The organism is Cryobacterium shii, from assembly GCF_004402595.1.
GTDB classification, from domain to species: Bacteria; Actinomycetota; Actinomycetes; order Actinomycetales; family Microbacteriaceae; genus Cryobacterium; species Cryobacterium shii.
In genome coordinates, this window is the sequence record NZ_SOFY01000031.1 from 57,672 (window position 1) to 102,512 (window position 44,841).

Consider the following 44,841-nt stretch of genomic DNA (forward strand, 5'->3'; position numbering starts at 1 on the left):
CACGGGCGGCTACCTTCCGGAGCATGCCCCCAAAAGAACCTTCCCTTATAAGGGTGACAGCCCGCCAGCTGCCCGTACTTTCCTGTTGACCCAGCGCGAAAACAAGCGCATACCCTGGGAACACCAATGTCGAGAGGAGGTACTGCACAATCGTTCCGGAATTCCCCTGCAGGGCAAACGAGATTGAGCCAAAGAGGCTGCTCTCCTTTGGAATGGAGATTTGCATCGTGAGGCTAAGGACTACAAGCACAGCGAGAGCCTGCAGGCCGGCCGGGCTGACGTGCAAACGCCACAACTTCGTACGACGCGCATCCGCAGCTAGTGCCGCCACCATTGCGAGTGCACCTATCAAACCCATCGTGAGCACGGCCCCGGCATAGGCGGCGGGCTGCGCAACAGCTGAGACCGCTTGGAAGTAGAGCCCGGCATTGAGGGGGGAGTTCTTATCGAAGAGTCCTATGGTCGACGTGGCTGCCCATAGCCAAATCAGGATTGCGAGTGCCGCCTCAATTGCCGGCTTTTGCACGTGAATGCGAATTGCGGTGAAAGTCACCCGGACGACTAGCAAGGCCAGGCCAAGCTGAAGAACCTGCCAGATGCTTGCGACCGACGCGGGCACTCCAACGGTGGAGAAGGCTCCTGAAACCGTTTGTGGGCCGAGTCCGGAACTCGGTGCGGAAACGAGCGGCAACCCATACGCAGCCACCACAATCGCCAGGATGATGACAACGGCCATTCCAACTAAATGCCAAGACGCTTGGTCGGTTCCGGCAGCGAGTACCTTCCGATAGGTTCCCAACCTCAGCAGGCGTTGGGGGGCCGTCTCTTGACCGCCGCGCAAAATGGCGTGCAGCAACCATGCTGCCAGCAGGACGAAGATGATGAATTGTGGATTCCCAACGGTCTCGAGAACCACATCCCAAAACCCAACCGAGGTCGAAGAACTGGATCCCGAAACTATCAGCTGTCGACAATAGAGTCCGTATCCAAAGGCCAGCACCCCAAGTCCACAGGCCCAACCACTCTGACGGAAAACGGACACCAGGAACTTCATGTCAGGGTTTCCAGGTCGAGCATTCGACGATGGATGCCTATCCACCCGACTACGCAGACCAGAAGTATCGCAGCCGTGGGCGCAATCGCCCATACCGCCGAGAACTGTTGCAGTCCAAACGGGAAGACCGCGTACATAAGTGCAACCTGAGGGAAGCCGAGTAGGGCGGCCGCGATTGTCTGGACGAAGTAGACCAGGAATGGGACTGCCATCGCGAGGACTCGATTGCGCATCAAGATCAGCGCGGCAAACCCGAGGCTCACGTAAATCGCTGCCACCGCTCCAACCCAAGCGGCGTAGACAACGCCATAGACGACAGTTCCCGAACCCAGTAAGGCGCTGAAAGTCAGTCGTTGGAGACTGTCGAGCTGGGCCTCGCCGACGGTCATGCCGTAGACGCTGGGATCAACCGAAGGATTCCCCAAGGCTGGCCACAAGTAGAAAGAGAAAACGAACGGGATGAACGCAAACAGGAAGAAAACGGCGAATGTCGCCGCGACACTGCCGAAGTGCTTGGCACTGATGTAGCTCCGTATGTTCACCCGCATTCGCACGTTTGAGATGTATCGATTGCCCACTTCTTGGTAGAAACGGGTGCATCCAACGAACACGGCCGCCAACGGGAAAACCAATGTCAGGGGCGAGTTCAACATGTCGGCATACACGTCGAGGTTGTCGCGGTACGCGGTCGTCGAGAAGCCATCGAGAAAGTTCACAATCGGCACACTGAGGACGATGACCACAAACAGGATCACGTACCATCGGCTCCACTGCATGAGCCCCAGCCAGACGAGGCGAAACCAAGAAGCGTTCATTTCAATCCTTATGGGATGCTGGGTGCGATCCGTGCGACCGCACCCAGCAGCGAACTAGTTGCTACGCCAGGACCCGACGATCTGAACTGTCACGGTGGTCCAGGTGTTGTTTGTGAGCGTCATCTGGGTGGTGGAGCCGGCGCCTATCGAGTTAGGCAGCGAGGCGCTACTGCTGTCGCCCAGACCCTTGACTTCCGTTCCAAAGGTGTTCCCGGTTCGGAGTTTCGCGTTCACGGTGTAGTTCGAGCCGACCGAGTCCACGATGATGCCCCCGGCGACGCCGCTGCCGGCCTTGGTCTGGTTCCCAAACGTACGCGGCTGCTGGAGACTCGGAGTCGTCTCGTTGAAGCCTTGATACGACGTGCCGGCATAGGCGGCACCGCCGGCCGACACCATGATTCCCCCCAAGACGATGCTCAAGACGATCTTTGATTTGGTCTTCAAAAGATTCAACTCCTCGATAGTGGTGGCAAGGCATCTCCCGTGTGGAGGCACCCGGTTCAGTCATCTTGACTGCGCGGAAACACATACGTCAATAGAAAACGGGTTATTCGGTTTTTATTTTACTGAGAGCCGTCTCGTTCGACCCTCGGAGTTCGGAAGACGGGTCGGCCCGGCGAGGCAAATGGAGTCAGGGGCCATGGAGTCGTGCCCGTTCTCACTTCTTTGGACACCACGCCGACCAGTCGCAAAACCTGAAACATGCGGCTTCCTGCTCTGCGCATCAGCGATTGCACACAGGTACCCTTCGGGCATGAAGGTTCAACCTCGTGCGCTCGCTGCGCTTCTTCAAAAGCCCGTCGCCCAGCGGTTGCCCATCATCGCAGAGGGCCTGACATTGGTGGTTGAGCATGTCGGGGAACTGCGCCGAAGCGTTGCCACCTTGCAGAGTTTCGGACAGCTTCGCGCGGCGGCCATTCTCGATATCGTGGCCGGGGAGGAGGCCGCCAAGGCCCTAATTCTTCTTGACCTGGTCCGCGTCGGCTGGGCAGACCAGGTGGTCGCCTCACGCCAAATCAGGAGTTTCAGCAGCCACCTGGCCCGCGGGATATACGCGGAGGTCAGCATGATGAACCCGGGTTCTTTCCGTGACGTTCGCGAGATGGTCGCACGCCACCGCCCGAGTCAGTATCTCGACGGGCCGAACGACGTGGACTGGGTCTACCGCAACACGATTGAGTCGAAGCGCGAAGAAACGCTATACGTCGACTACGTGCAATACGAAGACGAGCACCGCTGGGTGTCCCCGGCGGAGAGCATCGTCTCGTCTCACTCTGCCTGGACGGAGGCGTCGAAACTGGTTCACGCTATGGAACGCAGCGGGCTTTTTTCATTGCGCGGATTGGAGTTGACAGCCGAGGCGTGGCGAGGCGCACAGATTGCGGACTCCATGACTTGGCCGGAAGTAGCAGGAAGGAGTGTTGGCATCCTCCGCGTCCTCAGTGCCGAAGGAACCCATCACCCCGCCTTCTCCGCCGAGGATGCGGAGCTCATCCGGGAGCACTGGACATTCCCGATGCACGGCTTGGACCTGTCGCGGCTTCAGGTTACGGAGGAGGAGCTGCAGAAAGAACGGGATGATGCATTCGCCAGACTTGCAAATGATTGGCTCTGACGTTCCAGATTGCGTATTTCAGCGCGGCTATGCGGGCACCTCGCCATGATGCGCTCTCCTGCACAGACCTGTCTACTCCGTTAGGACGGCGTCCACGAGCTTTCCCAGTCGAACGACGGCTTCATAGTCCTCTCGGCTCACCATGTACCCGATGAGTAAGTCCTTGTCGAGCTTGCCCAGCACGCGGAGCTCTCGAAGGTCGCGTAGCGCATCACGCTTCCCGGCCGCGTCGGCCCACCCGTTGTTGCCGTTCCAGAGAATCCGCTCGTAGAGCTTGGTCTCTGCTACTCCGACCGAATCGGGCACCTCGCGTGTTGCCACGTTGAATGCCCCGTTGGCTGCGGCCCAGCCGTGCATCCGCACAGTTGCGAATTCCACCACCCCGACCTGGCTCGTGCTGTCGCTGGGGAGCGCGCGGGAGAGCAGCTTGAGAGTGGGGTGAAGAATCACAACCACGCGCGCCTGGTTCCCGAGATGCCCGGAAGACTTCTCTGTGACGAAGTCGGCACGTTTGAGTGACTCCGGCATCTGGTTCTTCAAGGGAACAGCGACTTGGAGCGGAAGGCCGGCGGCTCGCGCAATGAGCTGACCGAACTCGGCGCCGGGGTCAAAATTGTTCACTCTGTCTGCCCAGGGAATGTAGAAGTACTTGTGGGCGAGTAGCTGAGTTTGCATGGAATCTCCGGAAGTCATATCTCTGAGACTAAACAGAGCCGCCGACAAAGCCGTCGAGAGCATCAAATCGCCCTGCCGCCGGCCGGGCCTGTGGACAACTCTGTGTAATTGCGTTCGAATGTTGTGGATAAGTCCACGTCCTTGAGACGGAATCTTCTCCGCTGGGAACAGAACTGCTGAATACTTTGATGCTGCATTAGTGACCATATGGCCACTAATGGCCACGTGACGGCCCCTGGCGCTGGATTCGTCTACAAGCGACCAAGTTGGTCCTCCTTGCTGTCTTTGAGCGCTAGCGGCCATTTTAATAGGTCATATCGATAGCGCGCTGGTAAGATCTGTTAAAGCACGAACCCCGGTTGACAAGGTGTCCACCGCAATATCAAGGGGTGAAACCGGTCAATCCGGGGTCGTATTATTCCTGGACAGAATTACTCGACTCTAGACTTTTCTGCGTCAGCTCGCAATTGAGCCTGACCGCAGGACGATTGACCGCAGTGCTTCCAAAGAGAGTAGGAATCACATATGAGTAGTTTGAAGCCCGGCAACGCAGCACCGAACTCCGGCCAGTACCGTCAGGTCGGACCGCGCGGCGGAAACACCGGCCACGAGGTGACGGCAGTGCAGGGCAAGCCCCTGCCGCCAACGCAGCGCCCTGGCCAGACGTACGTCCTGGCCGACCGCACCGCGAACGCGGCGGGCGGCAAGAAGTAGTGGCCGCCCCGAAGGCCTCCGGTAAGCCGTCCAAGGGCGCACTCTCCGCCGCCGGCAAGAAGCTGGCGTCCACCGGCACCAGCAAGCCGGACAAGTCGAAGGCTGCTTCAACCCTCGGCAACCCCTGGTAATCGAGTGAGGCGGGGCCCTCGGCCCGCCTCACTCGATTACCAGGGGTTGCCCGCCCGCGAGACGTGGCAAGAATGAGCGGCCGTTGCATCCCCGTTGCCTGGGACCTCGAGAATCCAAGAGCCCTTCCGGCTGGGGTGCCGACGTTTCTCACGGGAGAGGAGCGCGTCGTGCGGGCACAAACGCTGTTGCCGCCGGAACCCCGCAGACGATGTCACCTAGCCAGTTGCTGGCACAGCTGCGCACCCTCGGGGTCAACCGAACTGTTCGGCGGCTTGTTCAGCCTGCCGATTGTGCATATGCGGTTGCTCAGCCCAAGGGGATTCCGGCAATTGGCGGACTTGTTTTCGAAGTTCGAATAGCTTAGACGGACGGCGCCCGTTCAGGGAGCGCCCCGACTCCTAAGCCCAACCGCTCCTGTGCGAGTGAGCTATGGCACCTCAGCTCGAAGTCCGACTGCGGCCCGGGCGCCATGCTGACTGGCCGTCCACGAACCACTTTTAATTGCGACCGGATCCTGTTAATCTGAAGCCATGTGGGATGCCGATGTGCGAAGTGCGCTGCACGCAGCATTGTCGCGCACCCATGCGAACGAGTTGGGGACCACGCGTTTCGTTGACGAGCTAGGTCTCGCTGGGGAGGTCCGTGTCGACGTCGCCGTTCTGAACGGGTCGTTCTCGGGGTACGAGATCAAGAGTGCTCGCGACACGCTCCGCCGGCTCCCGAAGCAGGTCGAGGTCTATTCAAAGATCCTTGACCACGCAACTCTGGTCGTGGCCGACAACCATTTGGACCACGCCATCGACATGCTTCCATTCTGGTGGGGAATAATTACGGCTTCCGCGGCGGATAAGGTCGTGTCCCTGTCAACCCTCCGCCCAGTTCAAGAGAACCCGGCCATAGACAAGAGTTATCTGGCAACCCTTCTCTGGCGTGATGAGGCCCTCGCAGCACTCACAGCCATGGGGCTCGATGCCGGGGTGCGCTCGAAGCCGAATATTCGGCTGTGGGGGCGCTTAGCCGAGAGTCTTTCGGTCGACGAACTCAGGGATTTGGTGAGAAATAGGCTGAGGACTAGGACAAATTGGCGAGCTGATGCAGCGTGACCTCAACGTGTCGGTGCGTGGCCCAGCGGCGCCAGACACTGGAGTTTCCAGGCTTCCCGCCCAAAGTCGCTAGGTCGATCCAGTTGTCCGTCTCTGTGCGAATCGGCTGCGAATAGAGCGGGTGAGCTTGAAGGATGCGTAGGGCCGGCGGAACCGCCTCCCCGCCTTTGCCCCTGCCTCCGCTGGCCTTGTAGAGTCCACCGCGGACGAACAACCACGCTTCCGAAGATGTATATCGAAATGATGCACTGATGGTGAGAAGCTTGGGGTCGACGTCGAGCCGCGGGTCTGGGTTGGCGACGAGGTAGTCAAAGAATCCTGGCCGCAGCGCGGTCGGGAAGAGTGCCTGGCAAGTGGTCTCGAACTGCATCCAGTCGGACCGCTCAATCTCAAACACGCCCTTTCCTGTCGGAAGGTCCTTGGGCCACGCATGGCCTCCGATTGTGATTGTGCGCCAAGCGGAGGCGAAATGGGGCGCACTGAACTCGCCACGAAGCGCTGCGGTGACGAACGAGCTTCTCTCCGCCCCATAGTCCAGAAACAGGTCTACTTCGGTGGTTGCTGTCCCGAGCTTCCTCAGCATTTCTGCGAGGATCGTTGAGTCCTGACTCGGCCACTCGCCATCCCCAAGCCGAATCGCGATACCCAAACCCTGAGCGGCGTTCAATGCGGAAGCACTCTCGAGGGTTTCATCTGTGCTCTCTGATGACACGAGGGGCATGAGCGGCAGGCCCAGCAACGCCGCCCTCTCCACTATCCAAGTGAGTGGATGCACGCCACGAGTCGGGGTCTCATCGTCCAAGAACGCCAGGTCGATATAGGCCGGGGCACCGTTTCGCGCGGTGGCCAGCTTCTGGGGAATGGGCTGGAGATGCGCCTCAACCGACTTCGCGTACGCATCCTTGTCATAGTTCCACTCCCGGGGCGGGACCATGAAGACGGGTGTGAAATCTGCGTGCTGAGCGGCAGTGAGCTGCCCGTACGCGAGCAGTTCTCCCTGTCTCGCCAGCGTGAACGGCCGGTAGTGGGGTGCGGGTATGTGAACTGGCTCGTGCACGCTCATTCGCGTCTCAACTCATCTCAGGTCTGTTCGGTCTAGTAGATTGCACCGAGGCTAGCAAATGAAACAGGTTGAACGGTATATTACGCACTTGCGGCCCTCCCTTTGGGGTGAAAGCGCTGCTCGTTTTGCATACCGGCTGAACGGTACGCTAAGCGCGCGAGGGGTTCTGCTCCTGGATCCTGGCCAAACTACATGGAGGTCTTGTGGGCGACCCATCCTTGAACTTTTCGCGCGCTGCTCCGCGACACCTCGTTCACCGGCAGTCCATTGCCGAGGTATTCGTTACAGAGGTCCTGCGTAGTGGCCCCGACAGTTTTGTCGCAGGCGTGCAGTGGCCTCGGCGGCACGCAGTATTCTCCGCGCCGATGACTCGCTTGGATTCGCACCTGGTCGCCGAAACTATCCGGCAATTGACGATAGTTCTGTGCCACCTTGAGTACGGGGTCCCCCTGGGTGCGAGATTCCTTATGCCCAGCCTCGGGCTCACGATTGAACCGGGTGCAGAAACTGAATTCTCCAACGCCTTGCCCGCGAACTGCACGGTGTTCCTCCATGGGGAAGGCATCGAACGCAAACGGTCCGGCGAGCTCCGCAGCATACGCGTGCGGACAGATTTTCAACGGAATGGACAGGTTGTCGGACGCGGGCATGGTGACGCGACTCTCGCGACGGAAGGCGTCTACCGGCGGCTCCGTGGGACCGCGATTGACAACATGTCGCCCGCGTGGCCGAGGCGGGAATTGGACGTCCTTCCGCCTCGCCTTGTTGGGCACCTGTCGACCTCGGATGTTGTCCTATCCGCAGGCACTGTAAAAAACAAGTGGCCGCTGACAGTCGACACCTCGAATACGGTGTACTTCGACCACCCCCTCGACCACATTCCCGGGATTCTGGCGGTTGAGGCTATGCGGCAAGCGATCCGTGTTGCATCCATGATGCCCGAGGCAGAGCTCGCCTTCTTTGAGGCCACATTCCTTCACGTGCTCGAGTTCGACTCTCTCGCAGTAGTTCAGCTGACCGAGTCGGATGACTTGTTCCACATGAAAATCGTCCAATTCGGCAGAACAGCTGTTCACGCTGTCGCTGGCCTGCACGCTGCGCGAGTCAGCGTGTCGGGAAGACTCGGTCCAGCAGTGTCGGTATTGCGGACAGGGAATCCTTGGCCACAATCGCGGGCAGGAGAATCTCCCACATCTCTCGAACCCGCTGCAACAGGTCATCGCGCCCAGTGAAGACGTCTGAGACCATTTGCACTCCCGTGAACGCGGGAATGATGAAGTGCGCCAGCTTGTCGGAGTCGGTTTCGGGGAGAAGTTCTCCGGCAACCACCGCCGCCCGCGTCAGCGACTCGAAAGTGTCCAACCAGTCCTCGTATGGAAGCGACACGGTCCGGTCGAACGTGGATGCCTCGGTAGTGAGACGGATGCCCGCGCGAACAATGGGGTCGGTGACCAACCGCTCAGCCAAGTCGACGCACAACCGCATCATCGATTCAAGCGGGCCGTCTGCGGAATCAAGGACCCGCTTCGCCCCCGCGGTAGCTATCTCGTGTTCAGCCTCAATCACCGCCAAGGCAACATCTTCCTTGGACTGGAAGTGAAAATACAACGCTCCTTTGGTGACACCGGCGGCCTCCGTGATGTCCGAAAGGGTGGCACCGCCGAACCCCAGGCGATAGAAGACTTCTGCGGCGCCGACGACAACTCGCTCACGAGTAAGTCTCGCTCGATCCTGTTTGATGTTCTGCCTCCCAGCAATAGCGCTCAGGCAATGCTACCGCGCCGGTTTTTCGGATCACCATCGACAGTAGATGCTGATGAAACATAGTCTTTCGGGGCGGCGCGTAACCGTGCTGGGCGCGCATGGGTTCGTTGGCTCGGCCGTTATGGCCGCTTCGGAGGCGCGTGCTGGCATCGCAGTGACGGGTCTGGTGCGGCGATATGAAGGGACCAAGGCACCTGCCCACGGACGCTCATTTGTACTCGGCGACGTGAGCGACGAGGACTCGGTCCGAAGGGCCGTCCAAGGTGCAGACTGCGTTGTCCACGCGGCCAGCTACATCGGATACGACCCGGGCCTCTGTGAGCAGACAAACGTCCTCGGCACGCAAGTCGTGGCAGCCGCCTGCGCCAAGGAGGGCATCAGCCGGCTTGTCTACGTGAGTACCTCCGCCGTGTACGGCCCTGGCCCGCACCGCAATGCCCAGGAAGGCGAGCTCGCGGTCAAGCCCGCGTCGACGCTCAGCTCCAGCAGAGCCGTGGCGGAGCGCATAGTGCTCAGCATGGGCGGGGCGGTCGTCCGTCCACACTTCGTGTACGGAATCGGGGACCGATGGTTCGTTCCCGGAGTTCTCCGCCTCGCCGAGGACCTTGGTGGTCTCGTCGCAAGCGGGACGGCGCTCCATAGCGTGATTCACATAGGAGACCTTGGCGCGGCACTTGCCGCTCTGGCGCTGAAAGAAGGCGACCTCAACTCGAACGTCTTCCACGCTGCGGGTGCCGAGCCTTCTTCTCTGCGGGAGGTACTGTCGGCTGTCGCCCCCCACGCGGCTTTCATGAACCGCTGCCTCTCCGACAAGGAGGCCGAGACCTTTTCGCACCAGAGGGGGCTCTCCTCCCATCAAATCAGCTTGGTGTCCACGGAACACACTTACACCTCGACGAGGCTTCGTGAGGAAATTGGCCTCGATTTGGGCGGCGGGTTCAGGCCTTCCACCGAACAGCTGGCCTGGTACGAGAGGCCAACCGCCCTCTGAGCGCGGTTCGTCGCAATGACGCGGCAGCTGATCCTTTGCTCCCGTCGACCAACTCACACCACTCGCGCCGGCCCCATCGCGCGACGAGTAGGGCGCAGTGCACACGAGGCACTTCCGCACGGGGCACTTCCGCCGTAGGCACTCAAGCGCTCTTCTTGCGGCGACCAAGAGGCAACGTGCGTAGTTCGGGACATGGTTAAGGGCGAGTGGTGCCGGCGTCCCATCGGACGGAATCATGCACAGCTCCATCTCAGAGCTTAAAGTTTTAGATACCGTCTAACCGGTTTTCTGCTATGTTCCTCACATCAGTTCTTCTACGGGGTGCGTCACAGACGGCGAGCCGGGGGGCTGAGAGGGGAGTGTTCAAATGAATCGGAAAATTGTGGGTGCCTTGTCGAGCATGGCTGTGGCCACCGCCTTGGTCCTGAGCGGCGCGATGGCCGCTTCGGCTACGACCACGTATCCGGAGGGCGGGACGTGGAACTACGGGGTGCGGTCCGGAGGAATCTACGGCAGTGGTGGCCAGGTGTACTCCGAGTATCAGCACACGAGCCGAACACACAAGGCCACTGCCTGCGGCTACGGCGGGTGTGCCTATTCGGGCTGGAAGAGTCCGTCTGCGCTGGCGTCCGCCTATTGGTCCCCGATGGCGTCCTCAGGCAACAACGCCTACTACGACGTGCAGTAGTAGCGAGGATGCGAGCGGTCGGCGAGGGGTCCTTGCTCACCGGCCGCTCGCGTTCCCAAGAATGCCCGAACCTGTCCAGCTCGCCACCGCGAGCGACACCATGACTCTGAAAGCAGTAGCTGATGAACGCAGGCGTATTTAGCACCCGGAGCCTCGCCGTCGCAGGGCTGCTCCTGGTCGCGGGGACGTTGTTGACGGCCTGTTCAGCGACAGGATCGACCGCCTCAGTTCCCTCCAGCGGGCCGTGGGCCTCAGAATTCGCTGAGAACTACAAACGAGCGGACAGCGACTTCACGCGCAGCGTATTGGTCGATGGCGTGATCTCGGAGCAGGAATTCGCAGAGACCATCGATGGATTTCGGCGCTGCCTCAGGTCTCACGAGATCAGCATTTCCGACTATCGGTTCGATGGCTCCTTTCGTACGAGTTTTCCGCCTGAACTGGGGAACGACCAGGCCAACACGCTAACGAAGGGCTGTTCTCGCTCGTCAGGGGAGGACTTGATTGCATCCCTCTATACGTGGGTGCATCGCAACCCTAAGAATGTCGACGAGACGCGTATCATCGTCGACTGCCTGATCAGGTCGGGAGTTGTGTCCACTGCTTACAAGGTAGACGACTACCTCGCTGGGGCTATTGCCGACAAGTATCCCTTTTCCGACGAGAAGTCGGGTCGAGAGGCTTTGGAGACTTGCCGCATGGATCCTCTAGGGCTGGGCAAGTGACGCAACACCACCCCATCTTCACCCAAGGCATTCTGATGCGCCCCGCGAGTCGGGAGCAACACACATGCGCAGCCACTTGAATCGCCGACTCGGGCTGGTGGGCTTGGCTGGGATTGTGCTTGTGGCGTTCGGCTTCACGGCCGGCTTGGCATTGGCCGTCCCTCCCGCTGTGCCGCCATCGCTCGCAAAGGACAGGAACGAGTCCTCCAAGTTCGTTCTCGTGCGCCACGAGCTCAAGGACAGCCAAGATGTTCAGCTCAACGTGAAGACGGGCAGTCAAGCACTGCTGTCCGTGCCCGGTTCCGGCATGGTCACGGCGTTGAATTGCTCTATGGGTCAACAATTAAACGCCTGGGAGTCCAACATCTCCATAGACGGCGGTCCAGTGCTCAACCTGTCAACATCGACTCCATTGTGGCGTGACCTGAGAATCGGGGACGCCGGTGCAGACGTCGAGGCCATCCAAACTGAACTTCGACGTTTGGGATATTCGGTGACTGCCGACGGAGTGCTCGGGGAGAGCACGATCCGCATCGTGAATGAACGTCTCGAAGAGCTCGGTGCCACCGCCACCGACCCCACCCTTCTCTCGCGGTCGCGAATCATGTGGCTGCCGGCGCCCTCGGTCATTGCTGCCAGTTGCGCGGCAGCTCTCGGTGCCCCGATTGCTGCAGGCCAGCCCGTTGCCGACCTGCAGCCACCCGTTACTGCCGTCGCCGTCGTAAACATGCCAATGGACCTCCTGCCCGGGAATCGTGTGGTCGCCATAGACGATGTCCGGTTCGTCGTTGATGAGGCAGGCCAGATCAGCTCAGGTGATGATTTGGTGCGTTTCGCGAGCCTTCCGGTCTATTTGGCATCCAACGGCCCCGCCGCGGGAGTTGGCGCTTCGTCCACCAACGGGGTCTCGGGCAGTCCGACCGCCCTGCCTGGAGGCATGAGCGCCCAACTCGAACTCGCCGAGGCAATCGAGGCATGGGCCGTCCCTCCGGGTTCGCTGTACTCAATTCGTGGGAACCGGGCCTGTGTGTCCGAGAATGGCCGTGGCGTCAAGGTCACCGTCGCCGGATCTGAACTTGGGAAGTCGTACGTGACATTTGAACTACCGCGCCAAGCGCCGGCATCCGTCGACGTGGAACCGGCTCAGAAGCTCACGTGCTAGCGCTCAACGAACAGCGAGAAGCAGTAGGCGCGGGCGCGGGCAGAGCCCGGGCCCAAGTAGACTTGTGCGATGTCCGCCACAAGTTCGCGGGCGGGGAATTCCTCTTCCGACCGCTCAACGCAACCCTGCTCCCGGGACAGCGTTACGCCCTGACCGGAGCTTCAGGTTCGGGCAAATCGACTCTACTGAGCATTCTGGCTGGCTGGCTTGATCCGAGCGAGGGCACGGTCCTGCGGCACGGTCTGCAGAGCATCGGATGGGTATTTCAGAATCCGCACGGGTCAGCTCGCAGATCCGTCGTCGACCATGTCGTGTTGCCTTTGCTGGCGACGGGAGCGTCCCGACGCCACGCCGAAACGCAAGCTCGCCTAGTGCTCGAAGCGTTCCAGCTGGCACACCGGGCTGACGATGCGTTCAGCGTTCTCTCCGGAGGCGAAGCCCAGCGTTTGATGCTTGCGCGGGCCGTTGCGTCTTCCCCCGACCTTCTCCTTGTCGATGAGCCAACAGCGCAACTCGACATGAGGACGGCCGAGACGGTCAACACGGCGCTTCAATTAGTCTCCGCGGGTGGAAGTATCGTCGTCGTCGCGACGCATGACGAGCGGACGGCTGACGCCTGCGACCAGACAATTGCGCTTTCTGAATGACGATGCGCCTAAGAAGTGTTGTCTCGGAGGCGCTGCGCAATGTTGGGACACGAAGTAGCCGACCACTGCTCAGCTTTGCTCTGTTCGCAATAGTTGTGGGAGCCCTTGCACTGTTCGACCTCTTTGGAATCAAGGCGATCCTCTCTGAGTCTCGAGCATTCTTGAACTCGGGGGCAGCGATATCCATAATCAGTGCGCCTGGTGAAATCGACGGGGCAGCATGTGACAACCTGAATTCGCTCTCGGGAGTCAACGCTGCTGGGGCAATCGCAGAGAGCGTACCCATCCGCTTCCTTGCTTTGCCGTCATCGGCGGTCCCCGTGAAGCGCGTATCACCCGGATTCGTCGAGCTGCTCGCAACCCGCTCTGACTCCTCGGTTGCTGGCCTCTACCTGTCGAGCGAGTTGGCGCGCGCACTCGCTGTGAACGTGGGCGATCCAGTGCAGACTGCGCCTGGCACAGCATCCGTGGCAGGGGTATATGACTACCCCGACGACGGACGGGCACCGGGTCTTGGCTGGGCCGTTCTGGTCGTTGAACCGGCAGCAGGGATGTTCGACGCCTGCTGGGAGAGCGTCCCCAACGCCGTATCTACTGGCGGAGACTATTTACTCACCACGGTTTCAGAAAATCCCACAGAAAGCCCGACGTTCGGGCAGCTGAACACCACGCTGGGCAAGAAGTTCGACGCTCGGCACGAGTTCATCAATCGTCCGTCCTCAATGGTTGTCGTGGCTGCGGGCGCATTTGGACTCATGCTTGGCTTCGGGTCCAAACGCGTCAGGCGCCTTGAGCTTGCGTCTGCCCTCCACGTAGGTGTCACGAAGTCGGCACTCGTCGTTCAGGTCGTGATTGAAGAAGCGGTCTGGCTGGTGGCGGCAAACGCAGTCGTCCTTGGGGCCGCCGGATGGGTCATCCAATCCGAACTCGACGTAGATGCCCTAGTCGTCTTCGCAAATGGGCTTCGGACTGCATTCTCGGCCACGGCATGTGTGTTCATAGGTGCGGCGGCCTCAGTCTTCATGACTCAGGAAAAGGACCTTTTCCGATACTTCAAGGCTCGCTAGCTGTTGCAGTAAATACGCGGCACACACCCGGCCGGATTGGATCGCACCTTCCTCAAAGCCGCTCGGCGTCGTGTGTCAACGATGGGATGAAATGTCTGATGTGCTCGGAGTTCTAACGCACTTGCCTGCTGCCGCCGGCGCGGCCGCCATCATTTATGGGCTTGTCTATTTTGGGCTGAGGAGACTGCGGCCACGTCCGCGGTTGCATGTTCTGGTCGCCGAGTACGCGCTAGTGGCCTGGGCGTCCCTGTTCCTGTTCGTGACCCAATTCATGCAATTCGGCAATGGTCTGGGCAAACTGTTTAATCTAATACCTCTTCGGTCGTTCTACATTGCCTGGAACTACGGCATCGAGAACGCCGAGAGCCTTGCGCAAGTTGGCCTCAACGTCGTGATTACCGCGCCACTTGGATTTCTACTCCCGGTGGTATCGTCGCGAAGATTCCACCGCTTCACGCCGATTCTGTTGGTCGGCTTGGCGCTGACGGTGGCCACGGAACTATCCCAAATGACAACGGGGAGAAGCGCGGACATCGACGACGTCCTTGCCAATTCTGTGGGCGTTGTCGTCGGATATTCGCTCAACGTGCTCGTGCAAGCCGCCGCAGGCTACCGTCGGCGACACGCGACGCACCCGACACTCGCCGTGAGGCAACGACCTGAACGACTCATCGCTGCAATCTCAACTCTCGCACTCGCGTGTGCACCGTTTATTGCTGTGGTGGCAAAGAACAACCTGGACCCAGTTGGCCACGTGTACTACGGGCAGATACTGCCCACGGAGGTTGACACGTCCGGACCCGTATCGCCCGACGGCGGCGAGAGCGCGATCTACCGAAATGTGCAGCTCGAATCAACCACAGCCCTCCTGGCGCGCCTGCGCGGGTATACAGGATCCTCAGACAGCTGCTCGTTCGCGGACGAAACATGGACATGTGCGACCGGTACTTCCAAACGGCTGTTCGTAGATGCTTTCAACCGGTGGAGTATCGCCTACGACTACGGGGATTCAAGGGCCCCGAACGTGGACCTCATTCCAGAGGAGCCCCTTGCCGTCGACCACGCCCACGTCGCGCTTCGCGCCCTTCACGTCGACCCCGACACCTTGGCGTATGTGGGGTTGGCTGACGGGTGGGGTGACCCCTACAGGCATCTCGTCTTCAGGCAACGCGTGCAGACGAAGGGCCAAATGGTTTGGGGCAACGTCACCGTCACCATTGGTGCGAATGGCTCCGTTGTTGAGGTCTCCGATAGGCGCACCTACAACGCGCTGTATGAGCGCGTCAGCACGATTTCTCCTCAGGCCTCCCTGCGGATCGCCGCGGAGGTCGGGCTGGACGGAGGCCCCGGGACAGCAGAGATATCGGATCTACAGGCGTCGTTCTGGTTCAATGAGGACACGGGCTACCTCATACCTACATGGCAGGTCAGCGCGGAATACACATCCGGTGGGGGCCAGACTCTTGATTGGGAATCAAACATCGACGCGAGACGATGAGCTACAGCCGTTTTTGGTTCCAGGCCGTGCTGAAGACCTATCCCGTCTTCCCACAGCGACCAAAAACCACCAGGTGTAGCGTGACCTGAGATCATGGTTACAGGCAGGCGACTCCGGCCTGGGTGCAAGACCACAACGAAAAAGACCCGCCGGCGGGTGTCATGAGGTCGAGCATGTTAGTGGGTCTCCTCTCGCTCGCGCATTCGTGATGCCGTGCGTGCTCCTCAACCTATCGCGGTGCCCCTACGCCGTCACAGCTAGTGGCAACAACCGGATTGAAATGGTCCACATATTTGAAGCCCGCTCAAATGAGGTTGAGGTACTGACGAGCTGCCTGCAACAGCTGTGTCGCAACGACATTCGCGGCGACATTTCCTGTGAGGGCCACAGCACCATCCGCGATTCTCTCCCCAAATTGCCTGAGCCGGCTCACCCGTTCGGGCGAAGCCACGGATGAAACTATCTCAGCGAGTTCCTCAACGTCCTTGATTCCCAAGCCCAATTCAGTCACTGCGGCAACGAAAGCTGGCAAGTCTCCGGCACCGACACGAACACTCTGGTTGAAACCTTCGCCATGGCCAATGCTATTTCCATTGCCGTAGATGATGTTGGTCACGGTCCAGACCGTATTCGCGACCTCTAAATCAGCGACCGTTGGCCCTCCTTCCGTGCCTGCGCTTGGGAATTCGGCCTGAAGTTCAAGTGCGAGTTCAAGCGCCTTGTTGCGAATTGAATCGATAACGCCGAGAACCACGCTTCGGGGCAGGACTTTTACAGCGCTGAACAGGTTCATCCAGGGGAATGAGGGCACAAGCTCTTCGTCCTCCCACTTGTTCCAGTGGCCTATCGCTCGGGGCGACCACTCGACTCCGGCGTCGTCGTCCTGGCTGGCTAAGCGCTCCAATTCAGCCAACGGTTGGGTCAAGCTCGCACGGAATAGAACTTCAACCGCACCCTCGGGGACACCTTGCTCCGAAATGACGTGCACTAGCCGGGCACCGCCTGGGCCGGCATAGGTGCCCCGTACAGGAGACGAAAGCGGTCCCCGGTACAGGGGCAGTGGCACCACACCCTCCACCGGATAGCCGTTGAGCTCATGGCTGACCCAGTTCTTGAGCTCGACGGAATCAAGGCGATGGGCGAGAACTTGAATCTTCCGCAGGAGGTCGCTGGTTGCCGTGCAACCGTCAGATGCACCGTCGATGATTTGGTTGAGGAGGGTCATCCTCCGATTGTCCCAATGACCTGCGACATCAGGCGCGACTTCCCGGTCGGCCGCCCGGTACCCCTCGGGCCTGGTGAATGGCCTCGTCCCAGCCAGTATCAGTCCGGCCAAGTGCGGCCATCCTGTTCGGGTATGCCGAGGCCAGCCCGGTGAGTGACCGGGACCGGGAGAGTGGCCGTAACCAGTCGCACCTTGCTTGCCAGGAGTGCACCGTTGGTATCAGGCAGGGTGGGCCTGCAAGAACACTGCCGTCCTACCGGGCTATCCTCCGGCTTTCACAAGGCTTCTCCGGGCGCACCCGGACGCCGCAATCCGCGCAATACCAAGCCCCCACAACGGCCGCCGTCGGCCGCAGGCAGGATGGGCAGTTTGGAGGGGTGAGGAAATCAAGTTCGTCTTCCATCTCGCGAGAGTATCCGACCCCGACGGGAGCACCAGTGGTCTTGGCTTGGCGGGCTGCACGATTACACGGTTGGCTCGAACACCCGTCTCTGAGGACGATGATAGTTGTTGGGGTCTCTCGCGGCGGTTTTGCGGAGGCGAACTGGTGCGGCGGAGGCAGTCTGTCCGGCCGGAAAACTTGGGGGAATCATGGCCGAAAACGCCTATGTCTACGTGCTCTATGACGCGCAGGGACGCGTCAGCTACGTCGGAATCGGGAGCCGTCAGCGGCCTTACGAAACGCACAACGATGACTACAACGAAGCACTAGCGTTCTCCAGCGATGTCAGAATCACCCCGATTCCCTTTGACTCTCGCCATGACGCCGAGCTCGCTGAGTCCCTATTGATTCGCGTGTTGGCCGACGCCGGGGCCCACGGTGTGGCGCTGACGAATCGTTCGGGGATGAAAGGCACTTCTGACCTCGTGCCCTTGGTCGCTCAGCGAGAGGGCTCGCTCAACTACCGGGACCTTCGCAAGTCGATAATCGTCAAAGTCTCACCCATGAAAATCGACGAGGTCAGGGACGTCGTCAGTGGCGTTACTCCCGATGCCGTCGCAGCGGAGCGTTGTCGAAAGTGGTGGCGAATCAGGAGTGTCGTTGAACGCGGCGACGACATCCGACAACTCGTCGCAATCTCGACCAGTGATGTGAAGCCACGGCGGGTACTCGGAATCTGGGAGACCAAGCCCGTCGCTGAATGGGACGTCGTCGGAAAGGCCATTGAACTCGTCGACCCGTCATCGGGCGACGTCGGCGGACACCAAGGCAAGACTTTCGACTGGGACGGCTACAGCCTGCAAAACCTGGGCTACAGCACGGACATTCGTTCGGGATGGTCTCAGGCCCCAAATTGAGGAAGCGAAGCGCACCCTATGCTCCTCCACGTGAGGCGTCCACGAGTTTGCCGGCTGTACGGGACACCGGGACCAACGTACGGCCCCTCATCCGGCCGACAGTCGAAATCGGCACCATTGCTTTTTTCGGCCTAATCTTTCTGGCCGGGGTTTCGAATGGAGGAAGCCTGGATTGGAGCGCGAAGCCACCCGGGCCTGGACTTGTGCAAATCGGAAGGGCCGCGATGGACGATGCGCCTTGGGTCCTGACCTCACTCCTAGGAGTGATACTTGCCTTCTACGGGGCCTTGATAGGCCAGTCGCTCACCGGTCTCGGCATTGCGCCATCAACTCGCACGCGCAACACATTGGGGATAGGCGCGCAGTTCCTTTCGGGCACAATGCTCGTTTTCATCATTCTTTCAATCGTTGCCTGTTTTGATGACCCAGCCCAAACCCCACGCTTGTTCGGCATCATTGTGGTCGGTGGGACGCTGATCCTGCTCGGGGCTGGTACGGGAGCCTTCGTGTTCGGGACGCGAAGCGAACGAGCACGGTTCGCAGAGCAAGAGATTCGAGCTGCCCAGACGGCGCAAGACAAGCTGCGCCCCAGCATCAAACCGAGCTCGGCCTGGTGGTCCCTCTCAGCGACGACTATTGCACTATGCATTTTGCCGACGGCACTCCTCGGCATCCTCCGCGCCCTCGGTCTGGACCTAGGGCCCTGGGTCACGTTCAGCGCCGTCTACTCAATCTTGAGCCTCATCGCGGTCAGCCTGCTCCTGCTCTTCACATACGGGCTGCTAGTAGGACGAACTTCTCGCGGGTCGGCGATTGCGTCGTGGCTCGGCGTCCTGGGGTATGCCGGCTTCTTCATCTGGCTTGGGATCCAGCTCGCGACAACAGGAGCACAGGAGATGGCGGTTCCGGGCTGGGCTGTCGTGGGAGCCGTCCTGTTAGCGGGTCTCACCTCTTGGTTGCCCGTCGCGCGAGGGCGTGGCCCCGTCCGGCACCGATGGACTTACGGTGCCGCGCTGACGGGGCTGGCGAATCAACGCCTCACTGAGTACATAACCAAACGGAATGACCTCCTCGTGGAGCTGGGACGGTCAGAGGCGGACCAAAAATGACTTTTCAGAATCGCCTGCGGACCCGGATAGATGACTTCACCAGGATCTCCCGTCGGCATGAGACGATGTGATTTGGCGCACATGAGACGGTCGAACTCTCGCCTACCCGCGGCCGGCTAGCGAGTTGAGAGTGCTCAAGAAGTTCTTGGGGGGGGTGACGCTGTGCTCTCTGGCACTCCCGTACATAGCGGGTAGGGTTCGGCGCGCGGCCGGACGGGGCGGACATTGACCCTGCAGCGCAGCCCGGCCATGCAAGAGCCGCCGATCCGCCAGTTCCGGTCCTCCGAGCGGGCAGCGGCCGGCCCTCCTTAGCTGCGCTTGCACCATCGTCTTGACAACTATTCCAACGTCTCGTCACCATTCAACGGTCGCGGCGTCGCGAGCCTTCTTCAGGAGCTCGTCGGGTTGGTCTAGGTGTTCCACCGGCCGTTCACCCCTGAAGTAGCCGGAGGGGGAACAGAGCCAGATGGCAAGGTCATCCTGTGCCCAGCTCACGTCGCGCGCGAGGTCAACTAGGTCGGCAATTACGGGTTTGACCTGTCCAGATTCGAACTGGAAGCCGGGATACACGTACACGTCCCCAGGTTTGACCGCGAGAAGCACCCCATCTGCTCTCATCACCGAGACCCGGGTGCTGTCGGCCTGCGCCAGGCCGAGAACGCGTAGAACTTCGTCGGAAGTGAGCAGCCCCCAGGTTGCGTGAATTTCCCGCCAGACCGATTCAACGCTCATGGCTATCACCGGACGGCGCAACCGGCTCAATCCGGCGGATCCGGCTGGTGATGTGCCAGTAAAAATCGACCATCTCATCGTCGGAGGTCATCGTCCACCGTCCGGCCTCCCCCACTCGGCATGCCTCAAGGGTGCGAAGCGGCCTCTCTACGTCATTGAAGCTGGCTGGGCGCCCCGGGCCGGGGATCCGAGTGACCGTCATGGCATCCAAGTCGAGGATGTGCGAGCTGCCCTGCGTGACGACGCGCCAGACACCGCCCTCGTCACCCACCAAGACGGTGCCTTCCTGTTCTTGAGTCATTCTTCGCTGATCCTCCTTGTCGTCTAGGTCATGGACAGCCGCCAGGCTCCACCTTCCGGTGCAATTCGTGAATATACTAATACGCATTCAACGACTTGGAGCCGCGGTGGCCGGTACCGACTACGAACCGAATCTCGAAATAGCCGTTTGGCACGAAGTGAGGACCTTCGTGCTCGAAGCGGTCGCCGATTCGACGGCCAGCACTCCGTACACTGCCGCCGAGCTGAAGGTCGCAGCGTCCCGAATCGCGTCCTGGACCTGGCAGACAGCGGGCCTGCCGCTCGAGCGAGGCGTGGTCTTCCGGAGGGACGTGGTCGCGCGGTTCATCGCGGTCGGCTGCCTAACGTTGAAGCCCGCATCCCGGGGGAACTTACGGAGCCAGCTCCTGAGGATGTCAGAGGTGCTCCTGGACCCGCGCGACGTGCCCCGGCGTCTCGCTCCGTTGGAGCCGTCAGAGCCCGCGGCCCCCTACTCGCGCGCTGAGCTGGCTTCCCTCCGCAGCTGGGCATCCACCCAGTCAACCCCTGCACGTCGCGCGAACGCCTGGGTGCTCCTCGCAACCGGCGCCGGCGCTGGTCTGGCGGCATCCGAAATTGGAGAGCTGCGCGTGGGCGACATCCGAGTTGATGGCAACGGCGTGCTCCTGGTCGTCACGGGCGAGCGCCCGCGTGTAGTTCCCGTTCTGCGCGAGTGGGAGCAGGTTCTGGCCGACCGAACCCGCACTCTGGGGCCGGACCGGTTCGCCTTCCGAGAGAACCACGCCGCGAACTACCCGAACCTCATCGCCAACTTCATCGACCGAAGCCAAGTTGTCGGCGTTAAACCAAAGTCGCAACGGCTGCGCGCAACCTGGATAGTTCGGCACCTCGACGCCGCCACGCCGGTGGTCCCGCTGATGCAGGCCGCTGGCATCGAGTCTCTGGAGGCGATGACTCGCTACGTGCGGTTCGTGCGCGAAGTCGATGACGGCGAGGTCAGGGCCCGACTGCGAGAGGCGTGAGAAGAACGGGCTGAACGATTCCTGAGTGCCCATTTAGTCAGTTTTAGTGTGTTTTGTCTGCACGAATCCTGAAGGGGACAGTGGGCTTACCTCGGGACACACAAGTCCAAATAGTGCACGCATATCCATGCATGCATGAATGCACGGATATGCTTGCATTGGGCGGAGTGGCCGTCACAAGGGAAACGGAGAGAGCCTCGACATGTACACGGTGACCATCAGGCGATTCCGCGACCTGGGTGCCGTTATCAAGGCAGTCCGCGCGTCTCGTGGCATCCGCCAAGAGGAGCTGGCCGACACCCTCGCGTTCTCACGCAACTACCTTCAAGAACTCGAGAACGGCAAACCCAACCTCTACATCACCCGACTGTTCCGGGCCCTGAACGCTCTCGGCATCACCATCAGCGTCTCGTACACTCTCGGCGACACATCGGAAGGCCGTGACTGAAAAACGGCAACGCGGCGGGCCTCAGAACAACCGCGCATAGGTGGGGCATGAGTATCTATGTGGCCCTGTGGGAAATTCGATTGCGTCGCTGCGGTGCGCACTCACGAATCTGGGAAGTAACGCTGTTTCCCGTTGTCGGCAACTCCTATGACCAGGACAAGGGGGTGCGGACACGGATGATGTTTTCGACTTTGCTGCCGTTCGATGAGTTCTGGTTCGACTTTGCGGCCCTGGCGGCCCATCAAATCAATGCCCAACCCCTGCCGCCAGAGGTACTCGAGGGGATTGGGGAGTTCGTGGCGCACGTCAACTCTCGTCACGATATCGTTGCGCCATGTATGAAGCCTTCTGCGGAGCCACCGGCTCAGTCGTTCTAGCGTCCGACTTCGCCGACTTTCCCGCTGGGGATAGGGCGAGCTATCGGGACTCCCTTTCATGCACATCCTGTTCGAAGCCCGCATACTTCATCCGTCGCGCGCGCAACGGGCGTGTAGCGTGCTTCGGGGCCAGGCCCCACGGCGACGGCTGCGAATTGACAGCCGCTCTGACCGACGACCGAGGAAGCGGGCACCTCCCCACGGAGGAGCCGGCATACAATCGCGGCGACGAGCTACTGCTTCAGCCTGCACGGGTCCGAGCGGTCCCCCACGCTACACACGCACCAGGAGGCCAGCCACACGAGGGGAGCGCGCGGCGCTACACCGGCCTTGGAGGGACACGTGCGGCGCGCAGCAACCTCGGCCTAACTACCCTCCTGCGTCGCCTCGTTCGCGAACCTGATTTTGCTTCCAACCGCGCGATGATTGTGCTCCCGGACAACACGAGAATGAGTATCGCGTCCCTTTGCGTCGCGTCGACCGACGTCGAAGAGAAGCACAGCGGCCGCCGCCGTCTCTACTGGGGCACAATCCGGTATGTAAATGAGGACGAGACCGGAGCCTGGTTCAACCTGGGATGGCGCCGCGCTCCGTCGCTGAGGGTGGCGCCTGAATTCCTCGCAGAATTGATGGAGGCCAAAGGCATCGACGATGCCGAGGATCTGCAAGGAGCCGCGTTCCTCTACTACGGTCCTTTGCGCCAGGCGAGGACTTCTGGCCGCCTACTCTTGTTCCCCAACGACCTCGATTGGTTTACATTGAGGCTGGCGGACGAGGACGTTCTCTAACGAGACGCCCTTTCAACTTGGCTCCACTGATTCTCGTTCTGCCGCGCGCCGCCGTGTTTGACGACAAACGCGAGTGCCGCTGTGAGCATTCGCTTCCACTTCCGGCGCCATAGCCAGGACTCTTCGTGGCCTTGGGCCGGCGTCGCCGACGAGGAGGATAGCCCGCGGCCGCCGTTAGTAGAGAAACCGAACTGCCCGAGCGAAAGGCGCAATAGGGTGCCTCGTCAACGGGCCTGCAGCCACTCCACCCTGGAACAAATTCTGCTCTTGACGCGACCGCGCATAGAGGGGTTATGCCCCACTACACGATCCACCCTGACGCCCTATCCCTTGTGTTCGCACATCATCGCGCGCACCCAGATTCTGCAGGCGCTTCACAAGACGCTTTGATGATACCGTCAAATCATGAGGACTTCGGCATGACGGCATCAGTGAATAAATTTGGATCCTTGGCAGACCTGAGTAGTGAGGCCAGCGTTGAGCAGTTCTTCGTAAACCGGCTACTGACTGACCTTGGATACAACGATGCCCAAATCAAACCCAAAGCGACCCTCGACGAACTGACTGTCTCCAAGGGGCGCAAAGGTGAGAAGTGGCGACCCGACTATGCAATTGTTGCCAACGGTCGGGTCAGGTGGATTTGCGAGGCCAAGAGCGTCGACGAGGACCTCGGCAAATGGACGAATCAGAGCTCGGGTTACTGCTTTGCATTGAATCGCGCAGCATCTGACAATCCCGTTGAGTTCTACATGCTCACGAACGGCGTCACCACTCGTGTATACCGTTGGGACAGTGATGAGTACCTCATCGAAGCCTCCTATCGAGACTTCACCGACGGGAATCTGAAGTTCCAAGAGATCCGTGAGCTGCTGGCCCCCACCAGCTTCAATCCTGTCCCCGAAGTCGCGGGACCCTCGCGCCACAAGCTAACGCGCCATTCAGTTGCCGAACTGAATGCTGACTTCGCCTGGGCACACAAGATCATCTACACTCGCGAAAGCCTCAGCTACACTGCCGCGTTCATGGAGTTCGTGAAGGTCATCTTCTTGAAGCTTCATTCCGACAGAACCGCGCACAACAGCGCAAACATTCGTGAAGAACCAAACGACGCCATCAGCGTCCCCGCCGGCGAAGTGAAATTCTCACGTGCATGGATAGAGTCTCGCGAACATGAAACAACAAGCCCCTTGGACGCGGTACTTTTTCGCAATTTGGTGAAGGAATTCGAACTAGAAATCGCGCAAAATCGTAAGAAGCGCATCTTTGGCAAAGACGAGAAGTTGGAACTGTCACCGGAGACTCTCAAGGTGCTTGTTGGCCGTCTCGAATCTGTCGATCTCATCAGTATCGACGCGGACCTCAACGGCCGGATGTTCGAGACTTTCCTAAACTCGACTTTGCGAGGAAAGGACCTCGGCCAATTCTTCACACCACGTAGTGTCGTGAAACTCGCCACAGGCCTTGCTCAGCTCCAAGCCGGCCCCGACCGCATCGACCGTGTCATTGATGCATGCTCAGGAACTGGTGGCTTCCTGATTGAAGCGCTGTCCGACATGTGGGCCAAGATTGAATCGAACGCCTCGCTATCCGACGTCAAGAAAGAGCAACTGAAGCGTCAAGTTGCCGAGCAATCCATCATCGGAATTGACGTTGCTCGAGACCCCGCGCTCGCACGCATAGCGCGAATCAACATGTACCTGCACGGAGACGGCGGCACGAGCATTTTTCAGCTCGATTCGCTCGACAAGAGCGTGACAGTATCGAGCAATGACAGTATCGAAATCGCCCAGGAGAAGAACGAATTCCGCCAGCGAGTAGCCGAGGGCTGGGCTGATACTGGAGATGGCCCCCGGGGTATCGCGGACGTAGCGCTCACGAACCCACCTTTTGCAAAGGAATACGACCGAAAGCAGCCCAATGAGGCGCGCCTGCTCGACGAGTACGCGTTGTCCTTTGACACAACAGGCGGCGCGAAACGACCCATCCCGTCTCTGAGCTCCATGGTGATGTTCCTTGAGCGATACTACGAACTACTCGCCCCTGGTGGTCGCCTGGTTACAGTGCTGGATGATGGAATTCTCGGCGCGCCAGCGAATGCACGTGTCCGGCGATGGATTCGCGAGCATTGGATCGTCAAGGCGGTTGTGTCACTCCCCGGCGACGCTTTTCAGAGGTCGCAGGCTCGGGTCAAGACGTCCATTCTTGTCCTGGAAAAGAAGCTAGCGCCGTCCGAGAAGCAACCCGATGTCTTCATGTACTACTGCACGGTTGTCGGCGTAGATGATGCGCCCCGCCAGCGGATCCTTCCCATCGATGCTGAAAACCGTAAGAGGGCGACCGAGGAGATCCAAACTGCGGTCTCGCTCTATCGGAGCTTCCAATCAGGCGATCCGGTAGCCGATGCCTGGCGCGTGCCCGCGAAGGCCATCGCGGATCGAATGGACGTCAAGGCTTGTTTGCCAGAATCTGGAAATCGAGTTCCCGACTGGGTTGCCGCTGGATTCGAAGTAAAGGAAGTCGATGATCTCCTTGAGCTTGCTGCCTCAGGCCACGCCAGCGACCGAATCATTGACACTAAGGTCGACGACGAGCTCGTTACATACCTTCGGGTACGGTATGACGGATTCTGCGAGGCCGGCGAGGAGATTCAGACAAGTGATGTAGCAGCACAGAAGTTGACGCGGGTTGAGGCCGGGGACATAATCTTCAGCCACATCAACGCAATCCACGGGGCGGTTGGCGTGGTCCCCATAGAGCTAGAAGGATGCGTGGTGACCTCCGAATACACAGTGTGCCGCGCGAAGCCAGGATTGTCGGCCTCCGTAATTTGGACCCTCCTTCGCGCCCCCCAAACTCGAGCAGATATGTTGCTGCTCTCAACGGGCATTGGGCGCACGAGGGTGAAATGGAACATCCTCCGCACTCTGAAGCTGCCCATTCCTGACGAGGAAACTCAAACAAGAATATCGAGAGCGTTGGACAAGGCGAACAGAGCTGAACGGCAGGTCGACGAACTTCGCACGGCAGCTAAGGCCATCGCCGAGAACGAGCTGTTGTTGGGCGGCGAAGCTGCTCAAAACATCATCGCGGCGTTCCGTCCTCCTCGGTAACACCAATATGGACCCCGACGTCCTGCGTTTCCTTGAGGAATCCGGAAGCATCCGAGGCGAAAATGCCAGTGATTCACTGAGGCGCGTTCTCCACCTTGGTGGAGTTCCGAAGGAACTCGAACAGGAGATTCTCCCGGGGGCCTCAGACGAGTTGATCCTCCTTTTCAATCGCCTGGATCTTTCGCTCCGGTTACGCAACCCTGGATTGCACTACGTCCGTCGCTCCACGTATTTGGGTTACCGCCGCGAAGGGTCATCTACGCTCGCTTCGGGCGAACGTTCACAGGTTTTCGCCAGTGTCATGCGCCACTCACGAAAGCTAATTGTGGTCATGCCCTTGAATCCCGCAGAGTACGAGGGGTCCTTCAAGGTCCAAGATTTGACGGGGCGTGGGCACCATGGAGTTGGGGAGCTAAAGTGCACACTTGCCACTCAGGGTGAACTGGACACGTTCCTCGCAACCTTCGATGCTTGGCTAACCTCACGCTGACACTCCGGACCAAGTCTCTTGAGGTTCAGGTTTCGATTGGCTCAAGACGTGGGCATTGGTTTGGCCGTCAGACAACGGCTCCTCGACTCCTCACCTCGCGGCCAAATTCTTGGAAGCCGGCGTAGTCAGGGAAGAGCACGCTGGCGGAGCGGTTGTATGTGTTTTCGAGGTACTGAAGGAGCTTCTGCTTCAGTCGCGCCTTGATGACTACGGCTACGAACGGGAGCGCCCCTGGCGCACCACGGCGACGTTCCGCCTTCAGTTTCGTGTCAAGCAATTCCGGATTTCCGTACGCGTGTGCAACGTTTAGGCCCAAGAACGGTGTTACGTGTTCAAGTCGAATGCCCGACGTGCCGATTGGCAGTCCGGCATCCTTGACGGGGACTTTTCCGGCGACGAAGAATCCCTCCTGAGCTCGGAGACGGTCATTTGGGTTTGAGGATTCCACGACAAAGGGCGCGTTGACCCGGAGGGCGTTCTGAAGTCGTGTCCCCATTGGATTCTCAAGTTGGCCCCACGTCACACCCTGCGGGCTCGCAAGCGTTGAGTACTTCGGCCAGCCAGTGATATTCAGGGCTAGGAGCAGTCCGCTTCTTGAGATTGAGCCCTGTGTCGGGTTTTGGCACGCGAACCAAAGAGCAGTCATTGGATTGTTCGTGAAATCCATAAGGCGAGTCGCGATTCCGTAGTGCTGCAGGTCAGAGAGCAGCTGTAGATCATCTACGTGACCGGTCGGTTGCGTCCCCAGTCCCCATTTCCTGGCTTCCCAGAGGAGTTGGGTCTCTGCCGCGCGAACATCCGCTTCAGTGGAGTTGGAGCCCAGCTCTCGATGCAGAGAAGACCAAAGCGGGTAGTCGGCGCTGGACATTCCCCTCCAGGCGAACCTTTGGTCGGAACTGAATACGCCAATCGAGCCGAGCACCGACATTACATCTCTGGACGTCGGGGGCTCCACATACCAGCCGGTGGTCTTCCAGATCCAGCCAACGTCACGAGGCATCCGTTACCTATCTTGTTGAGTGCCCCGCATTGAGACTGCTAGGCCTACGTCCAGAGACTACAAGCCGCTCTCCCACAATTGCCTCGGTCGGTTCTATCTCGAACTCTTGCAGTTCATTCGGTCGCTCGGTTGCGACTCAATGAGTGGATCCGCCGAGCGTAGTCGTGGTTGATATTCGGCTATGACCAGCTTTTTCTTCTGACGTGCGCCATCTCGTCTCACGCGTGCGCATAGATGCTGGCGATGAAACTTTATTCGCTCAGCACACCAGCTCCTGCCGCCCGGCTCGTTGAAGGCGCCGCGACGTCCACAAGTAGGGGCCGGCGAGCCTATGAGACTCGCCTGCAGTTACCGATTCAGGCGCCCGGGCCAAAGGTCGACGCCGAATCCACTCTCAAGCTTGGCGATGGTCGCGAGGTCCGGCCAGGACCGGCCACGAAGAACGGAAAGCATTGTCGAGGGGTCCACGCCAACATCCAGGGACGCAGCCCGGATGCTTCGGTCGCCGATGGCGGCCTGAACGTTGAGGGCGAACTGACGCGCAACCTCTCCCACGGGGTCTACCGAGGGCATTTCGGGCCAACCGTCCGCGAGTTCGCGTGGGGCGGGTCGATGGGGCCGGGACATAGGACGAGCGTAGACGGAGCGGGGGCCGGCGTATGACACCTGCAACGCTGACTCTTGGCGACGGAACTCATGGTGATTATAGTAATCCGCAAATGGGCGCTGACGTCGCCCGGACCCTACAGGATTTCACTCCAATGATTCCCAAGCGGCTCTGGAACGAGGTTGCGACCTTCACGCGGGCCGCAGTCACAGACTTCGCGCCCACCACCACCGCCGAAGCCAGCAAAGCCATGACTGTCGTATCCCGTCTGGCTGTCTGGACGACGGAGACAGCCTGCCTGCCTCTGGAACGCGAAATAGTCTTCAGCGGTCGGCACATTGAGATGTTCGCCGCGCGCCAGATGAAACATTTGACCCCTGTCGTCGCCCGTGCTGAACGCCTGCGCCTGCTCCGCATCGCCGGTGAACTTCAAACCTTCGACCCCGCCCGCCGTGACGCAGGCAAGAAGCCCCGCCCGAATCCCTTCGCGCCCTATTCCCCTGCCGCCCTGGTGCGCTTCCGAAGCCAGGCCGCAACACGTTCGACCGCGCTGCGCCGACACAACTGGCTAGTGCTGCTCTCCCTCGCCGCGGGCTGCGCTTTGACGACCGCGGAAATCCTCCAGGTCAAAGCCGAGGACCTGAGCACCACCGAACTCGGCGTCACCGTCACAGTGAGGGGTGCCAGCCCGCGAACGGTCGTGTGCCTCGCCGACTGGGAAGCCAACATCCGGCAGCTCCTTGCCGGCCCCCTGGTCGTGGACTACCTCTTCGTGAAGGACGTGCGTCCAAACGACGCCGTCGCGTATGTGAAGAAGTTCCTCAACAGCACGTCAAAGGGCAGCGAATTCCCCACCGTGGAGCGACTACGCTCTACGTGGATTGTCGGCCACCTCGATGCGAGGACGCCCATCGTCGCCCTCGCCCAGGCGCTCGGAGTCAAGACGTTCTCCACGTTCGAACGCCTCGCGCCGTACGTGAAAGAGGCAGAGCCCTCTGAACTCCGCACGTTCTTCCGCGGGGAGTTGAACCGATGACGACTCTAGCGCCGGCGTCATCCACGGTCATGGACCAACTCCGGAAGACCCTGCCAAAGCATGGATTCACCGGCAACTCCAGCCGTATCGTTCATAGCCAAGTCGAATTCATCGGAAAGCTCATTGACGATTCCAACGTCGCCGAGCAAATCGACGCCTGGCAGGCAGAGGACCGCGTCAAGACCGCACCCGGAGGTCGGCGGCGCATCGCCAGCACCCGAACAGTCCTCGTGCTCTTGCTCCTGCTGAGCACTGAATACAGCTCTCTGTTCGTCAAGGAGATGGCGACCATCGCCTCTGACCGACTCAGCGGCAAGTCCCTGAGACTCCTCGACCTGTGGGGCACGGGGAGAACCGCGAAAGGGTGGTACTTCCCCCTCTGGCGCGCCCTGCACCGCGCATTGAACACCATCGACCCGAAACCGGGTGCGCGCGGCAAGTTTGCCACCCACGCCCAGGTCGATGAGATTCTTTCGCTGCGCGAGGCGGCCGTAAGTCAGCGGAAGCAACTGCGCCTGGACTGGGTCTGCAACGCGTTGCTCGAGGCCACACTGCAGCTTGTACCCGAGGCGGCGCGCGATCAATGGAAAGGAGACCTCTGCGTTGACGCGACCGTCGTCCCCGCGTACGGCAAACGCGGCGCACCCAGATCCAAGACCCACGCGGCCATCGAGTTCGACGCAGGCTGGTACCGACGCACCAGCAGTCACAAAGAAACTGGCGACTCCAGCAAAGCGGCGAAGTCCGTCTTCGGCTGGGACCTGACCATCGCCGTACAAACCAACCACGACCCCAAGACCCTCCCTGGCTTCCCGCTCCTCATTGCTGGCATCGGCTTCAACATCCCCGGAACTGCGCTCATCCACACCGCTCGTCACATCTTCGAGAGCGTCACCGAACGCGGCCATCCCGCCGGGCGCGCCACCGGCGACCGTGGGTACTACGCACTCGCGAAGTCCGAGGACCTGCAAATGCCGCTCCGTAAGCTTGGCTACACCGTAGTGACCGACTACCGCGACGACCAGCTCGGTGTCAAGGACGGCTTCGCCGGTTCTATCCAGGTCGAAGGCGCCCTCTACTGCCCGTCTATGCCAGAAGGCCTCGTCAATGCCACTGTCCTGTACCGGGCCAAGGAAATCGACGCGACCACTTGGCGCAAACGCATCGTCGAACGCCGCCAGTACATGCTCCGCCCCAAGGAGAAGCCCGACTCCAAAGGCCGGGTCCCGATGATGTGCCCCGCCCGCGGCCCCGGCGCCACCGTCAGCTGCCCCCTCGTCGACAACGGCTGCACGAAGGTCGATGACGCTCTCACCACCATCTACAACCCACCCGTCAAGCAGGACAAAATCTGCACGAACGCCACCTCCGTCACCATCCCCTTCGCGGTCGGCGCAAAGCTGGCGCAGCACTACCAGTACGGCAGCAACGAGTGGCAGGAAATCTACTCCCACGACCGCAACACCATCGAGGGCGCCAACGGCTTCCTCAAGGACAGCTCCCACGAAGCCATTGGCGACTCCAGCCGACGCCGCATCCGCGGGTCCACCGCCCAGTACCTGCTCGTGAGCTTCCTCATCGTCGCCGGCAACCTCCGGAAGCTGCAGAAGTTCCGCGACGAGATGCTCAAGCCCGAGAGCGACGCCGAACGAGCGGACCGCCAAGCGCGGAAGCTCGAAATCCGACGAAAGCGCAAGAACCGCAAGAAACGGGTCGCTGCCTGGGACGACTTCCAGACACCAATCGCCAAGACCTAGCCAAGGCCGGCACCCCACCAACACCTTCACCCGTAACAAGAGGCGCTCCAGCACGCTCGAAAACACCACTTCGAGCCAGCTGGGGCGCTTTTGCGTGCCTAAGAGACCGAAACGGGCGAGGCCGGCTGCACTGAGAGGCATCGACAGCCCCGAGAATGACGAAAGGCCCCCGGTTTCCCGGGGGCCTTTCTTGTCCGACTGGGTTTCGCAAATAGTTTCAACCTATTTAGCAATCAACCCTGTGTGCGCGAGGGGGGACTTGAACCCCCACGTCCTTTCGAACACTGGCACCTGAAGCCAGCGCGTCTGCCAATTCCGCCACTCGCGCGAACTTTTGAAGATTAGCATTTCCGGGACCACTTCGCCATTCGAGAGCCGTGAGCCGTGAAACCGGTCCGGAAACGGAGACGATGAAGCCGAGATGGCACCACTTCCGGAGGGGAGCGATCAGGCCGAGATAAGGCGAGACAGGATCGCTCCCGTAGGATGACAACTCCTGCCGTCAGTTGCCGGGCAGGTGAGTTAACACTTGAGACAAGTAACATGCTCATAGCCGAAAGGATCGGATCGGGAGACCTGTGGGCATTCTGGATAGTTTTGAAAAGGGCCTTGAGCGCGCCGTCAACGGTGCTTTCGCCAAAACCTTCAAGTCGGGCCTGCAGCCGGTGGAAATCACCTCGGCGCTGCGCCGCGAACTCGACACGAAGGCCGCTGTCGTGTCCCGCGACCGCATCCTCGCGCCCAATCGCTTCACGGTCCGCATGAGCCACGCCGACTTCCAGCGCATGTCCGCCCTCGGCCAGACGCTCATCGACGAACTCACCGGCCTGGTGCAGCAGCACGGCCGTGAGCAGCGCTACCAGTTCGCCGGCGGCGTCTCGATCAGCCTGTCCGACGACCGCGGCCTCAGCGAGGGCATGGTGCAGATCGACTCCAGCACGGTCAAGGGCGGCGTGGCCTGGATCCCGGTGGTCGAGGTCAACGGCAAGCGCTACCCCCTGACCCAATCCCACACGGTGATCGGTCGCGGCAGTGACGCCGACATCACGGTCGACGACTCGGGCACCTCCCGCCGCCACGTCGAGATCCTCTGGGACGGCACCCGTGCACAGGTGCGCGACCTCGGTTCCACCAACGGGTCCCAGCTCAACGGGTCGCCCGTCTCGCAGGCCATCCTCGAACCCGACTCCGTCGTCACGATCGGGCGAACCCGCATCATCTTCCGGGTGATCGCCCAGGCCTCGGCCGGCGAACCCGTCAGCGAGCGTCGCAGTGATGCCGCCCGCGACCGCGACCGCCATGACATGGGCGGATTCTGGGGGCCCTCCGCATGAGCGTCAGTGAACTCACCCTGCTCGTGCTGCGCCTCGGCTTCCTGCTGTTGCTGTGGCTCTTCATCTTCGGCATCGTCTACGCCCTGCGCAGCGACCTGTTCGGCCAGCGGGCCCGCAAGATGCAGCCGGATGCCGCGACCGCCCCGCCCGCCCCGTTCCCGAGTGCCGCGCCCGTCTCCCTCACCCAGCCCCCCGTCCCGGCAGCCTCGGCCTCGGCGAAGACGGAGCAGTTCACGGCCCGGCCGAGCCCGGCCGCCGGCGGCGCTCCGGAGAACGCGAACGCCAGGAACGCGACCCGCCTGGTGATCACGTCAGGCCCGAAGGCCGGCACCGAGTTCCCGTTGACCGGTGAATCGATCACCATCGGCCGGTCGGGCGACTCCAGCCTCGTCATCCGTGACGACTACACGTCCACCCATCACGCTCGCCTGATGCTCTGGCATGACGAGTGGATGATCCAGGACCTCGACTCCACCAACGGAACCTTCCTCGCTGGCAATCGCCTCGCGGTGCCGACCCCCGTGCCACTGAACACCCCCGTCAAAATCGGCGCGACCAGCTTCGAGCTCCGGCGGTAGCTCCATGGCGACAGTCAGCAACAGCGCGGCCGTGTCCCACGTTGGAAAAATCCGGTCCAACAACCAGGACTCCGGGTATTCCGGGCGCCACCTCTTCGTCGTTGCCGACGGCATGGGCGGGCATGCGGGCGGCGACGTCGCGTCCGCCATCGCCACCAAGCGCATCGTGGAGGCCGACCAGGACTACCGGTCCCCCCAGGATGCCGAATTCGCCCTGCAGGCCGCACTCATCGCCGCCAACTCGCAGTTGGCCGAGACCGTGTTCGAACACCCCGAGCTCACCGGGATGGGCACCACCGTCAGCGCCCTGATCGTGCTCGAAGACGAAGTCGCCATCGCGCACATCGGCGACTCCCGCATCTACCTCCTGCGCGAGGGCGTACTGTCCCAAATCACCATCGACCACACCTTCGTGCAGCGGCTGGTGGACAGCGGCCGCATCACCGAGCAGGAAGCCATGGTGCATCCGCGCCGTTCCGTGCTCATGCGCGTCCTCGGTGACGTCGAAGCGTCGCCCGAGATCGACACCTCCATCCTCGCCACCTTTTCCGGCGACCGCTGGCTGATCTGCTCCGACGGGCTCAGCGGTGTGGTCTCCAACGTGGGCATCGCGGCGGCCCTCAAGTCCGACCTCGACGCCCAGGCGGTCGCGGACCGACTGGTCAAGGAGAGCCTCGACGGCGGCGCCCCCGACAACGTCACGATCGTCGTCGTCGACATCGGCACCGGTGCCGAGCGGGTCGACCTGCCCACCGTGGTCGGGTCGGCATCCGCCCCTCTGGCCTTCGGTGAAGAGCCCGGCCGCAGCCGGGCACTGCGCATGTCCAGCCTGCGCCTGCACCCGGTGCGCGAGACGCACTTCGAGCCGGACTCGCAGGATTACCTCTCCGAGCTGATCGAAGAAGACAACCGCCGGGCCCGCCGCCGCAAGATCACCTGGCTGGTCGGAATCATCCTGCTGGTCCTCGCCATCGTCGGCGCCGCGGTCCTCGGCTACCGGTGGACCCAGACCCGCTACTTCGTCGGGGTCGAAGGCAGCACCGTGGCCATCTACCAGGGCATTCAGCAGGACCTCGGCCCGATCTCCCTCTCCTCGCTCTATGAGGACACCAACCTGGAGGTGTCCGAACTGCGCGTCTTCGACCGCCAGCAGGTCGAACAAACCATCAGTGCAAGCTCCCTCACGGACGCGTTGCTCATCGTCGAACGGCTCCATGATGCCAGTGTCCAGTAACCGCTCCACGACCACGGATGCGCCCGCGCGCCCGGGTCGCGTGCGCCGCCTCCACCTGCCGCAGAAGCTGCGCAACCTCGAGCTGTTCCTGCTGCTCATCGCCTGTGGCATCAACGCCGCCACGGTCGTGCTCGTTCAGCTCGGCGCCCTCGGTCGCATCGACACCACCCTCGTGCTGCTGGGAGCCGGTCTGTCCGTCCTGGTTCTCGGCATGCACGTCGTGCTGCGCGCGGTGGCCCGCGAGGCCGACCCGTTCATCCTGCCGATCGCCACCCTGCTCAACGGTCTCGGCATCGCCATGATCTACCGGATCGACCTTGCCAACAAGGAATCTGGCTGGGCCAGCGCGGCCGTGCGCCAGACCGTGTGGAGCGCTCTGGCGATCGCCTGCGCGATCGCGGTCGTGCTGATCATCCGCAATCACCGCGTGCTGTTCCGCTACACCTACATCGCCGGTTTCGTCGGTGTCGCCCTACTGCTCCTGCCGCTGGTGCCGGGGCTGGGCCGTGAGGTCAGCGGAGCGCGTGTGTGGATCGGGGTCGGCTCCTTCGCCACGTTCCAGCCCGGCGAGATCGCGAAGATTGCGCTGGCCGTCTTCTTCGCCGGCTATCTGGTGCGCAACCGCGACAGCCTCTCCATGGTGGGCAAGAAATTCCTCGGCATGCGGTTCCCGCGCCTGCGCGACCTCGGCCCGATCCTGGTCGTCTGGGCCCTCTCGATGTCGGTCATCATCTTCCAGCGCGACCTCGGTACCGCGCTGCTGTACTTCGGCCTGTTCCTGGTCATGCTCTACGTGGCCACCGGTCGGCTCAGCTGGGTGCTCCTCGGCATGTCCCTCTTCCTCGGCGGCGCCCTCATTGCCAGCCAGACCCTCGACTACGTCAACGGACGGTTCACGAACTGGCTGGATGCGCTCAACCCCGACGTCTACGGAGCCGACGGCGGCAGCTACCAGCTGGTGCAGGGTCTCTTCGGTCTCGCCAAGGGCGGTCTTCTCGGCACCGGCCTCGGCCAGGGCCGCCCGGACATCACCCCGGTCCCCCAGAGCGACTACATCATCGCGAGCCTCGGCGAGGAACTCGGGCTGGCCGGCCTCTTCGCCATCCTCGCCCTGTACCTGCTCTTCGTTGCCCGCGGCTTCCGTATCGGCTTCGCCGGCAATGACGACTTCGGCAAGCTCCTCGCCGTCGGCCTCTCGTTCGTGGTGGCACTCCAGTGCTTCATCGTGATCGGCGGCGTCACCCGGGTGATCCCGCTCACCGGCCTGACCACGCCGTTCCTGGCGGCCGGTGGCTCCTCCCTGGTGGCCAACTGGATCATTGCGGCCCTACTTCTGCGCCTGTCGGACACGGTGCGCAACCAACCCAGGCTGGTGGTCTGATGAATCGCGAACTCAAGCGTGTCAGCATCGTGGTGCTGCTCATGTTCCTGGCTCTGCTCGGCTCGACGACGGTCATCCAGGTCTTCCAGGCCGACAGCCTGTCAGCGGATGCCCGCAACACCCGCACGCTCTACGACAGCTACGCCGTCGAACGCGGCGCCATCCTCGTCGCCGGTGAACCCATCGCCCAGTCCATGCCGGTGGACGACGACTACAAGTTCCAGCGCACTTACAGCAACGGGCCCCTCTACGCGCCCGTCACCGGCTTCATCCCACTCAACGGCGCTCCGACCGGCCTCGAACACGCGATGAACGCAGAACTGAGTGGCACGTCGAACGCGCAGTTCTTCGAAAAAGTCAACGGCCTGATCACGGGCAAGAATCCCAAGGGCGCGTCAGTGGAGGTCACGATCGACCCGGTCGCGCAGCAGGCGGCCTGGGATGCCCTCGGCAACCTCACCGGCTCAGTGGTCGTGACCGAGCCGAAGACCGGGCGCATCCTGGCCATGGTCTCCAAGCCCAGCTACGACACGAACCTCCTCACGGTTCATGACAACCAGCAGGTCGCCGACACCTACCAATCGCTGCTCAACGACGATAGCGACCCGCTGATCAACCGCGGCATCAACGCCCTCAACCCTCCCGGCTCGGTGTTCAAACTGGTCGTGGTGACCGCCGCCCTGGAATCGGGCAAGTTCACCCCCGAGAGCGCGTTCCCGAACCCGGGCACGTTCCAGCTGCCCGGATCCAGCGCGGTCGTCATCAACTCGGGCGGCGGGACGTGTGGCGGCGGCGACACCGTGACCATCGCGACGGCGCTGCGGCTCTCCTGCAACATCCCGATGGCGGAACTGGGGCTGCAACTGGGCGACAAGGCCATCCGGGACACGGCCGAGAAGTTCGGTTTCAACTCGGATTACACGGTGCCGCTCGACGTCTCCCAGAGTGTGTACCCCACCGATCTCGACGATGCGCAAACGGCACTGTCGGCGTTCGGCCAGACCGATGTGCGGGCCACGAACCTGCAGATGGCCATGGTGTCGGGCACGATCGCCAACGGCGGCATGGCGATGGCGCCCAACCTCGTGGAGAAGGTGATCGCCCCGGATCTGAGTCCGCTTCAGGTCTTTGAACCCAAAACGATGAAGCGCGTGATGAGCGCCGAAACGGCGGCCACAATCACCCAAATGATGGTCAATGGAGTCCAGGACGGCGCCGCCAGCAATGCAAGAATAGATGGGGTCAAGGTGGCAGGTAAAACGGGCACGGCGGAGAACGCCGAGGACGAGCCTTACACCTTGTGGTTTACCGGATTCGCTCCTGCGGAGGATCCGAAATACGCGATCACCGTTCTCGTCGAGGATGGCGGGGGACTTGGACAGACGGGGTACGGCAATCTTGTTGCCGCACCCATTGCAAAGCAGGTACTAGAGGCGGTGCTGAACAAATGAGACCCACATCAGGGCTCACCTTCGGGGGACGATACGAACTGCAGTCCCGGATCGCCATTGGCGGCATGGGTGAGGTTTGGAAGTCCGTCGACCTCGTAATCGGACGCACGGTCGCCATCAAGATCCTGAAGGACGAGTACCTCGGTGACCCTGGATTCCTCGAGCGCTTCCGTGCCGAGGCCCGCCACGCAGCCCTCGTCAATCACGAAGGCATCGCCAACGTGTTCGACTATGGCGAAGAGGACGGCAGCGCGTTCCTGGTGATGGAGCTCGTTCCCGGCGAGGCGCTCTCGACCATCCTCGAGCGCGACCACGTCCTCCCGACCGACAAGGTCCTCGACATCGTGGCCCAGACCGCGGCCGCACTGCACGCCGCGCACGCCGCGGGCCTGGTACACCGCGACATCAAGCCGGGCAACCTCCTCATCACCCCCGACGGCCGGGTCAAGATCACCGACTTCGGAATCGCCCGCATCGCCGACCAGGTCCCGCTCACCGCGACCGGCCAGGTCATGGGCACCGTGCAGTACCTCTCGCCGGAGCAAGCCAGCGGACGCTCCGCCTCCCCGACCACAGACATCTACTCCCTGGGGATCGTCGCCTACGAAAGCCTCGCCGGCCGGCGCCCCTTCACCGGGGAGTCCCAAGTCGCCATCGCCATGGCGCAGATCAACGAGATCGCGCCCGACCTTCCGGAGACCGTGTCCGAGCCGGTGCGCAACCTGGTGATTTCCTGCCTGGCCAAGAACCCGGCGGACCGCCCGGCCTCGGCCGCGCACCTCTCCCGCGCCGCGGCGGCCCTGCGTCGCGGCGATATTGCCGCTGCGGCGGCATCCGTTCCCGCCATCATGAACGGCGTCACGCCAACCTCCGCGACCATGCTGATGCCCGGTGCCGGCAGCATGGACGCGACCACCGTCCTGCCCACCGGCGCGCCGGCCACGCGCACCTCGGTGGCCGCTGCTGGAGCCGACGCCGAAGCCGAGGGCACCAAGAAGCGCAGCCCGTGGACCTGGCCGTTGATCGCACTGATCGCCGTGCTCGTGCTGGTGCTGACCGGAACCCTGATCGCGCTCTTCACGCAGGATGCCGGCACGCCGTCACCTTCGGCGTCAACGTCCCAGAGCGCCAAGCCGACGCCGAAGGCCACACCGAAAGCGACGCCGTCGTCCGCGCCCGCGCCTACCGCCACGACCCCGCCGGCCGCCACCACCGTGCAGGTGAATCTGTCCGACTTCCAGGGGCTGACCAGCTCGGAAGCCCGTGACAAGCTCTCGGAGATGGGATTCGTCGCCGACGTGCAGACCGGCAATGCCTCCACCACGCCGGAGCAGGTTGCCGACACCGTCTACGACGTCAACCCGACCGGGCCGGTAAAGAAGGGTGAGAAGATCACCGTCAAGGTCTACGCCCCGGCTGTATCCCCTGACGCCCCGACCGCTGCCCCGACCGCGGCGCCTGCGACGGTCGCGCCCGGGGGCACCGTGACGGTCAGCTGGGCGGCGCAGTCGTGCCCGAGTGGCCAGACCCTGTCCGGCTACGAGGTTCTCGCCGAAGGCCAGGACGCAGTGTCCCCGGGTCCCGTGGGCCCCGATGCCACCACAGCCACCGTCACGGCAGGACCGGCAGTCGGCACGTTCACGGTCAAGTTCCGCTATTTCTGCGGCCAGACGGAATCCGACTGGTCGGCATCCTCGACCCCGGTCGTCGTCAAGTAAAGGCGTCCCTCACGTTCCGGGTAAAGTTGGAAAATCTGTGTCCGCAAGCTGGGGAGTATCGCTTTGACTGATGAAGGCCGTCTTCTCGCTGGTCGGTACCGGGTCGGAGCTCTCATCGGGCGAGGTGGCATGTCCGACGTGCACATCGGCACCGATTCCCGGCTCGGCCGCACGGTCGCCATCAAGCTCCTCAAGTCCTCGCTCGCCGCCGACCCCGCGTTCCGCACCCGCTTCCGCCAGGAAGCCCAGGCCGCTGCACGCATGGCTCACCCCACGATCGTGCGGGTTTTCGACGCCGGCGAAGAGACGGTGATCGAGAACAGCGGCCAAGAGGCCCAGATTCCGTTCATCGTTATGGAGCACGTCGATGGCCGGCTGCTCAAGGACATCATCCGTGAGGGCCCGATCGACTCGGCCGAGGCCGTGCGAATCATCGAAGGCGTTCTGACCGCCCTCGAGTATTCGCACCGCGCGGGCGTCGTGCACCGGGACATCAAGCCGGGCAACATCATGATCACGAAGGCCGGCCAGGTCAAGGTCATGGACTTCGGCATCGCCCGGGCCATTTCCGATTCCTCGACGACGGTGGCGCAGACCACCGCGATCCTGGGCACGGCGTCCTATTTCTCGCCCGAGCAGGCCAAGGGCGAATCCGTGGATGCCCGCACCGACCTGTACTCCACCGGCGTGGTGCTGTTCGAGATGCTGGCCGGGCGCACGCCGTTCCGCGGTGACTCTCCCGTGGCCGTTGCCTACCAGCACGTCAGTGAGACCCCGGTCAAGCCGAGCTCGATCAACAAGAAGGTGTCACCGGCCCTCGACTCCGTTGTGATGCACGCCCTCGCCAAGGACCGGTTCCAGCGGTATCAGAGCGCGGTCGAATTCCGGAACGACGTCGAGACAGCCGCCTCGGGCCAGATCCCGGTTCACCGCAACGCCGACGATGCCGGTGCCGGGCTGTTCGGTTCCCCGCCGCCGTCCGCCTCCGGCTCCGAGCTGGCCCTCAAGCAACTCGCCGAAGACGAGACCATGGTGCGCACCCAGCGTCGCCCGCCGGTCATCTGGATCTGGGCGGGCATCCTGAGCGTCGTCGTCATCGTCATCTCGGTCATGATCTGGGCATTCAGCCTCACGCCGAGCAGCGATCTGCCGGACAACTCCCGCAGGGTGCCCTCCCTCACCGGGCTCAGCTACGACAACGCGCAGAACAAGCTTCTCGACCTGGACCTCGCGGCCACCATGGCCGAGGAGGCCAGCGCCACCGTGCCCAAGGGAGAGGTCACTCGCACCGACCCTCCGGCCGGTACGATCGCCCAGCCCGCCGACGTCATCAAGGTCTTCGTCTCCACCGGCGCACAGCCGGTCGATGTTCCCGACACCACCAATCAGCCCCTGGCAGACGCTCAGGTCGCGATCACGGCGTTCGGCCTCATCCCGGGGTCGGTCACCCGGGAGAACTCCGCGACGATCGCCTCCAACCTCGTGCTGCGCACCACCCCGGCCGGCGGGAGCCCGGAGAAGACCGGCGTCACGGTCGACTTCATCGTCTCCAGCGGTCTCGTCACGCTGGATGATCTCAAAGGCCAGACCCTCAGCGCCGCGAGCGACCTGCTCGAGGGGGCGGACGTTCAGTTGGTTGCGATCCCCACCCCGGACAACACCTGCCCGTCCGTGTCAGGTTCACCGGTAGTCAAGCAGTCCCTCGCTGCCGGCGACGTGCCGCAGAAGTCACAGGTCGAGCTCTTCTACTGCGCCGGCTGACACGGCGCCGGCTGAGACCGCGGCCGGCTGAGACTTCTCGGGCCGGCCTCAGCTGCGCTTGAGCATGGGCGTCAGGCCCTTCGCGGTTTCCTGCGCCTCCGGGAGCCCGGCCAGAGCGAGCCAGTTGCCCAGCATCCGGTAGCCGCCCTCGGTCAGAACCGACTCGGGGTGGAACTGCACGCCCAGGATCGGCGCGCTGACATGCCGCAACCCCATGATCACGCCGCCCTCGGTGCGCGAGGTCACGATGAGGTCATCGGGCACGGTGTCGTCGACCACTGCCAGCGAGTGATACCGCGTCGCCGTGAACGGCTGCGGAACACCCTGATAGAACCCGCTCTCGTCGTGCGTGATCAGGCTCGTCTTGCCGTGCATGAGCTCGTCCGCGTTGGTCACCGTTGCGCCGAAGGCCTCGGCGATGGCCTGGTGCCCGAGACAGACTCCGAAAAGAGGCAGCCCTGACGCGAGCGCGGCCCTGACGATGGCGATCGAGACGCCGGCGTCGGCGGGCTTACCGGGCCCCGGGGAGACCATCACGCCGTCGAATTCCGCGATGCGCGCCGCGGCATCTTCCGGGGGGAAGGCATCATTTCGAAGCACCACGGTCTCGGCGCCGAGCTCCATCAGATAACCGTTGAGCGTGTAGACGAAGCTGTCGTAATTGTCGATGACGAGGATGCGGGTCATGGGCTTCCCACCGTGGCTTCCTGATTGTTGAGGATGACGTCCACCCAGGGGAACACCCAGGTGGAGAGAACGGACAGTACGCCCGCCAGCAGAATGAGGACGAGCAGGACCCGCACCCACACCGGGCCGGGCAGGATGCGCCACAGGGCAGCGTACATCGGAGTCTCCTACCCCTTGGCCTGGACGGCGATGAGCGCCGCGAGTTCGGTCGGTGGTCCGGCGGCTATCGGCTGCCAGCTCTCGAGCACCCCGTAGGCGATGATGCGCTCGGCCGTGGAATAGAAGGGGTTGCAGCTGGTGAGGGTGACCAGCCGGTCCACCGGAGCCAGGTCGGGCTCGTGTGGAACCGCATCGAGCACGGCAACCGTTTCGGGCGAGACGTATTCGAGGTCACGGAACCGATAGGTGTAGTAACCGTCCGCGGTCTGAACGTAGATGGCGTCGCCGAGCTGCAGCTGGTGGATGAGGTGCATTGCGCCGCCGTTGGCGCTGCGGTGCGCGGCGATGGCGAAGTTCCCCACCTCCCCGGGCATCTGGGTGCCGGGATAGTGGCCGATTCCGAGACGAGGACTGTTGAGGACGTCCATGCCAGTGCCCTCGGCGATCGTGCGGTGGTAGTCGTCTCCGAAACGCGGCACGTAGAGAACGGCGAACGGATCCGCCTCGGCCGGAGGCGCCGCAACGACCGGGTTGCCATAGTCTGCGGAAGCCGGCACGGGGAGGGTGTGATCCTGGGCGGCGTGGTCGTCGGAGATCCAGACCTGACTGATCTTCGCGGCCGCCTGGGACTGCTGGTCGGCCATGATCATGTCATTCCACCAGAGCTGCCACCCGAGGAACAGCATCACCAGAGCCCCCGCGGTGATGAGAAGCTCACCAAGAACCCCGACGACGCTGACGCGGCGACGACGATTCCTGCGCCGGGACCGACGGGTTGCCTCGACTGCGGGCAGATCGGGGCTCTCGGACATGATGTCGATTCTAATCGCGGAGGTTCCCTCCGCCCACCGGTCCGCCTGTGGGCACGCCTGCGGCCTGTTTCAGTCAATGACGCTAGAATCGCAGGCATGTCACGCACGAATCCCCGCACAAAGCCCGCCCGTACCGAGGCCGTTCGCTCCGGCGAGGCTGGGCCGAACGCCGTGTGGTTCAAACCGGTGATGTTCGGTTTCATGCTGCTCGGACTGGCCTGGATCATCGTCTTCTACGTGAGCCAGGGCACGTTGCCGGCTCCGGGCCTCGGCTCGTGGAACATTCTGGTCGGGTTCGGGATCGCCTTCATCGGCTTCCTGATGACCACCCGCTGGCGCTGATCCGGCCGCCCCGCGGGGCGTGAATGACAACGGTGTAATTATCCCCATGGTGTGGATAAACCTGTGGATAACTCCGAAGCCCGGGGATAACCGTCAGGCTGGCCGTCCCGCCGATGGGGCTCTCAGCCCAGGAACTTCACGAAGCCCAGGGCCAGCAGCACAACGCCGAAACCGGCGAGGAGTCCGGTCTGCAGCGTCTGCTGCCTGATCCGTCGTGTCTGCACGAAGATCAAGCCGATGCTCGCCCCGGCGATCAGGCCGCCCACGTGCGCCTGCCAGGCGATGTTGAAGCCGGGTACGAACCCGATCACGAGGTTGATGCCGACCAGGATCAGCAGCTGGGTCGAATTGCCGCCCAGGCGCCGCTGGATGACCAGGAACGCACCCATCAGGCCGAAGATCGCGCCGGAGGCCCCCACCACGGGCACGAGGGGATCGGACAGGAAGAGCACTCCCAGTGAACCCGCCAGGCCGCTCAGGAGGTAGAGGGCGAGGAAACGCCACCGGCCCAGCATCTCCTCGAGGATCTGACCGAAGATCCAGAGCGTGTACATGTTGAGCAGAACGTGGAAGATCAGGCCCGTGGAGTGCACGAAGACGGTGGTCAGCATCCGCCACGGCTCGAAGCTGCCGGGATAGGAATAGATGCCGGCGTAGAGCAGTTTGTCGGTCACGCCCAGGCCAGGGATGAGCTGGAGGAGGAAGACCGCGACCGTGATGACGATGATCGAGGACGTGACCGGGTGGGAACCGCTGCCGGAGAAGCGGGTCAGGATGGCCGGCTTCGTTCGAGGGGCGCTTCGGCGCTGTTCGTTCATGCACTCGGGGCAGATCACGCCCACCGCGGCCTGGGTCTGGCAATCGGGGCAGATGGTGCGGCCGCAGCGCTGGCAGAGGATGAAACTCGGCCTGCCCGGATGCCGGTAGCAGTAGTTAGCAGCGGCTGTTCCGGGCAGGTCGGTCATCGGGGTCGGAGCCTAGACCTGCTCGACGGTGACGCTCTCGATGACAACGTCGGTCAGCGGGCGGTCACGGCCGTCGGTGGGGACGGTCGCGAGCTTGGCGACGATGGCACGCGATTCTTCGTCTTCGACGGCGCCGAAGATGGTGTGCTTGCCCTGGAGCCAGGTGGTGGGGACGACGGTGATGAAGAACTGCGAACCATTGGTGCCGCGGCCCCCCTGGATACCGGCGTTCGCCATGGCGAGCACGTACGGCTGGGTGAAGTCGAGGTCGGGGTTGATTTCGTCGTCGAACTGGTAACCCGGTCCGCCGGTGCCCTGGCCGAGCGGGTCGCCGGCCTGGATCATGAAGTCCTTGATGATGCGGTGGAAGACCGTTCCGTCATACAGAGGAGCGGTGGAGGTCTGACCCGTGGCGGGGTGCTTCCACTCGATCTCGCCCGTGGCGAGACCGACGAAGTTCTTGACGGTCTTCGGCGCGTGATTGCCGAAGAGGTTGACCTTGATCGGTCCGAGGGTGGTATTGAGTGTTGCTACCGCGGTGTGCTTTGACATGGGGTCAATTCTTGCACAGCCGGTTTGGTGGATTCCGTCCGGACACCCCGCACTCAGAGCCCTCCCAGACGATTGCGTGGCAAGATGGACATTGTTCGCCACATGACATCGATGGAGGGTCCAGATGAGCCTGTCACGCAAGCGCCGCAAGGAACTTACTCGGCTGCGTAAGAGCGCAGACGAATTATGGAACAACCAGCAGGAAGTGCTGGAGCGTGTAAACGCCCTGGCACGAGAGGCCAGCCGGCAGGCGGGTGTACTCACGCGTGAAGAAGTCGTCCCCAAGGTTCGCGAAAGCTACGACCAGATCGTGCGCCCCAAAGTGCAGGCCACCCAGGAACTCGCCGAAGGCGTGCGCCACCAGGTCGTCGACAAGGTACTGCCGGGCATCGGCACCGCCGTCGGCACGCTGATGAGCGTGGGCGACGTCGCCCACGACGCCCGCATTCGTGCCGCACTCAACCGCGTTCGCTTCCAGAAGCCCATCGTGGTCCAGAAGAAGGGACCCGGAGCCGGAACCTACATCGGCCTCGGTGTCGCCCTGGCCGCCGCCGTGGGTGTCGCCTACGCCGTCTGGCAGACGTTCCGCGCCGATGACGAGCTGTGGGTCGCCGAAGACGAGCCCGCCGCCGCAACGTCGGTCGAAGACTAACCGACAGTCTTTTCAGGGAGGACCCGCATCCGTTGGATGCGGGTCCTTCCTTTTTTCGTGCCCGGCGGCTGACCCTTCCGGGCCTCGTTTCCTTCGCCGAGCCGTGAGTTTTACCCCTTTTTCTTGGCTCTCCTGCTGCATCTGTGGGTCTTTCGGAGCGCCTTAACGGCCGCACGCCGCTTCCTGTCTAGGTTTCTGACTGTCAAGGAAAGAAACTTTATAG

The 44,841-nt window shown here is 62.1% G+C and carries 44 protein-coding genes, 1 tRNA gene and 1 pseudogene (1 of these 46 cut by a window edge); 30 read left to right on the top strand and 16 right to left on the bottom strand.

Annotation, left to right across the window (positions count from 1 at the left end):
* The 3 genes in view from E3O49_RS06765 to E3O49_RS06775 are tightly spaced (at most 54 nt apart) and all read right to left on the bottom strand, a layout consistent with a single transcriptional unit that may run on beyond the window.
* Positions 1–1,054: the 5' portion of a hypothetical protein gene (locus E3O49_RS06765; protein WP_134451207.1), read on the bottom strand. Its footprint begins 413 nt before the window's first position; the window shows 1,054 of its 1,467 coding nt (coding positions 1–1,054); it begins with the start codon at positions 1,052–1,054; its stop codon lies off the left edge, out of view.
* Positions 1,051–1,869, bottom strand: coding sequence for a hypothetical protein (locus E3O49_RS06770; protein WP_134451209.1), 819 nt, complete (start codon positions 1,867–1,869; stop codon positions 1,051–1,053). Before E3O49_RS06770 ends, E3O49_RS06765 begins: the two co-directional genes overlap by 4 nt.
* Before the next feature lie 54 nt (positions 1,870–1,923).
* Entirely contained in the window at positions 1,924–2,313 is a 390-nt protein-coding gene (locus E3O49_RS06775) for a hypothetical protein (protein WP_160141042.1), read from the bottom strand.
* A gap of 310 nt (positions 2,314–2,623) precedes the next feature.
* Here E3O49_RS06775 and E3O49_RS06780 point away from each other — a divergent pair, with 310 nt between their 5' ends.
* Entirely contained in the window at positions 2,624–3,484 is an 861-nt protein-coding gene (locus E3O49_RS06780; RefSeq protein WP_160141043.1) for an AbiV family abortive infection protein, read from the top strand.
* Between the two features lie 72 nt (positions 3,485–3,556).
* Here E3O49_RS06780 and E3O49_RS06785 read toward each other — a convergent pair whose 3' ends face one another.
* On the bottom strand, positions 3,557–4,177 hold the full coding sequence (locus E3O49_RS06785) for a hypothetical protein (protein WP_134451214.1): 621 nt from the start codon (positions 4,175–4,177) through the stop codon (positions 3,557–3,559).
* A gap of 507 nt (positions 4,178–4,684) precedes the next feature.
* Here E3O49_RS06785 and E3O49_RS06790 point away from each other — a divergent pair.
* The 3 genes from E3O49_RS06790 to E3O49_RS06795 all read left to right on the top strand — a co-directional run bounded on the left by E3O49_RS06790 (position 4,685) and on the right by E3O49_RS06795 (position 6,108).
* Positions 4,685–4,873, top strand: coding sequence for a hypothetical protein (locus tag E3O49_RS06790; RefSeq protein WP_134451216.1), 189 nt, complete (start codon positions 4,685–4,687; stop codon positions 4,871–4,873).
* Complete coding sequence (locus E3O49_RS18525) at positions 4,873–5,004, top strand: hypothetical protein (RefSeq protein ID WP_256359914.1); 132 nt, start codon at positions 4,873–4,875, stop codon at positions 5,002–5,004. The genes E3O49_RS06790 and E3O49_RS18525 overlap by 1 nt, the downstream gene beginning before the upstream one ends.
* Positions 5,005–5,535: 531 nt before the next feature.
* Entirely contained in the window at positions 5,536–6,108 is a 573-nt protein-coding gene (locus E3O49_RS06795) for a sce7726 family protein (protein WP_134451218.1), read from the top strand.
* On the opposite strand, the gene E3O49_RS06800 is transcribed toward E3O49_RS06795, so the two are convergent.
* Positions 6,077–7,171, bottom strand: coding sequence for a beta family protein (locus E3O49_RS06800; protein WP_134451219.1), 1,095 nt, complete (start codon positions 7,169–7,171; stop codon positions 6,077–6,079). The genes E3O49_RS06795 and E3O49_RS06800 overlap by 32 nt on opposite strands.
* Positions 7,172–7,374: 203 nt before the next feature.
* On the opposite strand from E3O49_RS06800, the gene E3O49_RS19000 reads away from it, so the two are divergent.
* Positions 7,375–8,403, top strand: a complete 1,029-nt coding sequence (locus E3O49_RS19000; protein ID WP_160141044.1) for a ScbA/BarX family gamma-butyrolactone biosynthesis protein — start codon at positions 7,375–7,377, stop codon at positions 8,401–8,403.
* On the opposite strand, the pseudogene E3O49_RS17050 reads toward E3O49_RS19000, so the two are convergent.
* A pseudogene (locus E3O49_RS17050) lies at positions 8,396–8,938 on the bottom strand (ScbR family autoregulator-binding transcription factor); the annotation flags it as partial. The gene E3O49_RS19000 and the pseudogene E3O49_RS17050 sit on opposite strands and share 8 nt — an antisense overlap.
* A 49-nt stretch (positions 8,939–8,987) precedes the next feature.
* Here E3O49_RS17050 and E3O49_RS06815 point away from each other — a divergent pair.
* From E3O49_RS06815 to E3O49_RS06845, 7 genes are all read left to right on the top strand, one after another.
* Positions 8,988–9,926, top strand: coding sequence for an NAD-dependent epimerase/dehydratase family protein (locus E3O49_RS06815; RefSeq protein WP_256359915.1), 939 nt, complete (start codon positions 8,988–8,990; stop codon positions 9,924–9,926).
* A gap of 367 nt (positions 9,927–10,293) precedes the next feature.
* The gene (locus E3O49_RS06820) at positions 10,294–10,614 is read left to right on the top strand and encodes a lactococcin 972 family bacteriocin (RefSeq protein WP_134451225.1); all 321 of its coding nucleotides are present in this window, start codon (positions 10,294–10,296) and stop codon (positions 10,612–10,614) included.
* A 122-nt stretch (positions 10,615–10,736) separates the two neighbouring features.
* Positions 10,737–11,339 (top strand): hypothetical protein, encoded by a 603-nt coding sequence (locus tag E3O49_RS06825; protein WP_134451227.1) that lies wholly within the window; start codon positions 10,737–10,739, stop codon positions 11,337–11,339.
* 64 nt (positions 11,340–11,403) lie between these two features.
* Positions 11,404–12,501 (top strand): peptidoglycan-binding protein, encoded by a 1,098-nt coding sequence (locus E3O49_RS06830; RefSeq protein ID WP_134451228.1) that lies wholly within the window; start codon positions 11,404–11,406, stop codon positions 12,499–12,501.
* Positions 12,495–13,148 carry an ABC transporter ATP-binding protein gene (locus tag E3O49_RS06835; protein WP_134451230.1) on the top strand — a complete coding sequence of 218 codons (654 nt, stop codon included), beginning with the start codon at positions 12,495–12,497 and terminating at the stop codon, positions 13,146–13,148. The genes E3O49_RS06830 and E3O49_RS06835 overlap by 7 nt, the downstream gene beginning before the upstream one ends.
* On the top strand, positions 13,145–14,215 hold the full coding sequence (locus E3O49_RS06840) for a hypothetical protein (RefSeq protein WP_134451232.1): 1,071 nt from the start codon (positions 13,145–13,147) through the stop codon (positions 14,213–14,215). The genes E3O49_RS06835 and E3O49_RS06840 overlap by 4 nt, the downstream gene beginning before the upstream one ends.
* A gap of 91 nt (positions 14,216–14,306) precedes the next feature.
* On the top strand, positions 14,307–15,713 hold the full coding sequence (locus E3O49_RS06845) for a VanZ family protein (RefSeq protein WP_134451233.1): 1,407 nt from the start codon (positions 14,307–14,309) through the stop codon (positions 15,711–15,713).
* Between the two features lie 304 nt (positions 15,714–16,017).
* Here E3O49_RS06845 and E3O49_RS06850 read toward each other — a convergent pair whose 3' ends face one another.
* Positions 16,018–16,938 (bottom strand): AbiTii domain-containing protein, encoded by a 921-nt coding sequence (locus tag E3O49_RS06850; protein WP_134451235.1) that lies wholly within the window; start codon positions 16,936–16,938, stop codon positions 16,018–16,020.
* Positions 16,939–17,529: 591 nt separating this feature from the next.
* Here E3O49_RS06850 and E3O49_RS06855 point away from each other — a divergent pair.
* Positions 17,530–18,237: a GIY-YIG nuclease family protein gene (locus tag E3O49_RS06855; RefSeq protein WP_134451237.1), complete on the top strand. Its 708-nt coding sequence runs from the start codon at positions 17,530–17,532 to the stop codon at positions 18,235–18,237.
* A 263-nt stretch (positions 18,238–18,500) separates the two neighbouring features.
* Positions 18,501–19,346 carry a hypothetical protein gene (locus tag E3O49_RS06860; RefSeq protein WP_134451239.1) on the top strand — a complete coding sequence of 282 codons (846 nt, stop codon included), beginning with the start codon at positions 18,501–18,503 and terminating at the stop codon, positions 19,344–19,346.
* A gap of 354 nt (positions 19,347–19,700) precedes the next feature.
* Here the strand turns inward: E3O49_RS06860 and E3O49_RS06865 are convergent, their stop codons facing one another.
* Entirely contained in the window at positions 19,701–20,078 is a 378-nt protein-coding gene (locus E3O49_RS06865) for a hypothetical protein (RefSeq protein WP_134451241.1), read from the bottom strand.
* Positions 20,068–20,379: a hypothetical protein gene (locus tag E3O49_RS06870; protein WP_134451243.1), complete on the bottom strand. Its 312-nt coding sequence runs from the start codon at positions 20,377–20,379 to the stop codon at positions 20,068–20,070. Before E3O49_RS06870 ends, E3O49_RS06865 begins: the two co-directional genes overlap by 11 nt.
* Before the next feature lie 169 nt (positions 20,380–20,548).
* Between E3O49_RS06870 and E3O49_RS06875 the strand changes: the two genes are divergently transcribed.
* The 5 genes from E3O49_RS06875 (at position 20,549) to E3O49_RS06895 (ending at position 26,102) form a co-directional block, all read left to right on the top strand.
* Positions 20,549–21,379: a site-specific integrase gene (locus tag E3O49_RS06875; RefSeq protein ID WP_134451245.1), complete on the top strand. Its 831-nt coding sequence runs from the start codon at positions 20,549–20,551 to the stop codon at positions 21,377–21,379.
* Between the two features lie 202 nt (positions 21,380–21,581).
* Positions 21,582–21,827: a helix-turn-helix domain-containing protein gene (locus tag E3O49_RS06880; RefSeq protein ID WP_160141045.1), complete on the top strand. Its 246-nt coding sequence runs from the start codon at positions 21,582–21,584 to the stop codon at positions 21,825–21,827.
* 47 nt (positions 21,828–21,874) lie between these two features.
* The gene (locus E3O49_RS06885; RefSeq protein WP_134451248.1) at positions 21,875–22,204 is read left to right on the top strand and encodes a hypothetical protein; all 330 of its coding nucleotides are present in this window, start codon (positions 21,875–21,877) and stop codon (positions 22,202–22,204) included.
* 449 nt (positions 22,205–22,653) lie between these two features.
* Entirely contained in the window at positions 22,654–22,992 is a 339-nt protein-coding gene (locus E3O49_RS06890; protein ID WP_134451250.1) for a hypothetical protein, read from the top strand.
* Positions 22,993–23,411: 419 nt separating this feature from the next.
* Positions 23,412–26,102, top strand: coding sequence for an N-6 DNA methylase (locus tag E3O49_RS06895; protein WP_160141046.1), 2,691 nt, complete (start codon positions 23,412–23,414; stop codon positions 26,100–26,102).
* A 557-nt stretch (positions 26,103–26,659) separates the two neighbouring features.
* Here E3O49_RS06895 and E3O49_RS06900 read toward each other — a convergent pair.
* Positions 26,660–27,592 (bottom strand): FRG domain-containing protein, encoded by a 933-nt coding sequence (locus E3O49_RS06900; RefSeq protein WP_134451253.1) that lies wholly within the window; start codon positions 27,590–27,592, stop codon positions 26,660–26,662.
* 719 nt (positions 27,593–28,311) lie between these two features.
* Between E3O49_RS06900 and E3O49_RS06905 the strand changes: the two genes are divergently transcribed.
* The gene (locus tag E3O49_RS06905) at positions 28,312–29,235 is read left to right on the top strand and encodes a site-specific integrase (RefSeq protein ID WP_134451255.1); all 924 of its coding nucleotides are present in this window, start codon (positions 28,312–28,314) and stop codon (positions 29,233–29,235) included.
* Complete coding sequence (locus E3O49_RS06910; RefSeq protein ID WP_134451256.1) at positions 29,232–30,992, top strand: hypothetical protein; 1,761 nt, start codon at positions 29,232–29,234, stop codon at positions 30,990–30,992. Before E3O49_RS06905 ends, E3O49_RS06910 begins: the two co-directional genes overlap by 4 nt.
* A 244-nt stretch (positions 30,993–31,236) precedes the next feature.
* Here E3O49_RS06910 and E3O49_RS06915 read toward each other — a convergent pair.
* Positions 31,237–31,320, bottom strand: a tRNA-Leu gene (locus E3O49_RS06915).
* Between the two features lie 250 nt (positions 31,321–31,570).
* Here E3O49_RS06915 and E3O49_RS06920 point away from each other — a divergent pair.
* From E3O49_RS06920 to pknB, 7 genes are all read left to right on the top strand, one after another.
* Positions 31,571–32,326 carry an FhaA domain-containing protein gene (locus E3O49_RS06920; RefSeq protein WP_134365177.1) on the top strand — a complete coding sequence of 252 codons (756 nt, stop codon included), beginning with the start codon at positions 31,571–31,573 and terminating at the stop codon, positions 32,324–32,326.
* A complete protein-coding gene (locus E3O49_RS06925) occupies positions 32,323–32,904 on the top strand; it encodes an FHA domain-containing protein FhaB/FipA (protein ID WP_134365176.1) in 582 nt (193 codons plus the stop codon). Before E3O49_RS06920 ends, E3O49_RS06925 begins: the two co-directional genes overlap by 4 nt.
* 4 nt (positions 32,905–32,908) lie before the next feature.
* Positions 32,909–34,138 (top strand): PP2C family protein-serine/threonine phosphatase, encoded by a 1,230-nt coding sequence (locus E3O49_RS06930; RefSeq protein WP_134365175.1) that lies wholly within the window; start codon positions 32,909–32,911, stop codon positions 34,136–34,138.
* A complete protein-coding gene (locus tag E3O49_RS06935) occupies positions 34,122–35,519 on the top strand; it encodes an FtsW/RodA/SpoVE family cell cycle protein (protein WP_174235688.1) in 1,398 nt (465 codons plus the stop codon). Before E3O49_RS06930 ends, E3O49_RS06935 begins: the two co-directional genes overlap by 17 nt.
* Positions 35,519–36,970 (top strand): peptidoglycan D,D-transpeptidase FtsI family protein, encoded by a 1,452-nt coding sequence (locus E3O49_RS06940; RefSeq protein WP_134365173.1) that lies wholly within the window; start codon positions 35,519–35,521, stop codon positions 36,968–36,970. Before E3O49_RS06935 ends, E3O49_RS06940 begins: the two co-directional genes overlap by 1 nt.
* Positions 36,967–38,688 carry a protein kinase domain-containing protein gene (locus E3O49_RS06945; RefSeq protein WP_134365172.1) on the top strand — a complete coding sequence of 574 codons (1,722 nt, stop codon included), beginning with the start codon at positions 36,967–36,969 and terminating at the stop codon, positions 38,686–38,688. The genes E3O49_RS06940 and E3O49_RS06945 overlap by 4 nt, the downstream gene beginning before the upstream one ends.
* A gap of 63 nt (positions 38,689–38,751) precedes the next feature.
* Positions 38,752–40,449, top strand: a complete 1,698-nt coding sequence (gene pknB, locus E3O49_RS06950) for a Stk1 family PASTA domain-containing Ser/Thr kinase (RefSeq protein WP_134451258.1) — start codon at positions 38,752–38,754, stop codon at positions 40,447–40,449.
* A 48-nt stretch (positions 40,450–40,497) separates the two neighbouring features.
* Here pknB and E3O49_RS06955 read toward each other — a convergent pair whose 3' ends face one another.
* From E3O49_RS06955 to E3O49_RS06960, 3 genes are read right to left on the bottom strand one after another with little or no spacing between them, the layout of a single operon-like run.
* Complete coding sequence (locus tag E3O49_RS06955) at positions 40,498–41,136, bottom strand: anthranilate synthase component II (protein WP_134451260.1); 639 nt, start codon at positions 41,134–41,136, stop codon at positions 40,498–40,500.
* On the bottom strand, positions 41,133–41,294 hold the full coding sequence (locus E3O49_RS16685) for a hypothetical protein (protein ID WP_174235687.1): 162 nt from the start codon (positions 41,292–41,294) through the stop codon (positions 41,133–41,135). The genes E3O49_RS06955 and E3O49_RS16685 overlap by 4 nt, the downstream gene beginning before the upstream one ends.
* Before the next feature lie 9 nt (positions 41,295–41,303).
* Entirely contained in the window at positions 41,304–42,107 is an 804-nt protein-coding gene (locus tag E3O49_RS06960) for a class E sortase (RefSeq protein WP_134365169.1), read from the bottom strand.
* A gap of 96 nt (positions 42,108–42,203) precedes the next feature.
* On the opposite strand from E3O49_RS06960, the gene E3O49_RS06965 reads away from it, so the two are divergent.
* Complete coding sequence (locus E3O49_RS06965) at positions 42,204–42,449, top strand: cell division protein CrgA (RefSeq protein ID WP_134365168.1); 246 nt, start codon at positions 42,204–42,206, stop codon at positions 42,447–42,449.
* 122 nt (positions 42,450–42,571) lie between these two features.
* On the opposite strand, the gene E3O49_RS06970 is transcribed toward E3O49_RS06965, so the two are convergent.
* Positions 42,572–43,414, bottom strand: a complete 843-nt coding sequence (locus tag E3O49_RS06970; protein WP_134365167.1) for a rhomboid family intramembrane serine protease — start codon at positions 43,412–43,414, stop codon at positions 42,572–42,574.
* Positions 43,415–43,426: 12 nt separating this feature from the next.
* Positions 43,427–43,966, bottom strand: a complete 540-nt coding sequence (locus E3O49_RS06975; protein ID WP_134365166.1) for a peptidylprolyl isomerase — start codon at positions 43,964–43,966, stop codon at positions 43,427–43,429.
* A gap of 124 nt (positions 43,967–44,090) precedes the next feature.
* Here E3O49_RS06975 and E3O49_RS06980 point away from each other — a divergent pair, with 124 nt between their 5' ends.
* Positions 44,091–44,618: a hypothetical protein gene (locus E3O49_RS06980; protein WP_134365165.1), complete on the top strand. Its 528-nt coding sequence runs from the start codon at positions 44,091–44,093 to the stop codon at positions 44,616–44,618.
* The last annotated feature ends 223 nt before the right edge of the window (positions 44,619–44,841 follow it).

Bases quoted from the DNA above. Each gene is read 5' to 3' on its own strand.
- E3O49_RS06770 (WP_134451209.1), bottom strand. From the start codon at position 1,869: ATGAACGCTTCTTGGTTTCGCCTCGTCTGGCTGGGGCTCATGCAGTGG.
- E3O49_RS06780 (WP_160141043.1), top strand. From the start codon at position 2,624: ATGAAGGTTCAACCTCGTGCGCTCGCTGCGCTTCTTCAAAAGCCCGTC.
- E3O49_RS06785 (WP_134451214.1), bottom strand. From the start codon at position 4,177: ATGACTTCCGGAGATTCCATGCAAACTCAGCTACTCGCCCACAAGTAC.
- E3O49_RS06790 (WP_134451216.1), top strand. From the start codon at position 4,685: ATGAGTAGTTTGAAGCCCGGCAACGCAGCACCGAACTCCGGCCAGTAC.
- E3O49_RS06795 (WP_134451218.1), top strand. From the start codon at position 5,536: ATGTGGGATGCCGATGTGCGAAGTGCGCTGCACGCAGCATTGTCGCGC.
- E3O49_RS06800 (WP_134451219.1), bottom strand. From the start codon at position 7,171: ATGAGCGTGCACGAGCCAGTTCACATACCCGCACCCCACTACCGGCCG.
- E3O49_RS06815 (WP_256359915.1), top strand. From the start codon at position 8,988: ATGAAACATAGTCTTTCGGGGCGGCGCGTAACCGTGCTGGGCGCGCAT.
- E3O49_RS06820 (WP_134451225.1), top strand. From the start codon at position 10,294: ATGAATCGGAAAATTGTGGGTGCCTTGTCGAGCATGGCTGTGGCCACC.
- E3O49_RS06825 (WP_134451227.1), top strand. From the start codon at position 10,737: ATGAACGCAGGCGTATTTAGCACCCGGAGCCTCGCCGTCGCAGGGCTG.
- E3O49_RS06830 (WP_134451228.1), top strand. From the start codon at position 11,404: ATGCGCAGCCACTTGAATCGCCGACTCGGGCTGGTGGGCTTGGCTGGG.
- E3O49_RS06840 (WP_134451232.1), top strand. From the start codon at position 13,145: ATGACGATGCGCCTAAGAAGTGTTGTCTCGGAGGCGCTGCGCAATGTT.
- E3O49_RS06845 (WP_134451233.1), top strand. From the start codon at position 14,307: ATGTCTGATGTGCTCGGAGTTCTAACGCACTTGCCTGCTGCCGCCGGC.
- E3O49_RS06850 (WP_134451235.1), bottom strand. From the start codon at position 16,938: ATGACCCTCCTCAACCAAATCATCGACGGTGCATCTGACGGTTGCACG.
- E3O49_RS06855 (WP_134451237.1), top strand. From the start codon at position 17,530: ATGGCCGAAAACGCCTATGTCTACGTGCTCTATGACGCGCAGGGACGC.
- E3O49_RS06865 (WP_134451241.1), bottom strand. From the start codon at position 20,078: ATGAGCGTTGAATCGGTCTGGCGGGAAATTCACGCAACCTGGGGGCTG.
- E3O49_RS06870 (WP_134451243.1), bottom strand. From the start codon at position 20,379: ATGACTCAAGAACAGGAAGGCACCGTCTTGGTGGGTGACGAGGGCGGT.
- E3O49_RS06880 (WP_160141045.1), top strand. From the start codon at position 21,582: ATGTACACGGTGACCATCAGGCGATTCCGCGACCTGGGTGCCGTTATC.
- E3O49_RS06885 (WP_134451248.1), top strand. From the start codon at position 21,875: ATGAGTATCTATGTGGCCCTGTGGGAAATTCGATTGCGTCGCTGCGGT.
- E3O49_RS06890 (WP_134451250.1), top strand. From the start codon at position 22,654: ATGAGTATCGCGTCCCTTTGCGTCGCGTCGACCGACGTCGAAGAGAAG.
- E3O49_RS06895 (WP_160141046.1), top strand. From the start codon at position 23,412: ATGACGGCATCAGTGAATAAATTTGGATCCTTGGCAGACCTGAGTAGT.
- E3O49_RS06900 (WP_134451253.1), bottom strand. From the start codon at position 27,592: ATGCCTCGTGACGTTGGCTGGATCTGGAAGACCACCGGCTGGTATGTG.
- E3O49_RS06905 (WP_134451255.1), top strand. From the start codon at position 28,312: ATGGGCGCTGACGTCGCCCGGACCCTACAGGATTTCACTCCAATGATT.
- E3O49_RS06910 (WP_134451256.1), top strand. From the start codon at position 29,232: ATGACGACTCTAGCGCCGGCGTCATCCACGGTCATGGACCAACTCCGG.
- E3O49_RS06925 (WP_134365176.1), top strand. From the start codon at position 32,323: ATGAGCGTCAGTGAACTCACCCTGCTCGTGCTGCGCCTCGGCTTCCTG.
- E3O49_RS06930 (WP_134365175.1), top strand. From the start codon at position 32,909: ATGGCGACAGTCAGCAACAGCGCGGCCGTGTCCCACGTTGGAAAAATC.
- E3O49_RS06935 (WP_174235688.1), top strand. From the start codon at position 34,122: ATGCCAGTGTCCAGTAACCGCTCCACGACCACGGATGCGCCCGCGCGC.
- E3O49_RS06940 (WP_134365173.1), top strand. From the start codon at position 35,519: ATGAATCGCGAACTCAAGCGTGTCAGCATCGTGGTGCTGCTCATGTTC.
- E3O49_RS06945 (WP_134365172.1), top strand. From the start codon at position 36,967: ATGAGACCCACATCAGGGCTCACCTTCGGGGGACGATACGAACTGCAG.
- E3O49_RS06955 (WP_134451260.1), bottom strand. From the start codon at position 41,136: ATGACCCGCATCCTCGTCATCGACAATTACGACAGCTTCGTCTACACG.
- E3O49_RS16685 (WP_174235687.1), bottom strand. From the start codon at position 41,294: ATGTACGCTGCCCTGTGGCGCATCCTGCCCGGCCCGGTGTGGGTGCGG.
- E3O49_RS06960 (WP_134365169.1), bottom strand. From the start codon at position 42,107: ATGTCCGAGAGCCCCGATCTGCCCGCAGTCGAGGCAACCCGTCGGTCC.
- E3O49_RS06965 (WP_134365168.1), top strand. From the start codon at position 42,204: ATGTCACGCACGAATCCCCGCACAAAGCCCGCCCGTACCGAGGCCGTT.
- E3O49_RS06970 (WP_134365167.1), bottom strand. From the start codon at position 43,414: ATGACCGACCTGCCCGGAACAGCCGCTGCTAACTACTGCTACCGGCAT.
- E3O49_RS06975 (WP_134365166.1), bottom strand. From the start codon at position 43,966: ATGTCAAAGCACACCGCGGTAGCAACACTCAATACCACCCTCGGACCG.
- E3O49_RS06980 (WP_134365165.1), top strand. From the start codon at position 44,091: ATGAGCCTGTCACGCAAGCGCCGCAAGGAACTTACTCGGCTGCGTAAG.